Genomic DNA, 57,671 nt, shown 5'->3' on the forward strand with positions numbered 1-57,671 from the left:
CGGAGGGGTGGGGGTGCCAGACGTAAAGCGAAGCAGTCTGGCACCCCCACCCCGCAGGACCGTCACCGCACCCAACAGCCCCGCGCAGCGGACAAGACAAGTCGGCCCGCCCCGCGCAGCGGCACCGCCCCGCGCAGCGGCACGGCCAGCGCCGCCAGGCGCAAACAACAGCAACCCGCACGGCGGGAAAGCCAACAACGTGGGGACTAACTAAGCCCGGCGCCCCGGGCCCGCTCCACCGCCGGGCCGATGGCCTCCGCGAGGGCTGCCACGTCTGCGGCGGTGGAGGTGTGGCCCAGGGAGAAGCGCAGGGTGCCGCGGGCGAGGTCCTGGGACATCCCGGTGGCCAGCAGGACGTGGCTGGGTTGGGCGACGCCTGCGGTGCAGGCCGACCCGGTGGAGCAGGCGATGCCCTGGGCGTCCAGGAGGAGCAGCAGGGAGTCGCCCTCGCAGCCGGGGAAGGTGAAGTGGGCGTTGGCCGGGAGGCGGCCAGCGGGGTCCGGGTCGCCGCCCAGGATGGCGTCGGGCGCGGCCGCCCGGACCGCCGTGACCAAGTCGTCGCGGAGCGCGCCGATCTCGCGGGCGAACTCCTCTTGGTGTGCCACCGCGTGCCGGCCGGCCGCGGCGAACGCGGCGATGGCGGGGGTGTCGAGGGTGCCGGAGCGGACGTGCCGCTCCTGGCCGCCGCCGTGCAGCACCGGCACGGGGGCGTGCTCCCGGCGCAGCAGCAGCGCGCCGATCCCGTACGGGCCGCCGATCTTGTGGCCGGAGACGGTCATCGCGGCGAGCCCGGAGCCGGCGAAGTCGACCTCCAACTGGCCGACCGCCTGCACCGCGTCGGAGTGCAGCGGGATCTCGAACTCCCGCGCCACCTCGGCCAGTTCGCGGACCGGCTGGACGGTGCCGATCTCGTTGTTGGCCCACATGACGGTGGCCAGCGCGACGTCGTCGGGGTTGCGGGCGATGGCCTCCCGCAGCGCCTCGGCGGACACCCGGCCGTGCTGGTCGACCGGCAGCCAGTCGACGGTGGCGCCCTCGTGCTCGCCGAGCCACTCGACGGCGTCCAGGACGGCGTGGTGCTCGACGGGGCTGGCCAGGACCCGGGTGCGGGCCGGGTCGGCCGCCCGGCGGGACCAGTACAGGCCCTTGACCGCGAGGTTGTCGGCCTCGGTGCCGCCCGCCGTGAAGACGACTTCGCTGGGGCGCGCACCCAAGGAGGCGGCGAGCGATTCCCGCGCCTCCTCGACGGTGCGCCGGGCCCGTCGGCCGGCGGCGTGCAGGGAGGACGCGTTGCCGGTGACGGTGAGCTGGGCGGTCATCGCCTGCACCGCCTCCGGGAGCATCGGAGTGGTGGCGGCGTGGTCGAGGTAAACCATGGTGCGCCGATTCTACGAGCCGCCCCGGGGCGCGTATCCCGCGCGGGGGCGCATCACCTGGGGCGCATGCTCTGGCTCAGGGCGCACGCCCCGGTCGGGACCGTCGCGCCCCGTCTCACTTCGCCAGGATCGTGCGGGCCAGCTGGCGGGACTGGGCCACCAGGCGGTCCGCGGAGTCCCAGACCTCGGCGTCCTCCTCCAGGAAGCCGCCGGCCAGGTTGCGGGTGGTGATGGCGACCCGGAGCGGGCCGGGGGCCGGGCGGTGCCGGACGTGGCAGGTCAGCTCGACGGTGGGGACCCAGCCGCGCAGGCCCAACTCGAAGGCGGTGGGCGGCAGTGCGTCGACGGTCAACAGGAGGGAGAGCGGGTCCGGGTCGCGGCCGTCGGCCAGGCCGAACCAGCCGCGCATCTCGCCCCTGCCGGACGGCTCGCCCACCGCCCAGCCGACGGTGGCCGGGTCGAGTCGGAGGTCCAGCCGGCCGGCGATCGCGGTACTGCCGGGGATGGCCGGCCGCCCGTCGGGGGCGCTGTCGGTGCCCAGGCAGTGCTCGTAGGGCGGGATGGCCGGGGGCTTGGCGGTGGTGCGGACGTCGTCGGGGAGGGCGGCGAGGTCGCCGTAGGTGGCCAGCACCCGGATGCGTTCGACCTCGGTGCCGTCGTCGGCGTACTGGACGAGGGTGGCGGTGCCGGTCGAGAGGGTGCGGCCGGTGCGGACCACCTCGGTGCGGACGGTGGCCGGTCCTGGCACCGACGCCGTCAGGTAGTGGGCGGTGACGGTGAGCGGGTCGGGGTGCGGGAGGGCGTCGCCCAGGGCGCGGCCGAGCAGGGCGAGGAGGTAGCCGCCGTTGACCGCGTTGATGATCGTCCAGCCCGCGGAGAGGTCGGCCGCGTAGACGCCCGGGGCGCGTCGGGTGACCGCGGTGTCGCGGTCGAACTCGCTGTTTCCTACGGTCACCGTTGCCATGGCGGCACGCTACACGGATCGATTACCGACCGGTAGTGTCAATTTCAAGGACCGGGACGGGAGTCGGACGGGGCCCGCGAGCGGAGTGATCCACTGTGCTGCTGCCATCATGACCGCATGCTTCATGTGCTCTACCTGGTCGGGATCGCGGCCTTCGCCGCGAGCGGCGTGCTGGCGGCCTACCGCGCCAACATGGATCCGTTCGGCGGCCTGGTCCTCGCGTTCGCCGCCTCCATCTCCGGCGGCACGCTCCGCGACGTGATCCTGGACCGGCGGCCGCTGTACTGGACGCACGACTGGGTACTGCTGACGGTGATCATCTGCGTCGGCGTGGGCACCATGGCGTATCTGCGGTTCTGGTCCCTGCCGCGCAAGTCGCTGCTGGTGGTGGACGCGATCGGGCTGTCCGTGGTCACCGTCATCGGCGCCCGCGCGGCGATCTCGGCCGGCGTCACCCCGCTCGCGGTGATCATCCTCGCGGTGCTCACCGGCGTGACCGGCGAGGTGATCCGCGACGTGCTGTGCGGGGAGTTCCCGCCGCTGCTGCTGCGCGAGGACGTCTACGCCATCGCGGCGCTGGCCGGCGCCTGTTGCTACCTCCTGATGTACCGACTCGGGACCGGGGCCTCGGTCGCCGCGATGGTCTCGGCGGGGCTGGTCTTCGCCCTGCGGATGGGCGCGGTCTACTTCGGACTGCACCTGCCCCGGCCGCAGCAACTGCGCGGCCGGGGCGCGGAACAGGACGCCGGCTAGCCGGTCACTCCCCCGGCAGCGCCGGGCGGCTCGGGGTGTCCAACCAGGTGTGGAAGAAGGCGCCGAGCCGCTGCCCGGAGACCTTCTCGGCCAGCGCGACGAAGTCGGCGGTGGTCGCGTTGCCGTAGCGGTGCCGGGCCGTCCAGGTCGGCAGCAGCCGGAAGAACGCCCGGTCGCCGATGCATTCGCGCAGCGCCTGGAGGGTCATCGCGCCCCGCTGGTAGACCGCCTCGGAGAACATGGTGTCCCGCTTCGGGTCGGCGACCGTGATCTTCCAGAACGGGTCGCTCGCCGGCACCGACCGGTACGCCTTGCGGAACGCGTCGTGGGCGGTGGTGGTACCGCGGTGCTCGGCCCACAGCCACTGCGCATAACTGGCGAAGCCCTCGTTGAGCCAGATGTCCTTCCACTGCTTGACCGAGACCGAGTCGCCGAACCACTGGTGCGCCAACTCATGAACGATGGTGGTCTCGTTGCGCACCGCGGAGTAGGCCGGCTTGGACTGCACCTCCAGGGAGAAGCCCGCCTCCGGCATGTCGTCCACGATCGCCCCGGTCTCCTCGAACGGGTACCGCCCGAAGAGCTTCGACCAGTAGTCGGTGGCCTCCGCGGTGACCGCGTAGACATCGACCTTGCCGGTGGGCAGGGTCGGGTCGGTGGCCACGTAGATCGGGGTGCCGCCGGGGGTGGTGCCGGTGCGCACATCGAACTTCCCGATGGTGGCGGTCGCCAGGTACGGCGCCATCGGCCGGCTCTCCCGCCAGTGGTACCAGGCGCGACCGCCGCGCTCGCCGGAGCCGACCAGGCGCCCGTTGGAGACCCCGGTCAGCCCCTTGGGGGCGTCGATGTGGATGTCGTAGGTGGCCTTCTCGGACGGGTGGTCGCTGGACGGGAACCACGTCGAGGCCGCGTTGGGCTCGCAGGCGACGAACACCCCGTCCTTGGTCTTCATCCAGCCGTACTTGGAGCCGAAGACGATCGGGCCGCTGAGCGGCTCGGGGACGCCGTGGTAGACGACGGTCACCGCGAACCGCCCGCCGCGCGGCAGCGCGCGGCCTGGCCGGACGACGAGTTCGTCGCCGGTTCTGGAGAAGCGGGCCGGCCGGCCGTCGACCCGGACCTGGTCGACGGTCAGCTTCTGGAGGTCCAGGTCGAACGTCGAGAGGTCCTGGGTGGCCCGGGCGGTCAGGGTGGTGCGACCGTCGAGCCGCCCGGAGTCGGGGTGGTAGCTGACGCCCAGGTCGTAATGGAGCGGGGTGTAGCCCCCGTTGCCGAGGTTCGGGAAGTACGGGTCACCGATGCCGGGGGCGCCCGGGGTCGGGTGCGGTGCCGCGCCGGCCGCTCCCGGGGCGGCGGCGAGCGAGGCGGCCGCGGCCACGGCGGTGGCCAGGGCCAGCAGTCGGGAGGTGCGACGCGCAGAACGGGAGAGTGCCATGAGCCGTCCCTTCGAAACACGCGGATGCAACATGAACAACCGCGCCGACTCTGCACTCTCCCGCCCCCCGCCACCCATGACTTTGCCAAGTCGTCAGGCGTTACTGACCACTTGACTCCTTATCCGGCGAACTCCCCTCGTCGGACGCGGTGTTGTCGTCGACGTCCGCTGCTTCCTCCGGATGGTGGCAGGCCACCTGGTGCCCGGTGCCCAGGAGCACCAGCGGCGGCTCGGTGGTGGCGCACACGTCCGTCGCCTTCCAGCAGCGGGTGCGGAACCGGCAGCCGGACGGCGGGTCGATCGGCGAGGGCACGTCGCCCTTGAGCAGGATCCTCTCGCGCTGGGTGCGCCGCTTGGGGTCGGGCACCGGCACGGCCGACAGCAGCGCCTTGGTGTACGGGTGCCGCGGCGAGGCGTACAGCGCGTCCCGGTCGGCCAGTTCGACGATCTTGCCGAGGTACATCACCGCGATCCGGTCCGAGACGTGCCGGATCACCGAGAGGTCGTGGGCGATGATGACGTAGGTCAGGCCCAGCTCCTCCTGGAGGTCGTCCATGAGGTTGACGACCTGCGCCTGGATGGAGACGTCGAGGGCGGAGACCGGCTCGTCCGCGACCACCAGCTTGGGTTTGAGGGCCAACGCCCGGGCGATCCCGATGCGTTGCCGCTGCCCGCCGGAGAACTCGTGCGGATAGCGGTTGTAGTGCTCCGGGCTCAGCCCCACCAGCTCCAGCAGCCGCTGCACCTCCTTCTTCACCCCGCCCTCGGGCGTGACGCCCTGGAGCCGGAAGGGGGTGGAGACGATCCCGCCGATGGTGTGCCGCGGGTTCAGCGAGCCGTACGGGTCCTGGAAGATCATCTGGATGTCGCGGCGCAGCGGTCGCAGCCGGCCCGGCGACAGATGGGCGATGTCCCGGCCCTCGAACTCGACCGAGCCGCCGGTCGGTTCGTCGAGCCGGGTGATCAGCCGGCCCATCGTCGACTTACCGCAGCCGGACTCGCCGACGACGCCCAGCGTCTCCCCGGGGAAGACGTCGAAGTCGATCCCGTCGACCGCCTGCACGGCGCCGACCTTCCGCTTGAGGATGCCCTTGGCGATCGGGAAGTGCCGGACCAGGCCGCGGACCTTGAGCAGCGGCGCGCGCTGCGCCTGCGCCCCGGCGGGTCCGGTCGCCCCGGTGCTCTGGATCGTCTCGGTGCTTTCGGTCGCCTCGGTGCTCTGGGTCGTCTCGGTCACAGCTTCGGCGCAATCTCTTCGGTCCAGATGCGGTCCCGGTCCGGTTGCGGGAGGTGACAGGCGGAGAAGTGCCCGCCGTCGACCTGTTGGAGTTCGGGGCGCACCGTGCGGGTGAGGTTGTCCTTGGGGAGGTCCGCGTACGGGCAGCGGGGGTTGAAGGCGCAGCCGGACGGCACGTTGATCAGGCTGGGCGGGGAGCCCTTGACCGGGATCAGCCGGTCGGACTGGTCGCGGTCGATCCGCGGCATGGAGCCGAGCAGGCCCCAGGTGTAGGGGTGCTGCGGGGCGGCGAACACCCGGTCCGACGGGCCCCGTTCGACGCACCGGCCGCCGTACATCACCAGCAGGTCGTCGGCGAGCTCGGCGACCACGCCGAGGTCGTGGGTGATGATGATGACCGCCGAGCCGAACTCCTTCTGCAGATCGCGGATCAGGTCCAGGATCTGCGCCTGGACGGTGACGTCCAGGGCGGTGGTGGGCTCGTCGGCGATCAGCAGCTCGGGGTTGTTGACCAGCGCCATGGCGATCATGGCGCGCTGGCGCATGCCGCCGGAGAACTGGTGCGGGTGGTCGTCGACCCGCTTGTCCGGCTGCGGGATGCCGACCCGGTCGAGCATCTCCACGGCCCGCCTGCGCGCGGTCTTCTTGTCGACGTCGTGGTGGACGCGGTACGCCTCCACGATCTGGCTGCCGACGGAGTAGAAGGGGTGCAGCGCGGAGAGCGGGTCCTGGAAGATCATCGCCATCTGGCGGCCGCGCAGCCGGCGGACCTCGTCGGGGTCGGCGGCGACCAACTCCCGGCCGTCCAGCCAGATTTCGCCGGACATCCGCACCTTGCCGCGCTGCTGCCGGGAGGCCCGGTGCAGGCCCATGATGGCCAACGAGGTCACCGACTTGCCGGAGCCGGACTCGCCGACGATGCCGAGCGTCTTGCCCTTCTGAAGGCTGAAGGTCAACCCGTCGACGGACTTCACCAGGCCGTCGTCGGTGGGGAAGTGCACCTGGAGGTCGCGCACTTCGAGGAAGGCGCGGCCGGTGGCGGGGGCGGCCTCCGGCTGCCCGGGGGCGGTGGTCTGGTCCTCGGAAGAGTCGGTCACGTGAGCCTCACCCGCGGGTCGATGGCGGCGTACAGAACGTCCACCACCAGGTTGCACAGGACGATGAAGAACGCGGCGAGCAGGGTGACGCCGAGAATGTTCGGCAGGTCGTTGGCGTTGATGGAGTCGACCGCGAAGGCGCCGACTCCCTTGAGCGAGAAGACCTGTTCGGTGATGAGCGCACCGCCGAGCAGCAGGCCCAGGTCCATGCCGAAGACGGTGACGATCGGGGTCAGCGCGGCCCGCAGGCCGTGCCGGATCACCACCCGGCGCTCCCGCAGGCCCTTGGCGCGGGCGGTGCGGATGAAGTCCTCGCTCAGGGTCTCCAGCATGCCGGCCCGGGTGAGCCGGGCGTAGAGCGCCGAGTAGAGGAACGCCAGGGTGACCCAGGGCAGGAACATGGTCCGGGCCCAGCCCACCGGGTCCGTCAACAGCGGTATGTAGTCGCTGCGTTCGAAGAGCGGCCACTGGTAGGTGAACAGCGCCAGGGCCAGCGCGCCGGTGAAGAACATCGGGAGCGAGACGCCGGCCAGCGCCACGCCCATCGCCGCCCGGTCGAAGAACGAGCCGGGGCGCAGCGCGGAGAGCACGCCGGTGGCGACGCCGGAGACCACCCACAGCACGGCGGCGCCGGCGGCCAGCGACAGCGTCACCGGGAGCCGGGACTGGATCTCCGGCCAGACCTCGATGTGGGTCTTGAAGGAGTAACCGAAGCACGGCACATGGCACGTGGCCGCCTCCGGGCCGAACTTGTAGTCGACGCCGACGAAGATGCCCTTGAGGAATTCCCAGTACTGCTCGTACACGGGCTTGTCCAGGCCGAGGTTCTTCTTGACCGCGGCGATGTCCGCGGGCGTGGGGGCCTTTCCGATGTACTGCTGGGCAAGCTGGTCGGTGGTCTGCCCGGCCAGTTTCGGCAGCAGGAAGAAGATGCCGAAGGTGACCGCGCTGACGATCAGCAACAGGATCACCGCGCTGATCAACCTGCGGATGAGGTACGAGAACACGGGGATGCGGCGCCGGTGCCGCGGGCCGACAGCGGGTGGCCCGCGGACACCAATGCCTTCACCTGCCTTCCAGGGCTGCTACTTCTTGACGCCGATGTTGAGGTAGTCGTACTCACCGCTGAAGGCCGAGGTGGACACCAAGTTGGTGGCCTTCGGCGAGCGGTACATCAGGACCTTGAAGTAGGTCAGCGGGACGATCGCCGCCTGCTCCATCGCCTTGCGGTCGATGTCCGCGTACGCCTTCTCGCGAGTGGCCTGGTCGGTGTTGGCGATGGCCGTGTCGAGCAGGTTGTTGATCTCCGGGTCGTCCAACTGGGAGAGGTTGGAGTTGCCGGACTGGCTGATCGCCTTGCCGCTGAGGATCTGCTGGAGGTAGCCGTAGCCGGTCGGGAAGTCGGCGCCCCACTGCATCATCATCAGGCCGACGTTGTTGGCCTTGTCGAAGGCCGGCACGCCGGCGTAGTCCGAGAAGTACTTGCTGGTCGGGTACTGCTGGAGCTTGGCGTTGATGCCGATCTTCTTCAGCGAGCCGATGACGGAGGTGGCCGCGTCGATCTCGTCCTGGCGGTCGTTGCGGGCCAGGATGGTGGTGGAGACGTTGCCGGCGCCGCACTGCTTCCAGTGCGCCTTGGCCTGGGTCAGGTCCAGGTTGTCGCCCGTGTACTTCTGCGGGTACAGGTCGTACTTCTGGTAGCCGGCGATGTCGGTGGGCAGGACCGTGGAGGCGATGTCACCGCGGATCGGGCCGCCGAGCGCGGTCTGCACGGCCTTCTTGTCGATGGCGTACTCGACGGCCTTGCGGCACTCCAGCTTGTCGAACGGCGCGACCTTGGTGTTGATGGCGGTGTAGACCAGGCGCTGGCCGAGCGCGTTGTCGGTGTTGGCCTTCTGTCTGGGGTCGGTCAGCAACTGGGCCTGGGTCTGGCCGTCGACGCCGCGGCCGGCCATGTCGACCAGGGTGTTGCCGGACTGGAGGTCCTTGTCGATGGTCGACTGGGCGACCTTCAGGTTGAGCACGATCTTGTCCGGGAGCTGCTTGCGCAGCGGGTCGGTCGCGGCCGACCACTGCGGGTTGCGGACCAGGGTGAGCTGCTTGCCCTCCTGGTAGCTCGCGAACTTGTAGGAGCCGCTGGAGACCACGGACTTGGTGTAGTCCGCGCCCTTGTCCTTGGCCTGCGGGACGGGCGCGGTCTGCGGGGCGCTGACCAGGTAGTCGAACTCGGCGAACGGCTTCTTCAGGTGGAAGACGATGGTCTGCGCGTCGGGCGTCTCGATGGACTTGAGCCCTTCCTTGCCCTTGTCCTTGTAGGGGCCCTTGTAGCCGCCGTCGTTGTCCACCAGGAACTGCTGGAAGTAGTTCGGGCCCAGCGAGAGGATGTCCCGGGCGAAGTTGCTGCGCTCCACCGCGTACTTGACGTCCTGCGAGGTGACGGGGGTGCCGTCCTCGTACTTGACGCCCGTGCGGAGCTTGTACGTCCAGGTCTTGCCGCCTTCGCTGGACTTGCCCATCGACTCGGCGAGGTCCGGGACCAGTTGCTCGCCCTTGGTGCCGGGGCCCGGCTTGAAGGTGGTCAGCGGACGGGCGTACAGCCGGCTGAAGTTGTAGACGAAGGCGTAGTAGGTGTTGCCCGGGTCGAAGGACTCGGGGGCGTCACTCATCGCGTAGGTGACGGTGCCCCCCTTCGCGTCCGAGGCGTTGACGACTCCCTTGGTGGCGGCGTTGGCCCCGGCGGAACTGTCCGAGGAGCCCTTTCCGCTACAGCCGGCCAGCAGGAGGCCCGCGCTGGTGACGACCGCGATGGTCGCGGCCGGAAGTGACCTTCGCATGTGCTCGGTGTCCCCTTCGTTCGTCGAGAAACGTCGGATCGAAACGGCTTCGAAAACGGTGCAGAGGTGGGGGGTTTGAGGCCCGGCGCCGGTCAGCGGCTGCGCGGGTCCAGCGCGTCCCGCAAACCGTCACCGAGCAGGTTGAACGCGAGCACGGTGACGAAGATCGCGAGGCCGGGAACGATCATGTACTGGGGGTCGACCTCGTAGTACTTGACCGCCTGGGTGAGGGTGCCGCCCCACGACGACTGGGGCGGCTGGATGCCCACGCCCAGGAAGCTCAGCGCCGCCTCGAAGAGGATGTTGGAGGGGATCAGCAGCGTCGAGTAGACGATGACCGGCCCCACGAGGTTGGGCAGCAGCTCCCGGAAGAGGATGAACGGGCCGCGGGCGCCCAGCCCGCGGGCGGCGGAAACGAACTCCCGCTCCCGCAGCGACAGGGTCTGGGCCCGCACGATCCGCCCCATGTAGGGCCAGTTGAAGAAACCGATCACGAAGATCAGCACCGAGATGTGCAGCGGCAGCCCGGAGAGCCCGAACGCACCGCCCTGGAGCGACGCGGAGATCGCGATGGCGAACAGCAGCAGGGGGAAGGCGAGGAAGACGTCCATCAGGCGGCTGATGAAGGCGTCCACCCGGCCGCGGTAGAAGCCGGCGACCACACCGAGGACGGTGCCGATGGCCACCGACAGCAGCGTCGCGCCGAACGCCACCAGCAGCGACACCCAGGAGCCCTCCAGGATGCGGGCGAGCAGGTCCCGGCCGAACTTGGGGTCCACGCCCAGCAGATGGGCAGGGCCCATCCCGCCGAAGTCGCCCTTGGGCAGCGTGGTGTTGGGGTCGATCAGGTCCTGGTGGGGCTGGTTGGGGTCCAGACCGAACAGGTGCTGGAGCGGGCGGGAGAGGGCGGCGACCAGGATGAGCAGGATGACGACGATGCCGCCGGCCATGGCGACCTTGTCGCGGCGGAAGCGCAGCCAGGCGATCTGGCCGAGCGAGCGCCCCTCGATGCGCTTGCTCTCGACGCCTTCCAGCACCGCTTCCGGCTGCGCCTGCGCAGCCGCGCCGGTGGTCTCGATCGGTGCGGTCACGGTGCTTGAACCCCTCCCGGCCGACGGTGGCGGCCTGTGCCCGCCGCGGTAGCGGCCTGGTGGTGACCCCACTGGTGCTCACCTGCCGCCACCTCGCCCTGTATGCAGGCAAGTTGGCGTCGCTGACGGATCGTCGACAGGCGCAGGGACGCCGGTGGGGATGGCGCTCGTACACAGGACCGAGGTCCTTGGAGCGGGAGTCTTCATCCGAGTTGCGATCACTCACCAGCCCTGGCCGGGAAAGGATGCGCAACTGTGATGTGACCCGCGGCCTTCCGTTATGCGAACAACGGCGTGGTTTAAGCGGTGCACCGGATGGCCGAAAGAGGCGTCAACCACCGCTTAAATAAAGCCAATTCAGGCCGAATAGACAGTCAGGCGCGGGCCGGCCGCGGGCGCCGGTCGGGCACTGGTCGGGCGCCGGTCGGGCTCAGTAGGCGCGGGGGTAGCCGTAGCCGTAGGTGGGTCCGGGGGCCGGCTGGGCGTAGCCGTCGCGGTCGAAGAACGGGCGGGCGCAGGCCCGCATCCACATGCCGACCGGGTCGTACTCGTCGTTCATGGCGACGGTGGACACCGGCAGGCCGTCCGGCACCGCGCCCATCGACTGCTGGATCAGCATCCGGGCGGCGTCCACCGACGGCTGCCCGGTGTCGTACAGGTCCAGGCCGATCGCCAAGTACGGGGCGCCCAGGGCGGGTTGCACCCAGGCCCGGCGCAACGACCGCACGGGGGGCGTGCGGTGGGCATGCTGCGCGAGCAGGGCGTAGAACTGCGGGATGTCGATGACCGGTTCGCTGATCCGCAGCGGACCGGCGGGCAGCCGGTCCAGGCCGCCGGCGATCCGACGCAGGTCGAGCCAGGGGACGCCGACGCCGCCGCCGGGGGCGTGCGGGTTGAGCCACAGGCCCCAGCGGTCGGGGAAGAGGGAGGCGGCGATCTCGGGTCCGGTGACGACCTCGTGGTCGCGGGTCCAGCCGGAGGCGGCGAGCTCGGCGGCGGAGGTGACACAGGGGGCGTAGCCCAGCCCGTCGACCTCCATGTTCCCGTACTGGGCGTCGGGTTGGCCGGCCCGGCCGTGCCACAGGAGCATCCAGACCTGCCCGTGCGCGAGGGCGCCCAGCATCGCCTCGTAGGCGTCGTAGCGCCCGGGCGAGACCTGTCGCAGCATCTGCTCGACCTGGTCGGCCGCCGCCGCTCCCTGTTGCGCACCCGCGCTCACGTGGTCCGTCCCTCCTCCCGGCCGGGCGCCCGCCCGCCCGTCGTCCACCAGCTTACGAGTGGTCCCGGGTGTAGAAGGGCCGCACGCGCTCCAGCATCCAGTCGGCGACCGGGTCGCCCTGGGCGACGTCGAGCAGGATGAGCTGGACCGGCCAGGGCACCGGCACCTGACCCAGAGCCCGCCCGAGGGCGGTCGACGCCTCGTCGCGGGCGGTGCCGTCGTGCAGGCGCTCGGCGGGGACGTCGAGTTGCACGCCGACGAAGAGGGCCGGCGTGTCGCCCTCGACGGCGGCCAGCGTGCGGCGGGCGGCCAGCACGGTGCCGGCGGCGGAGAACTCCAGGCCGGCGGCGGCCAGGAAGTCCACCGGCTCGTCCTGCCAGTCCGGTTCGAAGAGCCGGACCCGGGCGCCGGCGGTCCGCGGGCCGTCCAGGTCGGTGCATCCGGTGCGGCACAGTTCGGCGACCGCGGGCGGGGGCAGCGGGACGCCGACGGTGCCGTCCGGGTTGACCGCGAGGCCGACCAGCGGCGGCAGGCCGCGGGCGAACTCCCGGGCGGGCGCGACGGTGTAGGACAGGTGCGTGCCGACGACCCGCCGGAACTCCTGCTCGGAGCTGAAGACCGGGACGTAGGCGGCGCCGCCGATCTCGACGGTCGGCACGTCGAGGCCGGGCGCTCCCAGGCCCGCGCCGTCCGGGCCGCCGCCCTCGGGCAGCGGCACCCACACCCGGCTGCGGCCCAGCACCTCGACGATCCGGCCGCCGGCCTCGGGGTGTCCGACCGAGGCGGCCAGCACCTCCTCCAACTCGTTGGCCGGCCAGGCCGCGTGCGGTATCCCCTCGTCCGGGAAGTTCCCCGGCACCGGACCACCGTGCTGGGGTTCATTGTCCGGATAGTTCATCTCACCCACCCATTACTGGCCGCGCTGCCCGGCCGACTTCGCAGGGGCGGTCCGCGGGCCCGCCCGGTGGATCAGACCCTAACGGGCGACCTACCGGTCATCGAAGCCGGTGGCGGGGGTGCGGCGGTCAACCGAAGGTGACGCGCGCCAACTCCCGCGCGCAGCGCCGGTCCAGCAGCACCACGGAGCGCACGCCCTTCGGGAGCCGGGCCGCCCCGGCCCGGGCCAGCAGGCGGCGCACGGCCCGGCGGTGGCGGGCGAAGGCGTACCGCGACACCGCGCGGCCGCGGGCCCGTTGGCCGCCGCGGGCCACCGCGGGCTCCACGTCGAGCAGGACCAGGTGCAGTCCCCGGCCCTCGCGCCGGGCCGTGCGGGCCAGCCAGCGGCGCACCCACGCCCACGTCCCGCAGTCGTGCACCACCACGCTGCCGCCGGAGCGCAGTGCCCGGTGCAGCGCGCGGTAGTGCGCGAACCGGACCAGGGGGCGGTAGAGGGCGTAGGGGAGGCGGCGCAGCCGGCCGTGCTCCCAGTGGTCGCGGGCGTCTTGGGAGTCGACGCGGTGCACCGGGGCGCCGCGGTCGTCGCGGGCGGGCACCACCCGTCGCATCAGGGTGCTCTTGCCGCTGCCCGGCAGTCCTGAGACCACGACGAGGTCGCCGGGCGGGAAGCGGAGCACGGGGTGCCGGGGGCGGCCCGGGCCCCGCAGGTCGGTGCAGGGCGGCCGGTCGGCTGGGCGGCGGGGGCACGGCTCCCCGGGGCCGCCCAACGCCGGCTCCGGAGCCGGGGTTTGTGGGGGCGCGGCCCCCGCCGTCCTCGTGTCCGTCGCCTCGCCGTGCACCGTGCGCGCCCCTCCCGATGACCCCGCGGGCCGGGTTGTGCCCCGGCCCTCCCGCAGCCCGTGCAGAGTGTCAAGAAAAGGTAATCCGAGGCAAGGGAACGGTAAGGAGCCGAGGCGGGACGGCGGGGGCCTGCGGAACGCCTCGACCGGGATGACCGGGAGCGGAGCTGCGGCCGGGGCTCCTGTAATGGGCGATCCCGTGTAATGATGTGGCCGCCACGGGCGGGCTCGAACGTCAACTCGTGGGCGATCAGCCAATTCCATACCGGCCGCTTGAATCCGCGCGGGAGAGTCCCCGGCCGCCACGGCGGGGCGCCGAAGGAGCAAGTCCTCCCTTGAATCTCTCAGGCCCCTATACCGCGCGGGCGAGGCAGATCTGAAAAGCGAGTCGCGGCCCGGCCGACGGGACGGCTCCACCCAAGGTGCAAACCGGGCCCGTCCGCGGGATCCCGGTGAACCTCTCAGGTTCCGATGACAGATGGGGAGACCGTCTTGTCACCCATGCCTGGGAGCCCGAAAGCGATGACCGAAGCCCCCCGCCGCGCCCACCCGTCGCCCGCCACCACCCCGAGTGGAGTCGCTGCGCGACGCCGTACCGCATTGGACGAAACCCACCGCGCGCTCGGCGCGACCATGACCGACTTCGCCGGCTGGGACATGCCGCTGCGCTACAGCAGCGAGCGCGAGGAACACCTCGCGGTGCGCACCCGCGCCGGCCTCTTCGACCTCTCCCACATGGGCGAGCTCACCGTCACCGGCCCGCAGGCCGGCGCCCTCCTCGACCACGCGCTGGTCGGCAACCTCGGCGCCCTGAAGGTCGGTCGGGCCCGCTACACCATGATCTGCGCCGCCGACGGCGGCATCCTCGACGACCTGATCGTCTACCGCCTCGGCGAGACCGAGTTCATGGTCGTCGCCAACGCCTCCAACGCCCAGGTGGTGCTGGACGCGCTGCTCGACCGGCAGGCCGGCTTCGACGCCGCCGTCCGCGACGACCGGGACGCCTACGCGCTGCTGGCGGTGCAGGGCCCGGAGTCCCCCGGCATCCTCAAGAAGCTCACCGACGCCGATCTGGACGGGCTGAAGTACTACGCGGGGCTGCCCGGCACGGTCGCCGGCGTCGAGGCGCTGATCGCCCGCACCGGCTACACCGGCGAGGACGGCTTCGAGCTGTTCGTCCGGCCCGCGGACGCAGCTGCGCTGTGGACGGCGCTGACCGAGGCGGGGCGGGACGTCGGCCTGGTCCCGTGCGGCCTGTCCTGCCGCGACACCCTGCGCCTGGAGGCGGGGATGCCGCTGTACGGGCACGAGCTGACCACCGCGCTCACCCCGTTCGACGCGGGGCTGGGCCGGGTCGTGAAGTTCGACAAGGAGGGCGACTTCGTCGGGCGGGCGGCGCTCGCGGCGGCCGCCGAGCGGGCCGAGCAGGCGCCGCCGCGCAAGCTGGTCGGCCTGGTCGCCGAGGGCCGCCGGGTGCCGCGCGCCGGCTACCCGGTCGTCGCCGCCGACGGCACGGTGATCGGCGAGGTCACCTCGGGGGCGCCCTCCCCCACCCTCGGCAAGCCGATCGCCATGGCCTACGTCGACGCGGCGCACGCGGCGCCCGGCACCGAGGGTGTCCGGGTGGACATCCGCGGCACCCACGAGCCCTACGAGGTCATCGCGCTGCCCTTCTACAAGCGGCAGAAGTAGCGGGCGGCGCCGGCCGGTCCGCGGTGCCCGCCGCGGACCCGCGCCACCGTGCCCGGCGCCACCCGTCTCACAGGGCAAGACCCCATGCACGACCACACCCTCGCGTACAGGAGAATCGAGCCATGGACAACCCCCAGCACCTGCGCTACAGCAAGGAGCACGAGTGGCTGTCGACCGCCAAGGACGGCGTCTCGACGGTCGGCATCACCGAGCACGCGGCCAATGCGCTCGGCGACGTCGTCTTCGTGCAGCTCCCCGAGGTCGGGTCCACCGTCACCGCGGGCGAGTCCTGCGGTGAGCTGGAGTCGACCAAGTCCGTCAGCGACCTCTACTCGCCCGTGCACGGCGAGATCGTCGAGGTGAACGAGGACGTCGTCGCCGACCCCTCGCTGGTGAACTCCGCCCCGTTCGAGGGCGGTTGGCTGTTCAAGGTGAAGCTCACCGGTGAGCCGGAGGACCTGCTCACGGCCGACGCGTACACCGCCTTCACCGCCGGCTGACACCCCGGCCCCGGCCGCCACCGCTCGGCCGGGGCCGCGGCGCCCCGCCCGCTCCTCCTCACTCCAGGAAGTCTCATGTCGCTTCTGAACAGCTCCCTGCACGAGCTCGACCCCGACGTCGCCGCCGCCGTCGACGCCGAGCTCCACCGTCAGCAGTCCACCCTCGAAATGATCGCGTCGGAGAACTTCGCTCCGGTCGCCGTCATGGAGGCCCAGGGCTCGGTCCTCACCAACAAGTACGCCGAGGGCTACCCGGGCCGCCGCTACTACGGCGGCTGCGAGCACGTCGACGTGGTCGAGCAGATCGCCATCGACCGGATCAAGGCGCTCTTCGGTGCCGAGGCCGCCAACGTCCAGCCGCACTCCGGTGCGCAGGCCAACGCCGCCGCGATGTTCGCGCTGATCAAGCCGGGCGACACCATCCTGGGTCTGAACCTCGCCCACGGTGGGCACCTCACCCACGGCATGAAGATCAACTTCTCCGGCAAGCTCTACAACGTGGTGCCCTACCACGTCGACGAGAAGACCAACCTGGTCGACATGGAGGAGGTCGAGCGCCTCGCCAAGGAGCACCGCCCGAAGCTGATCGTGGCCGGCTGGTCCGCCTACCCGCGCCAGCTCGACTTCGCCGCCTTCCGCCGGATCGCGGACGAGGTCGGCGCGTACCTGATGGTCGACATGGCGCACTTCGCCGGCCTGGTGGCCGCGGGCCTGCACCCCTCCCCGGTGCCGCACGCCCACGTCGTGACCACCACCACCCACAAGACGCTGGGCGGCCCCCGCGGCGGTGTCATCCTGTCCACCGCCGAGCTGGCCAAGAAGATCAACTCCGCGGTCTTCCCCGGTCAGCAGGGCGGCCCGCTGGAGCACGTGATCGCGGCCAAGGCGGTGTCCTTCAAGGTCGCCGCGTCGGACGAGTTCAAGGAGCGCCAGCAGCGCACCCTGGAGGGCGCCCGGATCCTGGCCGAGCGCCTGGTCCAGGACGACGTCAGGGAGCACGGCGTCTCGGTGCTCTCCGGCGGCACCGACGTCCACCTCGTCCTGGTCGACCTGCGCGACTCGCAGCTCGACGGCCAGCAGGCCGAGGACCGCCTCCACGAGGTCGGCATCACCGTCAACCGCAACGCCGTCCCGAACGACCCGCGGCCCCCGATGGTCACCTCCGGCCTGCGGATCGGCACCCCGGCCCTGGCCACCCGCGGCTTCACGGCCGAGGACTTCCGCGAGGTCGCCGACATCATCGCCGAGGCGCTCAAGCCCAGCTACGACCGCGAGGCGCTCAAGGCCCGGGTCACGGCCCTGGCCGAGAAGTACCCGCTGTACCCGTCGCTGTGACGAACCGGTCACCGGGGCACCACGGCCCCCGGTGACCTTGCGGCGGGCCGCCTTCCGCGGCCCGCCGCCGCACCGCGCTCCGGGCCGAACTGCCCTGCCCCGAGCCGCCGTTGCCCTCCCCGGACCGCCGGCCCCTGGCGACCCACCGCACCCCGCCGCCCGTCCGGCTTCACCGCCTCTTCCCTCCCCCGCCCTCCCGGCTTCTCCCGCCCGCCGCCTCCCGTCCGGCGGCAATCCCCGGCGAGCGGGTTACGCTCGACAGTCGGGCCGGAAACACCCCGTCCTGCCCCGATCTGCGCCATCGTCCAACCCCGAGCAGACAAGGGAGTCCGCCCCCGTGGCCATCTCCGTCTTCGACCTCTTCTCCATCGGCATCGGCCCGTCCAGCTCCCACACCGTCGGCCCGATGCGGGCCGCCCGGATGTTCGCCCGGCGGCTCAAGAAGGACGGTCTGCTCGCTCAGACGGTCTCGGTGCGCGCCGAACTCTTCGGCTCGCTCGGCGCCACCGGCCACGGCCACGGCACCCCCAAGGCGGTGCTGCTCGGCCTGGAGGGCCACTCCCCGCGCACCGTCGACGTCGAGTCCGCCGACGACGAGGTGGCGCGCATCCGCACCAGCGGCCGGCTGCGCCTCCTGGGCGCCGAGATAGGCAGCGCGCACGAGATCGACTTCGACGAGTCCACCGAGCTGATCCTGCACCGCCGCCGGTCGCTGCCGTACCACGCCAACGGCATGACCCTCTTCGCCTACGACGCCGCCGGCGCCCCGCTGCTGGAGAAGACCTACTACTCGGTGGGCGGCGGCTTCGTCGTCGACGAGGACGCGGTCGGCGAGGACCGGATCAAGCTGGACGACACCGTCCTGACCCACCCCTTCCGCACCGGCGACGAACTGCTGCGGCTCTCCCAGGAGACCGGCCTGTCCATCTCCGCGCTGATGCTCCAGAACGAGAAGGCGTGGCGCACGGAGGACGAGATCCGCGCCGGCCTGCTGGAGATCTGGCAGGTCATGCAGGGCTGCGTCGAGCGTGGGATGACCCGCGAGGGCATCCTCCCCGGCGGGCTGAAGGTCCGCCGCCGGGCCGCCAACGCCGCCCGCGCGCTGCGCTCCGAGGGCGACGAGGCGGCCCGCGCCATGGAGTGGGTCACCCTCTACGCCATGGCCGTCAACGAGGAGAACGCCGCCGGCGGCCGGGTGGTGACCGCCCCCACCAACGGCGCGGCCGGCATCATCCCCGCCGTCCTGCACTACTACGTCAACTTCGTCCCCGGGGCGAACGAGGACGGCGTGGTCCGCTTCCTGCTCGCCGCCGGCGCGATCGGCATGCTCTTCAAGGAGAACGCCTCGATCTCCGGCGCCGAGGTCGGCTGCCAGGGCGAGGTCGGCTCGGCCTGCTCGATGGCGGCCGGCGGCCTGGCCGAGGTGCTGGGCGGCAGCCCCGAGCAGGTGGAGAACGCCGCCGAGATCGGCATGGAGCACAACCTCGGGCTGACCTGCGACCCGGTCGGCGGCCTGGTCCAGATCCCGTGCATCGAGCGCAACGGCATGGCCGCCGTGAAGGCCGTGACCGCGGCCCGGATGTCGCTGCGCGGCGACGGTCGCCACCACGTCTCCCTCGACAAGGTCATCAAGACCATGAAGGACACCGGCGCCGACATGTCCGTCAAGTACAAGGAGACCGCCCGCGGCGGCCTGGCGGTGAACATCATCGAGTGCTGACCCGCGGCACCGCGCGCCCCGGGCGCCGGCAGGGAGGAACTCCCGCCGGCGCCCGGGGCGTTTGTGCTGGGCCGCCGGCGGTCCGGGCGTGCTGCCCCGGCACCTAGCGCCCGATCTCCCAGGCGAACGGCGGGAGTTCGCGGGCCCGGACGTAGATGTCCAGGGCCCGGGCGGCGGGGACGAAGGGGTGCACGCGGGCGCCGTCGAGGCCGGGGAGCAGCCGGGCGCAGTGGTGGACGCAGCCGGCGACCTCCCGGCCGTGCCGGTCGACGAGGGTGGCGGCGTCGGGCGGGCCGTCACACGGGGTGGGGTCGGCGGGCGCGGCGGCGGGGCAACGATTCTTCGGGCCGCCCACCGGGGCGACCGGCGGGACGCTCGTCTGCTGCTTCATGGCGATCCCCCAGGGCTTGCGCGGTCAACGGGTGCGGGCGCGGCACCGGTGACGGCCGGGCGCGGCCGGCGGTGCCCAGCCCAGTGGCTGCTCGGCGCGACGGGGGTCCATGCGGCCTTGGGCAAGACCTGGGCCGATCGTCAGCGATTCATGGGTCAGCGATTCATGGGCAAGCCGCCGGGAGGGCCTTGCCGGCCCCCGTCGGGCGGCGGGACGACCAGGGGGTCCAGCAGCAGCGCGAGGGCGAGCAGGGCGGCGGCCAGCAGCCAGCCGGCCAGCACGTCGCCGGCCCAGTGGACGCCCAGGTAGATCCGGGTGAGGCCGACGCCGACGGCCCACAGGGCGAGCAGCGCGCACCAGGGGCGGCCGGCGCCGGGGCGGGCGCGGCGCAGCACGCCCCAGGCCAGCAGGCCGGCGGCCAGCGCGGCGGTGGAGGAGTGGCCGGAGGGGAAGGAGTAGCCGGTGGCGCCGCCGATCCAGTCGGCGGCCGGCGGCCGGGGGCGGGCGAGCAGCTCCATCAGGCCGTAGCGGACGGCCTGGCAGGCGGCGAGGACCAGCACCGCGCCGGCCCCCGCGCGCAGCCGGCCGCGGGCGTCGCGGCCGGCCAACAGGCCGGCGAGGAGCGCCATCAGATAGGGGACGACGCCGGTGCCGGTGGCGGTCAGGGCGCTCGCCAGGGAGCGCAGCGGCTCCCCGCGGTGGGCCAGCGCCCAACGCAGCGCGCCCCGTTCGGGAGCGAACGGGGCGCCGTGCCGCGCGGCCGTGGTGACGGCCAGCGCGGCGAAGAGGGCGGCGAAGAGGGCCGCCAGGGCGAGCAGTTGCCTCGGGGGCGCGCCGAGGCGTGGGCCGGTGGCCGGCTCCGGCGGCGCCCCCGAGGGCGTCACCGGGCGGACACCAGGGGACGCAGCGGCGTCTCCAGGACGCGTTCGACGAGCGGGGCGGCCCGTCGGGCGAGCGGCATCAGGGCCGCGGCGACCACGACGCCGACGACCAGGCCGACCAGCACGTCGTGCGGGTAGTGCGCGCCGACCCAGACCCGGGAGGCGCCCATCAGCAGCGCGGCCGGGATGGCGATAGCGCCGAGCCGGCGGTCCAGCAGCAGCAGCGCGATGGCCGCGGAGGCGGCGATGACGGAGTGGTTGCTGGGGAAGGACCAGTCGCCCAGGGGCGGGCACGGGTTGACGGTGACGACGTGCAGGGTCTGGCAGGGGCGCTGCTCGTGGAAGAAGCTCTTGATCACGTCGTTGGCCACGTAGGCCAGGACCACGATGACCGGGACGGCCAGCGCCATCGCCATCGTCACGGGGGCGGAGTGCCGGCCCTCCCCCGGGCCCAGCCGGCGGCGGGAGCTGCCGCCGAGCCGCTGTCGGGCGCGCCACCAGCCGGCCAGCATCAGCAGCGCGAAGACCCCCAACCCGAAGTCGGTCCAGTAGGAGACCAGAACGTTGAGGAAGTGCGGCATGTCCTGGGCGAAGCCGGTCACGGACTTGTACAGGCCGCCGTCGATCGAGGCTCCGCCGAGGGCGAGGTCGGTCACTGGGCTTACTCCTTGGCGGGTCGATGCGTGGTGCGTGGGCTGGGGCTACCGGGCGGCTTCGATGGTGCGCCGACGCCGGCGTGCCTCAGCAAGTGTGCCGGGTCGTTCAGGGTGCCGGTGGCGCGGTGGCGTGATCCGGCGCATCGGCGGGCTCCTCGTCCGGTCCGTCGGACGGGCCCCGCCTGCGGGAACGGAGCACTTCGAGGGCGATCGGGGTCAGCGAGGCCAGGACCACCAGGCCGACGACGGGCAGCAGGTAGCGGTCGACGTTGGGCACCGAGGAGCCCAGCGCGTATCCCGCGAAGGTGAGGCCGAACGTCCAGATCAAGCCACCGATGAGCTGCCAGAGCGTGAAGACGCGGGCCGGCACGTTCAGGGCGCCGGCGAGCGGGTTGAGCACGGTGCGGACGATGGGCACGAAGCGGGCCAGCAGGATCGCCTTGGCGTGGCCGTAGCGGGCGAGGTACTCCTCGGCGCGGGCGGCGCCCTCCTGCAATTTGCGGGAGCGGCCGCGGGCGAGCAGGGCGCGGCCGCCGCGGCGGCCGATCCAGTAGCCGGTCTGCGAGCCGAGGAGGGTGCCGACCGCGGCGGCGGCCAGCACCTGCGGCAGGGCGAGGTGGACGGCGCCGCCGACGCCGGGCGCGCACAGCAGCCCGGCGGTGAACAGCAGCGAGTCGCCGGGCAGGAAGAAGCCGACCAGGAGGCCGGTCTCGGCGAAGAGGACGACGGCGACCCCGAGCGCGCCGAAGGCGGCGAGCAGGGAGCCGGCGTCGAGGACGTTGACCGCCTGGGCGACGGTGTCGACGTGCAGTGCAGCGGCCGCTACGGCCATGTCAGTGGCCCCTCCCATAATGGGTTGTGGGCCTGCCGAGCGGCGGACCCACCGTCTACAGTGCCGTAGACGGTCTACGGAACTGTAGACGACGGAAGGGTGGAGGCCGTTCCATGTCGGAGACACCACCCGCACAGCGCCGCCCCGCCGGCGAGCTGGAGGCGAGCGTGCTGGCGGCCCTCTGGGCGGCCAAGGGTCCGCTGACCCCGGCCGAGGTGCAGGGCGAGCTGGACGGCCGGCTCGCCCGGACCACCGTGACCACCATCCTCAGCCGGCTGCACGACAAGGGCGCGGTCTCCCGCACCCGCGCCGGCCGCGGCTTCGCCTACTCCCCGATACACGACTCCGCCGGGCTCACCGCCCGGCGGATGCGCAGCGAGCTGGACAAGCAGGACGACCGCACCACCGCGCTCGCCCGCTTCGTCTCCGAGCTGACCTATGAGGACGAGCGGCTGCTCCGCACGCTGCTGGACGAGGCGGAGCCGGGGAGCTCCGACGGCACGGGCCCGCACGGCGGCGCCCCTGGGACCACGCCGTGATCTTCGCCGTCTGGGTCCCGCTGCTGATGCCGCTGTTGGCGGTGCCCGCCGCCCGCCGGCTCGCCGAGTCGCTGCCGCCGCGGGCGGCGGCCTGGCTGCTGACCGGCTGCGCCGCCGTGCTCGCCGCCTGCACGGCCGCGGCGCTGGGCCTGCTCGCGGTCGCCGGGGCGCTGCGGCTGCCGCCGGTCGCCGCCTTCGGTCACCTCCAGCGGGGGCTGCCGGGCACCGACGCGGTGGTGACCGTCCCGGCCGCCCCGATCGCCGGTGCGCTGCTGGCCTGCGGAGCGATCGCCCTCGCCCGCGGCGCGCTGCGGCACCGCGCCGAGCTGCGCGCCGCCCGGCGCACCGCCGACGGCCATGCCCTCGCCGGCGACCTGTGCGTCCTGCCGGACACACAACCCGACGCCTACGCCCTCCCCGGCCGCCCGGGGAGGGTGGTGGTCACCGCCGGGATGCTGCGCGCGCTGCCGTCGGCCGAGCGGGAGGCCCTGTTCGCCCACGAGCGCGCCCATCTCGCCGGCCGCCACCACCTCTTCCTGCTGACCGTCGCGCTGGCCGCGGCCTGGCACCCGCTGCTGCGCGCCCTGCGCGCCCCGTTGGCGTACGCGCTGGAGCGCTGGGCGGACGAGGCCGCCGCCGCCCGGGTGGGCGACCGCCAGCTCACCGCCCGCGCGATCGGCCGCGCCGCACTGGCCACCCGCACGCACCCCGCGGGCCCGCCCCGCCCCGGCCCCGCGCTCGCCGCGACGACCGGCCCGGTCCCCCGCCGCGTCGCCGCCCTGCTCAGCCCCGAGCCCCCGGCGGCCCGCCCCCGAAGCCGCTCCGTCCCCGGCGCCCACCGCCTGATAGCCGCCGCCCTCCTGGCCTGCGTCGCCTTCTCCGCCGCGGGCGCGGTGGACGCCGCGGCCGACCTCCACCAGAACGTGGAAACGGCCCAAGGGGAGCATCCGGGGCGGTAGCGGCGGTGCGTGCTCCGTAGCCGATGGCGCCCGGTCCGTGGGGCCCCTCGGACCACCGGCGCTCTCCCCCTCAAGTCCCGCCCGCCACCCAGCCCTTGGCGCCCAACGGGCAGGCGGCACCCCAGAGCACGCCAGACGGGCGGCCGCCCGCTCACCCCACCCCGTCCGCGACCTCCTTTGCCCCTTCGGTGGCCGGCCCCAGGGCGTCCTCGGCGACCGTGAAGCCCAGGCAGGCGCCGCCGTCGGGGCGGGGCGCGGCGAAGGCCCGGCCCCCGTGGGTCAGGGCCACCTCGCGGACGATGGCGAGGCCGAGGCCCGAGCCGGGGAGGCCGCGGGCGGCCGGGGCGCGGTAGAAGCGGTCGAAGACGTAGGGCAGGTCGCACTCGGCGATGCCGGGGCCGCGGTCGAGGACCTCGACGCGGGCCCCGGTGACCACCACCTCGATCGGCGCGGTCCCGTCGGCGTCGAACTTGGCGGCGTTCTCCAGGAGGTTGCCGACCGCCCGGTGCAGGGCGGCCGGGCGGCCCGCGACCACCGCCGGGCGGTCGGTGCGCACGGTGATCTCCCGGCCGGTGCGCCGACGGGTCGCGGCGGCCGCCCGCTCGACGACCTCGGCCAGGCGCACCTCGGACGCCGGGTCGTCGCCGTGCTGCCCGGCGGCCAGCGCCACCAACTCGTTGACGAGGTCGGTCAGTTCGCGGGCCTCGCCGGCCAGGTCGGCCAGCAGCTCCTCGCGGGCGTCCGGCGGCAGTTCGTCGAAGCGCTTGAGCAGCGAGATGTTGGTGCGCAGCGAGGTCAGCGGGGTGCGCAGCTCGTGCCCGGCGTCCTGGACGAGCCGCTGCTGGTCGCGGATCGCGACGGTCAGCCGGCCGAGCATGTCGTCGAAGGCCCGGCCGAGCCGGGCGACCTCGTCCCGGCCGGCCACCGGCACCTGCACATCGACCCGGCCGTGTCCGGCGACGCTCTCCGCGGCCGCGGTCAGATGGACCAGCCGCCCGGTGATCCGGCGGGCCAGCCACCAACCGACGGCCCCGGCCAGCGCGATCACCCCGGCGGCCAGCAGCACGGTGCGCTGCTGGAGCGCGGCGAGCAGGTCCTCGGTGCCGCTGAACTTCTGGGCGACCTGGACGGCGCCGCGGCCACCGCCGAGCGCCACCGTGGCGACGTGGTACTCCGTCCCGCCGACGACGGCGACCCGTTCCTCGAAGCGGCCGGCCTCCCGCTGTGCGGCCAGGCGCCGTTCGCCGTCGCTCACCGGGAGCGCGGGGCGCCCGGCCTCGGCGATCCGCCCGTCGGCGGTGAGGACCTGGACGTCGGTGCGGGTGGCGCCGGCCAGTTCGTCCCGCGGTCCGCCCGGGTCGCGGCCGGGGCCGGTGGCGTAGTCGGCGACGGTGTGCGGCTCCTGCTGCACCTGGGCCCGCAGGTCCCGGACGACCTCGGTGAAGAACGACTTCTCGTCCATCCGCACCAGCCGGGCCGCCGCGTCATAGCTGAGGAACCCGACCAGCACGGTCACCCCGGCGGCGCCGGCGGCGAAGGCCAGCGCGAAGGAGGTGCGCAGGCTGGCGGGCTTGCGGGCGCGCAGCCAGGCCACCAGCCACCGGCGGGCCCCCGGAAGCCGGACGGACGGCCCGCGGCGCCCGAACACCTCAGTCCTCCCGGAGGACGTAGCCGACGCCGCGCACCGTGTGGATCAGCGGCCGGCTGCCCGGCACGTCCACCTTCCGCCGCAGATAGCCGACGTAGACCGCGAGGTTCTTCGAGCCGGGTCCGAAGTCATAGCCCCATATCCGGTCGTAGATCGTCGAGTGGTCCAGGACGATCCCGGCATTCCGGACCAGCAGCTCCAGCAGTTCGAACTCGGTGCGGGTCAGCTCCAGTTCGCGCTCCCCGCGCCAGGCGCGCCGCGAGGGGCCGTCGATCCGCAGGTCGGCCGCCTCCACGACGCCGCTCTCCGCGGCCCGGGCGTCGTACCCCTCGTCGGGCCCGGCACCGTCGACCGCCCGCGCCGGCGACGGCTGGGCGCTGCGCCGCAGCAGCGCCCGCAGCCGGGCGAAGACCTCCTCGATCTCGAACGGCTTGACCACGTAGTCGTCGGCGCCGGCGTCCAGCCCGGCGATCCGGTCCGCGGTATCGACCCGGGCGGTGAGCATCAGGATCGGGGTGCGGTCCTGTTCGGCGCGGAGCACCTGGCAGACCTGGAGCCCGTCGATCCCCGGCATCATCACGTCCAGCAGGATCACGTCCGGCCGCTCGCGGTGGGCGGCGGCCAGCGCCTGGATACCGTCGGCGACGGCGTGGACGCGGTAGCCCTCCAGGGTCAGCGCGCGTTCCAGCGCGGTGCGGATCGGGCGGTCGTCCTCGGCCAGCAGCACGGAGTGGGTCACCCGGCAAGTCTGCCAAGGCACCCGGTCCGGGACGCGGGTCCCCCCGCGCGGCCGGCCCCACCGGGCGCTTTCTTACCGCGCTCTCACCCGCGCTTACCGGCCTCTCACCCGGGGCACGTCCTCGGCTTACCCGCTCCCGGGACGGTGGCCGCTGCCGGACGGGCCACCCGCGGAACCGGACGCGGACCGGCCCGGCCGACGCACGGACGGCCCGGCGTCGAGGGGCACGGCGCCGACACCCGTGGTCGCACCCCCGGAACACCTCGCAGAGACCCCGCACCACACTCATGAAGATCACGTTCCTGCTGCACAACGCGTACGCCGTCGGCGCCCCCCTGCGCGCCACCCTCGCGCTCGCCGCCGCGCTCGCCGACCGCCACGACGTCGAGTTGGTCTCGATGCTGCGCCACCGGGAGGTCCCGCGGTGCGCGGTGGACCCCCGGCTGCGCCTGGTGCCGCTGGTGGACATCCGGGTGGGCAGCGACGACATGGCGCACCCGCTGTTCGGCGCGCCCGCGCTGGACTTCCCGCGCGCCGACCGGCACCACCACCAGTACAGCCGGCTGGTCGACCTGCGGGCCGCGGAGTTCCTGCGCGCCGCCGACGCCGACGTCCTGATCGGGACCCGGCCGGGCATCAACGCCTATCTGGCCCGCTTCGGCCCCCGCCGGGCCCTGCGGATCGGCCGGGTGCCGCTGCGGTACGACGCGCACGGCGCCCCGCTGCTGGCCGAACTCGCCGACCTCTACCGGTCGTTGGACGCGCTGGTCACCACCACCGAGGCGGAGGCGGCCCGTTGGCGGGCGCGGCTGCCGCTGCCCGGTGTGCGGGTGCTGGCGGTGCCGGCCGTTGTCCCGCCGCCGGACGACCCGCCGGCCGGCCCGGAGGCAAAGCCGGCGGCAGCCCCCGCGACGAGCCCGACCGCGCCGACGCTCGTCGCGGCCGGCCCACTCGTCCCCGGCGAGCGCTTCGACCTGCTCGTCGAGGCGTTCTCCGCGGTCTGCGCCGAACAGCCCGGCTGGCGGCTGCGGATTCACGGCGAGGGTCCCGAACGCGACCGGCTGCGCAGCCTGATCGACGGGCTGGGGCTGGCCGGGCGGGCGGAGTTGGCCGGACCGCGGACGCCGGACGGGGCGGAGTTCGCGGGCGCGACGCTCGCCGCGTCGGCCTCCGACGCCGAGGCGTCCGGGCCGGCCCTGGTCGAGGCGGTGCGGCGCGGCGTCCCGGTCGTCGGCACCGGCCGCCCGCCCGGCCTCGCCGAACTGCTCCAAGACGGCGGCGGGGGCGGGGTGTTGGTGCCGCCCGACGACGGACGAGCGCTGGTCGGGGCGCTGTTGGACCTGGCCGGGAACCCGGAACGGCGCCGGGCGATGGCCGCGGCCGCGCTGGAGAACGCCCGCCGGCACGGCCCCGGACCGGCCGCCGAGCGCTACCGGGCGCTGATCGCGGAGCTGCGCGCCACCCGCCGGGCCCGCTTCGTCCGCCGGGTGTTCAGCCTGGCCCCCGCCCCGGCACCGGCTCGCAGGAACGAACGAAGCTGAAACGGCCGGGCGAACGGGACGAGTTCACCCATCCGCCTCTCCCGCCCCACACGCCCCACCCGCGCCCCGGGTCACCAACTCGCCCGCGCCGCCGGGAACTTCGGCGCGGCAATCTGGCGTCTCCGGTCGTGAACATGCTGAACTGCTGAAGGGGCGACTGCCGCTTCGCGCAGATGACGCTTCGCTTTTCCGTAGGTCCGACGGCAGGAGGCCGCTCATGCTGCACGGTGTCGATGTCAGCTCCTACAACACCGGATATTCCGCCAAGGGTCTGGACTTCGTCCTGATCAAGGCGACCGAGGGCCGCTCCTACGTCAATCCGCACCAGTCGGCCCAGGCGGCGCGGGCCCGCGAGGCGGGGGCCGTGGTCGGCTTCTACCACTTCCTGTGGCCGGGCAACATCGCCGCCCAGGCCCGCTATTTCGTGGAGCGGTGCGCGTCGGTGCACGGCGACGTCCTGGCCGCGGACTGGGAGACCACCGGCGCCGGCTCCTACGCCAGCAACGCGCAGAAGGACCAGTTCCTCCAGGAGGTCAAGAAGCTGCGCCCCAGCCACCGGGTGCTGCTCTACTGCAACCGCGACTTCTGGCTGCACCGCGACACCACCTCGTACGCCGCCGACGGGCTGTGGATCGCCGACTACGTCGCGGCCGGGCACCCGCGGATCAAGGCGAAGTGGCGGATCCACCAGTACACCGACACCCCGCTGGACAAGAACGTCGCCTCCTTCGGCAGCAGGGCCGAGCTCAAGAAGTGGGCGCACCCCGCCTAAACTTCTCGGGCAGTACCCCGATACGCCTGGCCGACACTCCGCGTGACCTGAAGCGCGCGGTGGGGGAACAGCGCGTGACGAAGAGCGTGAAGGAGCACCCGTGACGGACCCGGCGGCCAAGGCCCTGCAGCAGGAGATAGCCCAGGAACTCCAGGTGACCGCGGAGTTCGACGCCGCCCGGGAGATCGAGCGCCGGGTGTCCTTCCTCACAGCGCAGCTCACCTCCACGGGGCTGCGCTCCCTGGTGCTGGGGATCAGCGGCGGTGTCGACTCCACCACCGCGGGTCGGCTCTGCCAGCTCGCCGTGGAGCGGGCCCGCGCCGAGGGTCACGACGCCACGTTCTTCGCCATGCGGCTGCCCTACGGGGTGCAGGCGGACGAGAAGGACGCCCAGCGGGCGGTGGACTTCATCCGCGCCGACCGCCTGCTGACCGTCGACGTCCGGCCGGCCAGCGATGCCGCACTGGCCTCCGCGCTGGACGGCGGCGTCGCCTTCCGCGACGCCCACCAACAGGACTTCGTGCACGGCAACATCAAGGCCCGCCAGCGCATGATCGCCCAGTACGCGGTGGCGGGCGCCCAGGCCGGCCTGGTGGTGGGCACCGACCACGCCGCGGAGGCGGTCTCCGGCTTCTTCACCAAGTTCGGCGACGGCGCGGCCGACGTGGTGCCGCTGACCGGGCTGACCAAGCGCCGGGTGCGCGCCGTCGCCCGGGCGCTGGGCGCCCCCGCCGAGCTGGTCGAGAAGGTCCCGACGGCCGACCTGGAGACCCTCGACCCGGGCAAGCCCGACGAGGACGCGCTGGGCGTCAGCTACGACCAGATCGACGACTTCCTGGAGGGCGAGCCGGTCGAGGAGGCCGCGTTCGAGGCGATCGTCCGGCGCTACCGCCTCACCGCCCACAAGCGGGCGCTGCCGATCGCCCCCTGAGACGGCGGGCGGGCCACCGCGCCCGCCCGGCACCGTCCCGTCACACGACGGCCAGGCGACGGTCATCGCCGCGGTGCTAAACCATGGCCCACAGCGGGCATGCATCCGGCCATGGGAAGCCACGAAGTGCGATCGGAAGATCAACTGTCAGTGGGGCCGCCTACTCTCCACGGTATGGGTGACGCACGCCTGCACGAACTCCAGACCGCGCTGACCGCTGCCTGTGACCTCGCCTCCGCGCTGCACTCGGCGCCGACCCGGCAGGACGCCGACGAGCTCGTCGACGTCCTCCGCCGGGCGCTGACCGCCGCCAGCTCGCTGGGCGGGACCACCGCCGGCCCGACGGGCTGCGCCCTGCATCCCCACGGCGCGGTGGATCCGCTCCACGGCGACCCCGAGGACCCACTGCCCCCGGGCTACGGCAAGTGCCTGCTGTGCAACGACCGCAGGCGCCGGGCGGACGCCCACCCCGGGCACGTCCGCCCGATCGCCCGCCGGCGCCCGCACCCGGACTGGCACCGGCAGTTGAGCGCATAGCGCACGCCTGCCTTGGGGCGGGCCCTAGCCGGGCGTGCCACCGGAGTCGTTCGGCTCCTGCGCGCCGCGCCCGGCCGCGGCGTCCCGTTTGCGGTCCGGGCGCAGGGCGATCCGGCCGAGCACGGCGGCGATCACCAGCGCGGCGAGGGCGAGCAGGACCGCGTTGGGCACGGCGTCGCCCAGGTGGCGCGCCCACTTCTCCAGCCGGATGTCGGAGTCCGCGTCGACGATCCCGGGCAGCGCGCTGGTCCCGTTGAAGGTCAGGAACAGCACGCCGATGCCGATGAAGAACAGGCCGGAAACCACCGACGTGGTGTGCAGCCGCAGCCGGCCGAGGGTGAACTCGCGGCCGCGCAGCCAGCCCCGGGTGCCCAGCCGGAAGCGGTCCCAGAGCAGGGCGAGCACGAAGAGCGGCAGCGCCATGCCCAGCGCGTAGACGGCGAGCATCGAGGCGCCGTAGACCGGGGAGCCGCTGACCGCGGTCACGGTCAGCACCGAGCCGAGGATCGGCCCGGCGCAGAAGCCGGCCAGGCCGTAGACGCAGCCGAGCAGGAAGGTGGACAGGGCGGTGCGCGGGGTGATCCGGGCAGCCGCTTCCTGTGCGCGCCGGGAGGCGAAGCCCAGGCCGACGATCTGCGCCAGGCCGAGCGCGATGACGAGCCAGCCGCCGACCGCGATCAGGAGGTCGCGGTTGCCGTTGAAGAGCTTGCTGGCGGCGGTGGAGGCCGCGCCCAGCGGCACCAGGGTGGTGGCCAGCCCCAGGTAGAACACCCCGGTGCGGGCCAGCAGTCGGCCGGGGCTGGCCAGCGAGTAGGCGAAGAACGCCGGGAGCAGCAGGGCGCTGCACGGGCTGATCAGTGCGAGCGCCCCGCCGAGGAACGCGGCGAGGTAGCCGATGTCGCCGGTCACTTGCCGGCCCCCGCGCCCTTGTGCCGCGCGCTCGCGGCGGCCTGCTCGATGGTCTGCTCGAAGAGCCGGGTCTCCTGCGCGCCGGCGACCGGCCGGCCGTTGATCAGGAAGGACGGGGTGGACTGCACGCCGATCTGGTAGCCCTCCTCCTGGTCCTTCTTCAACGCCTGCTCGGCGGCCGGGGAGTTCAGGTCGGTGCGGAACCTGTCCAGGTCGGGCACGCCGGCGGTGCGAGCCAGCTCGACCAGCTTGTCCTCGGCGAGCGCGTCGCCCTTGCGGGTCTTGGCGTAGAGCTCGTCGTGCAGCTGCCAGAACTTGCCCTGCCGGCCGGCGGCCCAGGAGGCGCGGGCGGCGCGCTCGGAGTCGGCGCCGTAGATGGTGAAGTTGCGGAACTCGATCCGCAGGGTGCCGTCGTCGACGTACTTCTTGACCAGCTCGGGCTGGGTCTCGCGGGTGAAGCGGCCGCAGAACGAGCACTGGTAGTCGGCGTATTCGACCAGCACGACGGGGGCGTCGGGCTTGCCGAGGGCCAGCGGGTCGCCGGCGGTGCGGCGGCTGGTGCGCTTGGCGAGGTCGTCGTACAACTTCTGCTGGCCGTCGTCCTCCTGGGGCGTGACGGAGGCGGCGGCGCCGGGGGTGGTCTCCCGGCCGTTCTCGACGGCCTTGCCGACCGCGACGGCGATGGCGATCACCGCCACCACCAGCGCGAGGACCGCGCCGACGGCGGCGAGTTTGCGGGCAGGGGAAGCGGAAGCGGGCATGCGAAAGCTCCTGTGGTGCGAAGGGGGTGTACGAGCGGGGAGGCCGGGCGGATCGGCCTATATCCGCAGTACGGGCAGGAGCGCGGTGTGGTCCGTGGCGGGGCCGCCGTCGGTGGGCGGGCGGGCCAGGGCGAAGGTCCGGGGGAGGTCGGCGGCGAGCGGCCCGGGCCCGGTGGTGTCCGGGGCGAGCGGCTCGGCGCGGTGCGGGGCCGGCAGCGGGGCGGCCTCGCCGGGGCTCGGCGCATGGCGGCCGGAGCAGTGCTTGACGCCGTCGGCCACCGCGATCGGGGCGGTGGCGGCCGGCGCCGCGGCGGAGGCGGTGGTCGGGCCCGCGGGGGCGCTGCGCCAGATGTCGGCGGCCGCGGCGGCGCGGCCGGCGAGCCACGCCTGGTCGCCGCCGATCCGGCAGAGCAACGGGCCGAACGCGACCGCGAGGAGGAGCAGCAGGGTCAGCGTCGCGGAGCGGCGCAGCCGGCGCATGGTCCCTCCCCCTCACGTGTTCGGTCCGAGTCGTATGGGTCCGTGTCCTTCGGAACGTCCCATCCTACGGACCGCCGGCGACGGGTGACCGCGAACGGCGGCGGACGGCTGCGAACGGCGGCGGTGGCATAGCTCACCCCGCCACTCCCCTCATTTGATGGCGAGTTGTCGTGCCATACCCTCTTTGTCGGCTTTGGTCGGCGGCGGGGCGGCCTGCGATAGTCGTCCGCGGCGACCGCCCGTTGACGCGGGTCCGGTCGCGTCCGGCCGCGCGGGCCACCCCTTCCGCCCGCCGACGGCCGGGAACCGGGGCCCGCCCCGCGGCATCCCGCGGGACGGCCCCGGTCCCGTTTCACGGGAGCGACGCCCCGACGGTCAGCAGCCGGTCAGCGGTCGCTGACCCGGATCTCGAACCAGGTCGTCTTGCCGCGCGGCAGCAGGTCCACGCCCCAGCGGTCCGAGAGCTTGTCGACGAGGAAGAGCCCGCGCCCGCTGACGTCCATCGCCTGCACCGGCATCAGACAGGGCAGCCCGCGCGAGGGGTCGCGCACCTCCACCCGGATCCAGCCGCGCCGGCGCAGTATCCGCAGCCCGAACGTCCGGGCGCCGGTGTGCCGCACGGCGTTGCCCACCAACTCCGAGACCAGCAGCACGGAGTGCTCGGCGAGTTGGGGCGTCAGGGACCACTGCGTGAGGAGGATGGCGGCGGTCAACCGGCGTGCGATGCGCGCGGACTGGGGGCGCGAGGGAAGTCTGACCTCGCCCAGGGTCGGGTCGCCGACCAGGTCGAGCCCGGTGGGCACCGGTCCGGCCGGGGCCGGGGGCGGCTGCCCCTCCGTGCCGGGAATCCCCCAGCGTGCGGCGGCCGTTCCGCTCCGCGGCCGCGGCTGCTCCGTTCCATCCAGGCCCGCCATGCCCCCATCATGACCGCTCGTCAGTGCGTTGGGGGGCGGAACCTGCGGAATCCCGTGTCCGGAATCACCGGCTCCGCGCCTCCCCCGCGACATATGCCAACGGCAGCGAAAGGCCGTCACCACCCCGCTGACCTGCGGCGCTCTCGTGCGGGCGACGACGGCTCAACGGCCGCCGGCGGGGCCCCATTACGGTGTGGCGAGCGTTTCCGCAATTCGCCCACACGAGGCATGGCGTACCGGCCACTTCACATACGCCACGTCAACAACAGCCGCCTCAGAGGAACTTGGCCTTGCCCGGCCCGTCCTCGACGAAGCTGCGCATCCCGATCTCCCGGTCCTCGGTGGCGAACAGCCCGGCGAACCAGTTGCGTTCGACCGTCAGGCCGGTCTCGATGTCCGTCTCCAGCCCGGCGTCGACGGATTCCTTGGCGGCCCGCAGCGCCAGCGCGGGGCCGGACGCCAGCCGCGCCGCCCAGTCGTGCGCCTGCGCGCGGACCTCGTCGGCGGGCACCACCCGGTCCACCAGGCCGATGGCGAGCGCCTCGTCGGCCTTGACGTGCCGGCCGGTGAAGATCAGGTCCTTGGCCTTCGACGGGCCCAACAGCCGGGCCAGCCGCTGGGTGCCGCCGGCGCCCGGGATCAGGCCGAGCAGGATCTCGGGCTGGCCCAACTTGGCGTTCTCGGCGGCGATCCGGAAGTCGGCGCAGAGCGCCAACTCGCAGCCGCCGCCGAGGGCGTAGCCGGTGAGCGCGGCGACCACCGGCTTGGGGATCTTGGCCACGGCGGTGAACGAGTCCTGCAGGGCCTTGGCCCGCACGATCATCGCGGCGTGGTCCATGGCCTGCATTTCCTTGATGTCCGCGCCGGCCGCGAACACCTTCTCGCCGCCCCAGAGGACGACCGCGCGGATGTCGTCGCGGCGGCCGGCCTCCTCGGCGAGTACGCGGAGCCGGTCCTGGGTGGCGATGTCCAGGGCGTTCATCGGCGGGCGGTCCAGACGGATGGTGCCGACGCCGTCGGCGACCTCAAGATGCACAGTCATGCCGGCAGGTTAGTACGCGTTAACGCCTGCGCGCCGCCCCGCCCCCGGCCGTCCGCCGCCCCCCCCACGTCCCTTAGCCGGCCCGCCACTTGGCCCAGGAGAGGTTCCAGTCGCCGAAGCCGTTGTCGGGCTGGACGGTGCGGTCGTGGGAGTTCTTGACGATGACGAGGTCGCCGATGAGGGAGTTGCGGTAGAACCAGGCCGCGGGGGTGTCGGGGTCGCCGCCGCCGCGCTGGTCGTAGAGGCCGACGCAGCCGTGGCTGGCGTTGCGGGTGCCGAACGCGGCCCGGCCCGACCAGTAGTTGCCGTGGATGAAGGTGCCGGAAGCGCTCAGCCGCATCGCGTGCGGGACGTCCTTGATGTCGTATTCGCCGCCGTAGCCGACGGTCTGGCCGTTCATCCGGGTCACCAGGCTCTTCTCGCTGATCACCATCTGGCCGTTGTAGGTCTCGGTGCCGGGGGCGCCCGCGGTGATCGGCACGGTCCTGAGGGTCTTGCCGTCGCGCACCACCGTCATCTGCTTCGTCCGGGCGTCGACGGTGCTGACCTGGCTGCGACCGACGGTGAACGAGACCTGCTTGGCCTGGGTGCCGTAGACGCCGGGGCGGCCCTCGACGCCGTTGAGGTCGAGGCGGAGGGTGACCTTGGTGCCGGGCGCCCAGTACTTCTCCGGGCGGAAGTCCAGGCGGTCGTTGCCGAACCAGTGGCCGACGATCGGGACGGTGGGCCGGGCGGTGACCTTGATGGCCCGCTCGACGGCCCGGGGGTTGGTGATGCCGCGGCTGAAACGGATCGAGACCGGCATTCCGACGCCGACCCGTTGGCCGTTCTCGGGGCTGTACTCGCCGATGAAGGTGTTCTTCGGGACGAGGGTGGTGAACGAGGCGTGCTCGGCGGCCTGTCGGCCCCGGTGGTCCACGGCCACCGCTTCCACGGTGTACCGCGTCGAGGCGCCGAGGTGGGTGCTGGGCCGCCACAGGGCGCCGCCGCCGGATATCTGCCCGTCGACCTCGTTGCCCTTGGCGTCGGTGACCTTGACCGAACGCAGCGTGCCCTGCCGGGCGGTGACCTTCAGGGCGCCGCTGGTGGCCACGTCCCGGGCGCCGTCCCCGGGCGCTATCACCACGGCGGCCTGTGAGGCGGTCCCCGCCGTCGAGCGCCCGCGCGGCGTGCCGTCCGCGTCGCCGCCGCAGGCGGAGACCAACAGCAGCAGCGGAGCGAGCAGCAGCGCGAGCGGACCGCCCGCGCGGCGCACCGGCGACCGGCGCACCGGCTCCCCCGGCATCGGTTGGACGTTCACGACTGGCCCCTTTCCCCCTCGCACGGCCCGCGACTGGCCCGCGCCCGGGCGACGCCGACCGGGTGCGTGCCGCTAGATAACCACACCGCACCGACAGTCAACTCCCCACGCTGGTAGGCGTTTAGTCGCGTGCGGCGGGTGGGGCTGCGGGCATGCGTACGAGCGCCCGGTGACGCGCGCCGGGGCCTCAAACGGCCGGAGCCGGTTCAGTGCCGTGCGCCGCCCGCCCGCCAGACCGACCACGGCATGTTCCAGCCACCCAGGCCGTTGTCGGCGGCGACGGTGCGGTCCGGGGAGTTGTGGACCTCCACGGTGTCGCCGACGATCGAGTTCCGGTACAGCCAGCCGGCGGGGGTGTCCGGACCGCCGCCCCGGATGTCCTTCAACCCGACGCAGCCGTGGCTGGTGTTGAGGCCGCCGAAGACCCGGGGCGAGGCCCAGTAGTTGCCGTGCAGGAAGGTGCCGGAGCGGGTCAGCCGCATGGCGTGCGGCACGTCCGGGATGTCGTACTCGGTGCCGAAGCCGACGGTGTCCCCGTCCATCCGGGTCACCGCGTGCCGCTCCAGGATCACCATCGTCCCGTTGTAGGTGGGGTTGTCCTCGTTGCCGGCGGTCACCGGCAGGACGGCCAGCAGCCGGCCGTCACGGTGGACGGTCAGCGTGTGCCGGGCGACGTCCACGACGCTGACCTGGTCCCGGCCCACCCGGTAGTGCAGGGTCTTGTGTTGGACCCCGTAGGAGCCGGGGCCGGTCCGCACCTCGCGCAGCCGCAGCCGGACGGTGAGGCGGGTGCCGGGGCGCCAACGGGTGCGGGGACGGAAGTCCAGCCTCCGGTGGCCGAACCAGTGCGGGGCGATCTCGACGGCGGGCCGGGCGCTGACCGTGACCGCGCGCTCGACGGCGGCGCGGTCGACGACCGGCCGGTTGAAGACCAGCGAGAAGATCAGGCCGGTGCCGACCGTGGTGCCGCTCTCCGGCGAGTAGAAGCCGAGGACGCGGTGCGCGGGCGCGAAGGTGGTGAAGGTGGTGCGCCGGCTGGTGCGGCGGCCGGCGCCGTCCAGCGCGACCGCGTCCACGGTGTACCGGGCGCCGAGTTCGAGGGAGTCGGAGACCGGTCGCCAGATCGTGCCGTCCCGGGAGATCCGGCCGGCGACCGGCTGCCGGCCGCCGCCGGACGTGCGGTTGACCTCGACCCGCTCCAACCGGCCCGTCGGCACCCGGACCTCCAGCCGCCCGTTGGCCCGTACGCCGCGGGCGCCGTCTCCGGGGACGATGCGGATGGCCTCCTCCGGGGCGGGTGGCGCGCCCCCGAGGAAGAGGTCCGGTTGGGCGCAGCCGGTCAGCGCCACCGCGCCGGTGAGCGCGGCCAGCAGTGCGCGGGTGGTGCGGCTCAGGCGGTGCGGCCGGCGGCCCGTCGGCGCGCGGCCCGCGGTGCGGCCCCGGGGGGCGCCCCCTGGTCGGTGGTCCTGATGGCCGGTCATACGCCGGATTGTGACGGATGATGCGCGAGTTGGACGGTATGCCGCGTATCGGAATGTCATGGACGCGCCGCGGCACGGGCGGGGCGGCTTTGCCGGGCGCACCACGGACCGCGGCGAGCGGACCCGGGACAACGGAACTCCGCGGTGGCGCGAAGCGTGAGGCAACGCCCGGTTGCGGGCAGAACAACGGTGCAGCACCGCACCGCGGGCGGCGGCCCCGCGCACGGCCGGGACGCCCCCGGTCGACGGCCGGGCGACCGCCCGGACTTGAGCCCTTCAGCCGCAGGAGGCCGGCACGTGTCCAGCGCACCCGAGCAGGAGGCGGTGGCGGACCAACCGCTCGCCCCGCCCGCGGACGTCCGCCCCGGCAGCCCGACGCCCCTGGGGGCCCGCCACCGCACCGGGCCGGACGGCGCCGCCGGCACCAACTTCGCCCTCTGGGCGGGCGGCGCCGAGGCCGTCGAGCTGTGCCTCTTCGACGACGAGGGGCAGGAGACCCGCTACGCCCTCACCGAGCTGACCCACGAGATCTGGCACGGCTTCCTGCCCGGCGTCCACCCCGGCCAGCGCTACGGCTACCGCGTGCACGGCCGCTGGGACCCCTGGACGGGCGCCCGTTGGAACCCGGCGAAGCTGCTGCTCGACCCGTACGCCCGGGCCGTGGACGGCGACTTCGGGACCCGTACCGAGACCGGCCCCACCGGTCCCGCGCTGCCCGCCCAGCTCTACGGGCACGTCCGGGACTGGCCCGAGCAGCACATCGCCGACACCGTGCGGGACGACCGCGACTCGGCGCCGCACGTCCCCAAGGGCGTGGTGGTCGGCGGGTACGACGACGGGGACGGGGGCGACGAGTGGCGGGACGACCGGCGGCCCAAGACCCCGTGGCCGGATTCGGTCCTCTACGAGCTCCACGTCAAGGGCTTCACCATGCGCCACCCCGGCATCCCGGAGCGGCTGCGCGGCACCTACGCCGGCCTCGCCCACCCGGCGGCGCTCGCGCACCTCACCCGCCTCGGGGTGACCGCCGTCGAGCTGCTGCCGGTCCACCAGTTCGCGCACGAGGACCACTTGGTGCGCCGCGGGCTGCGCAACTACTGGGGCTACAACTCCATCGGCTACTTCGCGCCGCACGCCGGGTACGCCGCCACCGGGACCCGCGGCCAACAGGTGGGCGAGTTCAAGCGGATGGTGCGGGCGCTGCACGACGCCGGCATCGAGGTGATCCTCGACGTCGTCTACAACCACACCGCGGAGGCCGGTGAACGGGGCCCGACCCTCAGTCTGCGCGGCATCGACAACCGCGGCTACTACCGCCTCCAGGGGGACCCGCGCCGCTACGCCGACTACACCGGGTGCGGCAACACCCTCCACGTCGTCCAGCCGCAGGTCCTGCGGCTGATCACCGACTCGCTGCGCTACTGGGTCACCGAGATGGGCGTGGACGGCTTCCGCTTCGACCTGGCCGCCGCGCTGGCCCGCTCCCTGCACGACGTCGACATGCTCTCCCCGTTCCTCGCGGTGATCGCCCAGGACCCGGTGCTGCGCCGGGTCAAGCTGATCGCCGAGCCGTGGGACGTCGGCGCCGGCGGCTACCAGGTGGGCGCCTTCCCGCCGTTGTGGACGGAGTGGAACGACCGCTACCGGGACACCGTCCGGGACTTCTGGCGCGGCGGCGCCCACGACGTCCGCGACCTGGGCTACCGGCTCTCCGGGTCCAGCGACCTCTACGCCTGGGGCGGCCGCCGCCCGTACGCCTCGGTCAACTTCATCACCGCGCACGACGGCTTCACCCTGCGCGACCTGGTCAGCTACGAGCACAAGCACAACGAGGCCAACGGCGAGGACAACCGGGACGGCACCCACGACAACCGGTCCTGGAACTGCGGCACCGAGGGCCCCAGCGACGACCCCGCCGTCGCCGCGCTGCGCCGCCGCCAGCTCCGCAACCTGCTGACCACGCTGCTGCTGTCCACCGGCGTCCCGATGCTGGTGGCCGGCGACGAGCTGGGCCGCACCCAGCACGGCAACAACAACGCCTACTGCCAGGACAACGCGACCAGTTGGCTCGACTGGTCGCTGCTGGACGACCCCCACTGGCGGGCCCTGGCCACCCTCACCGCCCGCCTGATCGCGCTGCGCCGCGCCCACCCGGTGCTCCGCCGCCGGGCGTTCTTCTCCGGCCGCCCGCAGCGCCGCGGCGGCCTGCGCGACCTGGCGTGGTTCCGCGCGGACGGCACCGAGATGACCGAGGCGGACTGGTACGCCCCCGGCGCCACGCTGGCCATGTACCTGTCCGGCAACGACATCCCGCAGCGCGACGCCCACGGCGCCCGGGTCACCGACGACAGCTTCCTGGCCGTGCTGCACGCCGACCATCGCCCCCGGGACGTGGTCCTGCCCGGCCTGCCCTGGGCGGGCGCCTACGAGCTCCTGGTGGACACCTCCGTCGAGCCGGGCGGGCCAGACAGTCCACATGGGGCGGACACGGCGGACGGAACGCCCCAACTCCCCCCTGTGGCCGGCACGTTCGCGGCCGGCGCCGAACTCACCGTCCCGGAACGGACGGTGCTGCTGTTCCGCGCGGTGCCCGGCTGACGAGACGGGCGCACCGGGCCGGAGGCCGGATGTCCGACTCCGCGTCAACAAGCCTCATACCAAGGCGTTTTACCGGCCCCCACCCACCTCGTTCCGGCCGCTCCGGCCCAATCCGCGTGAGCGATGTCAGTGGGGCGCCGTACGCTCGCGGGTGATGGCCACGACCATGCGTTCGACGTCCGACAGCGGGCGGACCGGAGCGGTACGGCGCTCCGCGGTGCGCTCGCTCTTACGCCTGTGGCCGTTCGTCCGGCCGGTGCGGGCGCGGCTGTTCACCGCGGCGGGCGTGGCGGTGGTGGCGTCCTGCATCTCGGTGGTCATCCCGCTGGTGCTCAAGTGGCTGGTGGACGGCCCGGTGGCGCACGGGGACACCGGCGGGGTGTGGCGCGGCGGCGGGTATCTGCTGCTGCTCGGACTCGCCGAGGCGGCGCTGTTCGGGCTGCGGCGGTGGCTGGTGGCGCGCCCCACGGCCGCGGTGGAGGCGTCCATGCGGGACGCGCTCTACCGCCATGTGCAGCGGCTGCCGGTGGCCTTCCACGACCGCTGGGCCTCCGGGCAGTTGCTCTCCCGGGCCACCACCGACCTCCAACTGCTGCGCCTGTTCCTGGTGTTCCCGATGACGTTCCTGTTGGTGAACGGCGCGACGATCGTGGTCGGCGGGGTGCTCCTGCTGGCCCAGCGGTGGACGCTGGGGCTGGTGCTGATGGTGCCGGTGCTGCCGCTGATGGTGTTCTGCTCGGTCTTCCAGGCCAAGTACGGGCGGGCCGCCCGGCTTGCCCAGGACCAGGTCGGCGACCTGACCACGGTCGTCGAGGAGTCGGTGCTCGGCATCCGGATCATCAAGGGGTTCGGGCGGCACCGCAGCCAGGCCGGCGCGTTCCGGGAGCTGGCCGGCGCGGTCCGCACCACCGAGTTGGCCAAGGCCCGGTTGCTGTCGGTGCTCTGGGGCGTGGGCACCCTCCTGCCGGAGCTGGCGCTGGCCGCCGCGCTGGTGCTGGGGACGGTCCAGGTGGCCGACGGGCAGGTGTCCGCCGGCACCCTCGTCGCGTTCCTGTCGACGGCGCTGGCGCTGCGCTGGCCGGTGGACTCGATCGGCTTCCTGCTGGCGATGAGCAGCGCCGCGGCGACCGCCGCCGACCGGTACTTCGAGGTGCTGGACGAGCCGCCGCTCCAGGAGGCCGGCCCGGCCCCGCGCCGACCGGGCGCGCGTCCCCAACGGGCCGGCGGCGGGCTGGTCTTCGAGGGGGTGGAGTTCCGCTACCCGGACGCTCCTCCGGGGGCCCCGCCGGCCCTGCGCGGCGTCGACCTGCACGTCCGCCCCGGGGAGACGATGGCCCTGGTCGGCGCGACGGGCAGCGGCAAGACCACGCTCACCGCGCTGGTGCCGCGGCTCTACGACCCCACCGCGGGCCGGATCACCCTGGACGGCCGGGACCTGGCCTCGCTCACCCGCGCACAGGCCCGGGCGCTGGTCGCGGTGGCCTTCGAGGAGCCCACCCTGTTCTCCACGACGGTGGCGGAGAACGTCCTGATGGGCACCGCGGACGACACGGCGGACGACACGGCGGAAGTCGCCGCAGACGGCACCGCGCACGGCACGGCGGCGGACCGCGCGGCGGATCTGCGGCGGGCCCTACGGGTCGCGCAGGCCGAGGAGTTCGTCGCGGCCCTCCCCCGCCAGGAGCACACCGAGGTGGGCGAGCAGGGGATGAGCCTGTCGGGCGGGCAGCGCCAACGGCTGGCGCTGGCCCGCGCGGTGGTCGGCCGGCCGCGGTGCCTGATCCTCGACGACCCGCTCTCCGCGCTCGATGTGCACACCGAGGCGCGGGTGGAGGCGGCGCTGCGCGAGGTGCTGGCCACCACGACGGCGCTCGTGGTGGCCCACCGGCCGTCCACGGTGCTGCTGGCGGACCGGGTGGCGCTGCTCTCCGGCGGTCGGATAGCCGCCGTCGGTACGCACCGCCAACTCCTGCGGGAGAGCGCGGAGTACGCGGCGTTGATGTCGGGCGGCCCGGAGCGCGGCCCGGGCCCGGGGTGGCACGAGGGGGAGGGCGCGCGATGACGACGACGCAGACCGGGCGGCCGGCCGACGGCCCGGGGAGCCGGCTGCCGCGGCGGCGGCGCCCCGCCCCGGACGACACCGCGCCCGGCGCCCCACCCGACGCACCGGGCGACGCCCCGGACGCCGTGGCGGCGGATCTGCTGCCCACCCCCAAGGGCGCCTCGCGCGCCCTGTTGGGCTCGCTGCTCGCCCCGCACCGCGGCCGGGTGGCGGTGGCCACCCTCGCGCTGCTGCTCCAACAGGCCGCGGCGCAGGCCAGTCCGCTGCTGGTCGCCTACGGGCTGGACCGCGTGGTGCCGGCCCTACGGGCGGGCGACCGCGGCCCGTTGCTGGTACTGGCCGTGGTGGCGGGCCTGAGTGCCGTGGCGTCCGGCGGCCTCCAGTGGGTCTTCGTCCGGCTCTCCACCCGGGCCGGCCAGGACGTGCTGCTGGACCTGCGCGGCCGGATCTTCCGGCACGCCCAGGCGCTCGGCCTGGACTTCCACGAGCGCTACACCTCCGGCCGCCTCATCTCCCGCTCCACCACGGACGTCGAGGCGCTCCGCGAGCTGTTGGAGGAGGGCCTCCAGGAGCTGGTCACGGTCGCCCTCTCGACGGTCTACATCACGGTGGTGCTGCTCTGGCTGGACGTGGGCCTGGGCGCCGCGGCGCTGCTCTCGGCGGTGCCGCTGACGCTGCTGGTCAGCTCGTTCAGGCGCCGCTCGGAGCGGGCCTACCGCGCCAAGTCCACCGCCATCGCGGCGGTCATCGTGCGGATCGCGGAGACCCTGGGCGGCATCCGCCCGGTGCAGGCGTTCCGCCGCGAGCGGGCCAACGACGCGGCCTTCGCCGGGCTCAACTCCCGCCACCGACAGGTCAACGGCGACGCGATCCTGGAGATGGCGCGCTTCGTCGTCGGCTCCCGCGCGGTGGCCAACACCGCGGTCGCCGCGATCGTACTGTGGGGCGCCTACCGCGTCGCCGACGGCTCGCTCGCCCTCGGCGTGCTGGCCGCCGCGACCCTCTACCTCCGCCGGCTCTACGACCCCATCGACCGGCTGGGCATGTTCCTGAACGCCTACGAGTCCGCGGCCGCCTCCCTGGAGAAGATCGCCGGGCTGCTGGCCCAGCGGCCGACGGTGGCCGAGCCGGCGGCCCCGCGCGCGCTGCCGCCGGCCGCGCCCGACCGGCCCGGCCGCGAAGTGGCGTTCCGCGGCGTCCGGTTCGGGTACCGCACCGGCGGCGAGGTGCTGCCGCGCTTCGACCTCACGCTGGCCGCCGGCACCACCGTCGCGGTGGTCGGCGCCACCGGGGCCGGCAAGTCCACCCTGGCCCGGCTGCTCGCCCGGTTCCACGACCCCACCGAGGGCCGGGTGGTGCTGGACGGCGTCGATCTACGCGAGCTGTCCGGGGCCGAACTGCGCCGCGCGGTGGTGATGGTGACCCAGGAGGCGTTCCTGTTCTCCGGCACGGTCGCCGACAACATCGCGCTGGGCCGCCCGGACGCCGACCGCGCGGAGGTCGAGCGGGCCGCCCGGGCGATCGGCGCCCACGACTTCATCACCGCGCTCCCGGACGGCTACGACACCGACGTCCGCAAGCGCGGCGGCCGACTCTCCGCCGGCCAGCGGCAGTTGGTCAGCTTCGCCCGGGCGCTGCTGGCCGACCCGGCGGTGCTGATCCTGGACGAGGCGACCAGCTCGCTGGACATACCGGGCGAACGGGCGGTGCAACGGGCCATGGGCGCGGTGCTGCGCGGCCGCACGGCCCTGGTGATCGCACACCGACTCTCCACGGTGGAGACCGCCGACCGGGTACTGGTGATGTCCAACGGCCGCATCATCGAGGACGGCACCCCGTCCGCACTGATCGCCGACGATGGCCGGTACGCCGCGCTCCACCGCGCCTGGCGGGAGAGTGTGGCGTGAGCAGCGGACGCCGCCCCCAGCGACGACGACGGCCACGGCGAACTCCCGCCGGATCAGGTCTGGTTCGCGCCGGGGGCCGAACTCACCATGCCGGTGCGGACCATGCTGCTGCTCCGGGCAGTGCCTGGGTGACGGAGGGCGGACGTCCTCCGCGGCACGGAGCACGGCCCACCCGTATCCCGCGCGGCAACAACCCTCGCCGCCAAGCCGGTTCATCTATATCGAGATCACTTCCTGCACCAGCCGTGTCATCTGCGGCGAGGGAGTGGCCTCCAGTTCCTGCTGCAGCAGCTCGCGGTAGGCGTGGTACCGCTTGAGCGCACACGCGATGTTGCCCTCGGCGAGGTGTATCTCCACGATGATGCGATGGGCGGTCTCCCGCATCGGGTCGATGGCGATGGCGGTCAGCGCCGCCTGAAGGGCGGGCAAGTACTGCTGGGCGGCCTGGAGTTGCTGAGCAAGGCTTTCCAGGGCATGCAGCCGCATCTGGTCCCAGCGCTCCCGCTCCAGCATGAGCCAGTCGTCGGGCCAGCCGGGCAGTATCTCCCGGTTCAGTTCATCCACGAGTACGTCGCAGTCCGCCGGCAGCGGGCGCACCCCGTCGATCACCTGCTGAGCCGTCTTGCGCACCCTGTCGAGGTCGACGTCCACGCAGGGCGCGAGCCTCAGTCGTTGGCCGACGCTGTCGACGACGGTCTCGGACCGGATCCGCCTGACCTGGCAGAGGGCCGACCGCAGATTCGCCGCCGCCCGGCTGGAGGTGCAGTCGGGCCAGAGCTGCTCACCCGCCACCACGCGGTAGACACCGTGCGGTTGAAAGGCCAGCAAGGCCAACAGGCGCTGGCCACCCAAGCGGAGAGGGATGCGACGTCCGGCGTATGCGAACTCGAAGGCATTGAGTAGTTCCAGGTACAAACTGCTCGAATTCACAAAATCCACTCTGCGACCGGTCACCGCTTTGCGCATCCGGATATGCCCTCGGCACAGCTTTTCCGGCCGTTGCGCCCCCGGGGCCAGAAAGGTCTGACCAGCCCGGTCAACGTATCGGAAACGAACCAGAGACGTTTGTGGGACGCCGTTTGGACAGTCGGGGAACGGCCGCCGAACGACCAGGCAGGAACGTTGCCGTGAAGGACATCCATGAGCCGAGCCATCGGCGGAAAGGGGTCCGGATGGAAGCCCGATCGGTCCTGCGCAGCCTGCCGGTACGAGAGGAAGAGCTGCTCGGTGACGCGCGGGTGTGTGTCGCCGTACTGGACGGTCCGGTGGACCTGTCCCACCCCTGCTTCGCGGACGCCGACCTGACGAGGCTCGACACTCTGGTCACGGAGCCCGCCGGACGAGGGCGGATGTCGCTGCACGGCACACATGTCGCCAGCCTGCTGTTCGGCCGACCCGGCAGCGCCGTCTTCGGTATGGCCCCGCGGTGCCGGGGGCTGCTCCTCCCAGTCTTCCGGGACGCGCAGAAAGGGCGCGTACCGCAGCTGGACCTTGCCAGGGCCATCGAGCGAGCGGTCCAGGAGGGGGCCCACATCATCAACATCAGCGGTGGCGAGCGCACACCGGACACCCAGGCCGACGAGCTGTTGGCACGGGCGCTGCGGCTCTGCGAGGACCAGGGCGTTCTCGTCGTCTCCGCCGTGGGCAACGACGGTTGCGAGTGCCTGCAGGTTCCAGCCGCGGTGTCATCGGTGCTCGCGGTCGGCGCGCTGGGCACCGACGGCAAACCCCTGAAGATCAACAACTGGGGCGCCGCCTACCGCAGGAACGGTGTGCTGGCCCCCGGCCAGGACATCGAGGGCGCCGCCCCCGGTGGCGGGCGCACGGCGCTGACCGGCAGCAGTTTCGCCACCCCGGTGGTCTCCGGAGTGGCCGCACTGCTCGTGGCCGCTCAGCTCCGCGCGGGGCACGGTGCAGACCCCAAGGCGGCGGCCGAGGCGATCCTCACCACCGCGGTCCCCACCCCGTGCTCCCCTGACGAGGCCCCTGAGTGCCGCCGCCGGCTGGCCGGGACCCTGGATGCCGCACGCGCCTATGACGTGATCACAGGGCGAAGCGACGTGTCCATGGCGGCCTCCGGTGGGGCGGTGGCCCCGGCGACGACTGAACCACCCCGAGCTCCTCGGACACGACTCCTCGCCCCCGAAGCGGGGGTGAGCGCCGCCGCTGCACGCCCTTCGCCCGGAACGTCCCCCACCGAGGTATCCGCCACGGCGGAAGCCCCCACGGAGGCACCCCGCTCGGAAACGACAGAGGAAGTCAATGCCATGGACAACGATCACACAGCCGCTGCCGCCTACGAGGCAGCCGAGGCCCCGGAGGCCCCCGAGGCGGAGGTGACATCCCTGCCGCCTCCGGACCCGACACCGGCCGGCGCCGCCGAGGGCGGTGCCGCACCCCCTCCGGGTGCCGGTCCCGCCGGTGAGCTCCCAGCGGCCGAGACCTCCCGCGCGGAGGTGGCACACGTGGAACCGAGGGAAGGAGCGCAGGCCATGGAAACCAACGGCGTGGAGGCCGCCACGGAGGAAGCGACCGGGACCGTAGAGGGCCGGCAGGCAGCGGTCACGACACCGGCACCGCCGGCGGATCCGACGGACGTGCGCGGCGGACACGGAGGCGGAGTGCATCCCTCCTGCGGCGGTGACGCGCAGTGCGCATGCGGCGGAGGCACCGGTTCGCGCCCTCTCGTGTACGCGATCGGCACGATCGGGTTCGACTTCCGGACCGAGGCGCGCAGGGACACCTTCCGCCAGTTGATGCCCCCGACGCCGAGACTCGACAAGGACGGTAACCCGGTACGCGGCCCGCGCGGTGAGCCCATCTCCGATCAGGCGAAGGTGTACGACCCGAACCAGATCAGCGCCTACCTGTCGATGTTCCCGTGGGAGTCGGACAAGCTGACCTGGACGCTTGAGCTGGACCGTACGCCGATCTATGCGCTGGAGGCCGAGCTGCCGGTCGGGATGGACTGGGGCGGGACGATGCATCCGACGGCCAAAGCGACGTACCAGAAAACGGGAACGGACCAGGAAACAGCCACGGACGACCTCGCCAAGCTCTACTACCCGCCGGTATCGACCATCTACAAGACGTTCCGGGAAGCGATCGTGGGGCAGATACAGCCCAAGGATCACGACGGCCGCATCACTCGGGTGGCGATCCCCGGCGTACTCACCGACCGGACGGTCCGACTGTTCTCGGGCCAGGTGGTTCCCGTGGTCGAGGTCTGGAGCCGCGCGGTCGCCACCTGGAACGAGAGCGCGCTGATCCAAGACGTGGTGGACGCCATCAATCTCCGTCGCAGCCAGGAAGACCCACCGGAACCCGCGCTCACGGGCGACCGACTGAAGTTCCTGAAGACGACGGTTCGGGCCGTCCTGGACAAGCTCTACTACCAGTTCCGCAACCTCGGCCAGACCTCGGCCGATCGCGCCTTGAACTACGCCGGCACCAACGCGTTCCAGTCGGCGGACACGGTCGCGGGCGGGCTCTTGTCCGCCAAGTACGTCCCGGGAAGCAGTCAGCACTTCTACACCGTGGACACCATCAGGGTCACCAAGAGTCCCTACTGCCGGATCGGCTCGGACTGCCAGGACGTGACCATCAGCTTCATGGACCCGGAGAACGACCGTCGCGCGAACGTGAACTACCTGTTCACGGTCGACGTCAGCGATATCCCTCCGATCAGCCTGGCACCGGTCCACGTGTTCCTCGGCGACGTCTGAGCATTCCCCCGAGGACGAGAGACACCCAAGGAAGGCGAACCATGAACGAGTTGGACAAGCAACCGAAGCTCGCTCTCCCTGTCCAGGCACCGCCAGTTCACCGTGACGGCTGGATCGCGTCGACAGCACACGACGACGGGGACGGCGTCGAACCCTCCCGCAGCTGCGCGGACTTGACCGGGATGGCCCGGCAGATCTGCTACGCCGGCGGAGGCATCGAGACGTGATGGAGAGCCCTACGTCTGACCGCACACAAGTGGAGAACAGTGGAAGAAGGGAACCATGATGAAGTGGACCGAACGAGAGGCGGAGGGGCCGAAGAAGCCCACCGCGCTGGCGATGCCGCAGCAGGCACCGCCCATCGACCGCACCGGAACCACGACCGCGGGTACGCACGACGACACCTCCGGCGTGGAGGCGGACGGGATCCTGAGCAACTTGCTCTCGCAGGTGCTCCCGTTCTGAACCGTCACGGCGCCGACGGCGGCGGTGCGACCGGCCGTCGGCGTCGTGCCCCCTCGCCGTCATGGCATCACTGCCATGCCATGACGGCAAGTCACAAGGAAGGCCACGATGTTCGAACAGTCCAACCGGGACGAGGAGCGGGCGAAGCGGCCCAGCGCGCTGGCGATGCCGCGCCAGGCCCCTCCCGTCGACCGCACCGGAATCGCGACCGCGGGGACGCACGACGACACCGCGGGCGTCGAAGCAGACGGGCTTCTCACCGGAATCCTCTCCAAGTTCCTCCCGTTCTGAACAGCCGTCGAGTCACTGCTCACCCGGGACCCCGGTCCCGGGCACGGAGACTCCCCACACCGAGGTGCCACAAGGCCAAAGGAGGGCGTGCCGGCCTGGCACCTGACGACAGAAGGAAGGAAGGCCATGAAGTTCGACCAGAGCGAACGCGACGTGGACCGGCCGGACAAGCCGGGCACGCTGGCGATGCCGCGGCAGACGCCGCCCATCGACCGCACCGGAACCACGACCGCAGGTACGTACAACGACGCCGCGGGCATCGAGGCGGACGACTTCCTCGAAACCCTCGGCAAGATCCTGTCGATCTGAACTCACGGTGCACCGGTGACCGTGGACCACCCCGGTCACCGGTGCGCCCTCCCGATGCGCCCGAAAGGGGAGACATGTCATGCAGCTCCAGTTGCCGGTCCAGGGCGTGATCGACCGCTCAGAGCCCTACGAGCAGTTCCTCGTCGAGATGCTGGGCACGGACCTCGATGGCACCCCCATCATCCAGTACAGGCAGGTCGGCGGTTACTACGGCCACGATGTGGGCGACCCGAGCCCGCTCGTGTGCCGCGACCCCAGCGGCGAGGACTGCCGACTCGTCCTGAGCCCCGCATGGGGAGGACTGCTCTGAAGCGCGTCGACGAACCGGAACCGGCACCGCCATGGGCGGCCGAGATGCCGGCAACCACCGAGCACCGGCCGCCCTGAGGGGACGGAGGCAGGAGCGATGGTGGCTCTCACGACGGCGATCGCCTGGCCGAACGACAAGGTGTACCTCTTCTTCGACGATGACACGTACCACCGGTACGACGCCGTCTCCGGAAGCTTCGAACAGGGTGCCTTGCCTGTGAACCCCAATTGGGGAGGGCCCGTTGCGGGACTCGACGGCTCGCCCGGGGCCTTCGTGTGGTGGGGCGCCGGCAAGGCGTACGCCCTCACAGGCGGGACATACGTCCGCTATGACCAGTTCGCCGATCGCGTCGATCCCGAGTTCGCGCCACCCAATACGCCACAACCCCTGACGGTCGGCTGGCATGGGCTGCCCGATGGTTCGGACGGCGGGCCGAACTGGCAGCAGGGCATCGACACCGCGGTGAACTGGGGAACCGGCAAGCTCTACCTCTTCAAGGGCGACGCGTATCTGCGCTATGACATCACCGCCGACCGCGTCGACCCCGGCTATCCGCTCCCGATCGCCGGCAACTGGCCGGGAGTGTTCAGCCAGGACCTCACGGCCGCGCTCTATCCCGGGGGCCGCCACGCGTACTTCTTCCGCGGCGACGCGTACCAACGCTTCGACCTGGACGCCGACTTGGTGGACGACACCGGCACGCTGTCCGCCGGGTTCCGTCTCGCCCCGACGCCCTCCGGCGCGCTCGCCCCGGCCCGCCTCCTCACCCTCCCCCAGGCCAACAAGCTGATGGCGGATCTGATCCGGCGCGGCAAACTCACCCTGAAGAGCCCGGCGTTCGTCGACGGCCCCACGGGGATCGTGTCACCAACCCCCGCTCAGCACGTGAGCGTCAGCCCGCCCACCCTCGCCGGAATCCGGTACACCAACGCCCTCAACCCCCCGGCCGACTTCTTCGACAACGTCGACCAGCGCATGCTGATGGCCCTGTACCGACTGACGCGATGGATCAACTCCTCACGTCCCGACGTGGCGGAGCTGTTCCACCTGGGTATCGGTCATGGCAACGGCCCGCCCAACGACTGCCACAACCAGGGCCGCGCCCTTGACCTTTCGGCCATCGCCGGAACACTCGACGGGACCCCGTTCAACAAATCGATCAAAACCGACTGGGGCGATCTGCCGCCGCGCCCCGGCAGCAACATCCGCATCGACCCGTCGGTCGACGCGCTCGCGTACGGGCTCTTCACGACGGCGTTCCGATTCGCCACGTTCGAGTGTGAGGCCAACGGCATCGGCACGGCCAACAAATGGCCGATGCCGGATCTCGGCGGCAGTGGCTTCGTCATCTACCCCGACTACGGCGGAGATCCCGCGCTCCGGGCCTCCCACCAGAACCACATCCATATGCAGGTCGGCCCCACCCGCGTCTGAAACGGCCGCGTCCGACGGCCCCTTGGCCCGTGCCGCCGTCCTACCGCCCGGCCATGTGACGGCCCGACGGTCATGCTCCTGCCGGGCCGGGCCCTCCGGCCGGCCCAGGGCGCCGTCGCCTGCCGGTGCTGCTCATCTCGCCGCGAAATACGGGTAGTTGAGCCGGGAAGGCGGACGCATGGCGGCACAGCGCAGGCCCACAGCACGACGGATCGCACTGGGTCATGAACTGCGGGAGTTGCGCAAACCCCTGTCCCGCTACGGCGTCACCGACCCTCGAAGAGGAGGTTGAGCGGCTGGTCGCAACCCAGCGAGGTGCCGCCAGCCAGGAGTAGGAGACGAACGGCCCGACTCTGCTCATCGCACCGCAGGACTGGACGACCTTCGTCGCAACCGTCGCCGACGGGCGGTTCCCCGCCTGAGCCGCCCCGCTCCGTCTCCGACCAATCGGCCCCTGCCAACCGGCAGGGGCCGATGCCATGTCGACGCGCTGCCGCGCCGCCGCCCCCGTCCCGGTTCGGCACCCAACCCACCCGACCGTCCGGTTTACGGACACGGATTTCGCCCAACGGACGTTTTCCGGCCATTTAGTTGAACGGCACCTGACAACCACTCGCCGGTGGTGGCACTCTTCCCGGCAGTCGCGCCCCGGACCCCCACGGCACTGCCCCGGGCGGCCGCGACCCAGGTTCACACCGCTTCACCACCCCCCACACGCTCCACGAGTTCTGCCTCGCTCTGCCCGGACGGCCCCTTCGCCGCCCGGTCCCCCCTTGGCCGCCGCTCGTCCCGCGGCCCCGCAGAAGGAGTCAGTGTGAGACGCACCCCCCATGGCCCCACCAGACCCACCCCGCAGCGGCGCGCCGTGGCAACCGGCGCGCTGGTTGCGGTCACCGCCCTCCTGGCCGTCGGCGTCCAGGCGGGCACCGGCGCGGCGGCCGCGCCGCACCGGGGCACCCCCGCCCCGCATGCGGCCCCCGCCGCCGGCGCGCTGCCCGCCAAGCTCTCCCCGTCGCAACGGGCCGAGCTGCTCCGCACGGCGCACGCCACCACCGACGCCACCGCCCGGCGGCTCCAGCTCGGCGCGCAGGAGAAGTTGGTCGTCAAGGACGTCGAGCAGGACGCCGACGGCACCGTGCACACCCGCTACGAACGCACCTACCAGGGACTGCCGGTGCTCGGCGGCGACCTCGTGGTGCACACCGCCAAGGGCGGCGCCGTGAAGGGCGTCACCCGGGCCACCCGCGCCGCCCTCAAGGTCGCCTCCGTCACCCCGAAGGTCACGCCGGCCGCGGCCGAGGCCAAGGCCGTCTCCGCTTCCCGGACGCTCGGCGCGAAGAAGTCCGACGCAAAGACCCCGCGCAAGGTGGTCTGGGCCGCCGACGGCACCCCGGTGCTGGCGTACGAGACCGTGGTCGGCGGGACCCAGGACGACGGCACGCCCAACCAGTTGCACGTCATCACCGACGCCACCACGGGCAAGAAGCTCTTCCAGTACCAGGGCATCGAGAACGGCATCGGCAAGAGCGAGTACAGCGGCCAGGTCACCCTCGGCACCTCCGGCTCGGCGCCGAACTTCACGCTGACCGACACCGCCCGCGGCAACCACAAGACCTACAACCTCAACCACGGCTCGTCGGGCACCGGTTCGCTCTTCACCAACGCGACCGACACCTGGGGCGACGGCACCCCGGGCAACCCCGAGACCGCCGCCGTCGACGCCGCCTACGGCGCCCAGGAGACCTGGGACTACTACAAGAACGTGCACGGCCGCACCGGCATCCGCGGCGACGGCGTCGGCGCCTACTCCCGCGTGCACTACGGCAACAGCTACGTCAACGCGTTCTGGGACGACGGCTGCTTCTGCATGACCTACGGCGACGGCCAGGGCAACAGCAGGCCGCTGACCGCGCTGGACGTGGCCGGCCACGAGATGTCGCACGGCGTCACCGCCGCCACCGCCGGCCTGGAGTACAGCGGCGAGTCCGGCGGCCTCAACGAGGCCACCTCCGACATCTTCGGCACCGCGGTGGAGTTCTACGCCAACAACCCCGCCGATCCCGGTGATTACCTCATCGGCGAGAAGATCGACATCAACGGCGACGGCACCCCGCTGCGCTACATGGACAAGCCCTCCAAGGACGGCTCCTCGGCCGACTACTGGTCGAGCGACGTCGGCAACCTCGACGTGCACTACTCCTCCGGCGTCGCCAACCACTTCTTCTACCTGCTGTCCGAGGGCAGCGGCCCCAAGGACATCGGCGGCGTCCACTACGACAGCCCGACCTACGACAACCAGCCGGTGCCGGGCATCGGCCGGGCCAACGCCGAGAAGGTCTGGTTCAAGGCGCTCACCCAGTACATGAACGCCAACACCGACTACGCCGGCGCCCGCACCGCCACCCTCCAGGCCGCCGCCGACCTCTTCGGCCAGGGCAGCGCCACGTACAACACGGTCGCCGACACCTGGGCGGCGGTGAACGTCGGCTCCCGCACCACCCCGGGCGGCGGCGACAGCGTCTTCGAGAGCACCGCCAAGATGGCGATCCCGGACCACGGTTCGGCCATCACCTCGCCGATCGCGGTCAGCCGCAGCGGCCAGGCCCCCAGCGGGCTGAAGGTGACCGTGGACATCAGCCACGCCTACCGCGGCGACCTGGTCATCGACCTGCTGGCCCCGGACGGCACCGCGTACCGGCTGAAGAACGCGAGCGCCTGGGACTCGGCGGCCGACGTCAAGACCACGTACACCGTCAACGCCTCGGCCAAGGCCGCGAAGGGCACCTGGAAGCTGCGTGTCCAGGACGTCTACGCCGGCGACGCCGGCACCCTCAACGGCTGGAAACTGACGTTCTGACAGCGGCCGGTAACCCGCCGGTCACTGCGATGTGACAAGGCGAGTCAGCACCGGACACATCCACCCGTTCACGACAACTGATCGACCGCACGGCCGCGTTGGGCGCCGCTCCCGGACCTCAAGGGGGCGGCGCCCCACTCCGTTATCCGGACAACGCGCGCCCCTGGACGGACGATTTTCGGTCAACCTCTTAACAGGCTCCTGACATGCACCCGCTCAACTGGCAGTCTTCCCGACGCATGTCACACCCGCATCGCTTTGCACCCCCACCACTTGGCAAAGTTGAAGGAGCACGCGTGACCCCCCACATATCCCGCAAGACCAGGGTGATTGGCGCCTCGGCCGCCGCGGCGGCCCTGCTCGTCGCCGGCATCACCGCGGCCGGCACCGCCGGCGCCTCGCCCGCCCCCGCCGCGCCGAACGGCGCCCCGCTCGCGCTGAGCACCTCGCACCACGCCGAGCTGATGCACACCGCGAGCGCCGCCGCCGCGCAGACCGCCGCGGCGCTGAACCTGGGCTCCCAGGAGAAGCTGGTCGCCAAGGACGTCGTGAAGGACGCCGACGGCACCGTGCACACCCGCTACGACCGCACCTTCGCCGGCCTCCCGGTGCTCGGCGGCGACCTGGTCGTGCACACCGCCAAGGGCGGCGCCGTCAAGAGCGTCACCAAGGCCACCGACAAGAAGGTCACGGTCGCCTCCACCACGGCGAAGATCGCCCCGAAGGCCGCCGCGCTGGCCGCCCAGTCGGACGCGACGAAGACCATCGGCGCCAAGAAGGCCGAAGCGCAGACCCCGCGCAAGGTGGTCTGGGCCGCCAAGGGCACCCCGGTGCTGGCGTACGAGACCGTGGTCGGCGGCCTCCAAAAGGACGGCACGCCCAACCAGTTGCACGTCATCACCGACGCCAACACGGGCAAGAAGCTCTTCCAGTACCAGGGCATCGAGACCGGCGTCGGCAACAGCGAGTACGCCGGCAAGGTCGACCTGGCCACCAAGAAGGGCGGCGACGGCTACGAGCTGACCGACGACACCCGCGGCGGTCACAAGACGTTCAACCTCAGCGGCAGCGAGAGCGGCGACGGCAAGCTCTTCACCAAGTCGACCGACACCTGGGGCGACGGCAAGCCGAGCAACCCCGAGACCGCCGCCGTCGACGCCGCCTGGGGCGCCCAGGAGACCTGGGACTACTACAAGGAGGTGCACGGCCGCAGCGGCATCAAGGGCGACGGCAAGGGTGCCACCTCCCGCGTGCACTACGGCCAGAACTACGTCAACGCGTTCTGGGACGACAGCTGCTTCTGCATGACCTACGGCGACGGCCAGGGCAACAACAAGCCGCTGACCGCCCTCGACGTCGCGGGTCACGAGATGTCGCACGGCGTCACGTCCGCCACCGCCGGCCTGGAGTACAGCGGCGAGTCCGGCGGCCTCAACGAGGCCACCTCCGACATCTTCGGCGCCTCCGTCGCGTTCCACGCCAAGAACCCGACCGAGCCGGGCAGCTACTTCATCGGCAAGAAGATCGACATCAACGGTGACGGCAAGCCGCTGCGCTACATGGACAAGCCCTCCAAGGACGGCCAGTCCCTGGACAGTTGGAGCGCGGACGCCGGCAACGTGGACGTCCACTACTCCTCCGGCATCGCCAACCACTTCTTCTACCTGCTGTCCGAGGGCAGCGGCCCGAAGGACGCCAACGGCGACCACTACGACAGCCCGACCGCCGACGGCTCGAAGGTCACCGGCATCGGCAGGGACAAGGCCGAGAAGATCTGGTTCAAGGCGCTGACCGCGTACATGACCTCGACCACCGACTACAAGGCGGCCCGCGTGGCGACCGTCAAGGCGGCCACCGACCTCTACGGCAAGGACAGCGCCGAGGTCAAGGGCGTCGAGTCGGCCTGGAACGGCGTCGCGGTCAAGTAACGACACCGCGCACCACTGGCGTCAACGGGCCGCGCACCGCGGTCCGTTGACTACCTCGCACCGCACCGGCGTGGCCGGGGGAGCTCCCCCGGCCACGCCGGCTTTTTCCGGCCGCGCCCCCGCGCCCGTCGACCGGTCGCCACCGGCCCGTACTGCCGGGTCCGTCGATATGGCCGATTCCCGCCCCACAGGTGCTCTTGTACGGACCCCTGTGCAGCGAGAGGCTGCGGTGGTGGCGCCGACGGGCCCCGGCGCGGCGACGGACTTCCGCACACCGCAACTCCGCTGTGATCACACCGAGTTGAGGAGTCGCATGCCCAACCGTGTCAGCACCGCTCCACCGCCGCCCGCCGCGGCGACACCCCGGGCCCCTGGGAGCGCACCGCGTGAGCGGCTACGAATCGGTAGTTCACATTCCCCCGGCTTTCCCGGCCACCACGCACGGGAAGGCTCACCGGGTACGCCGTGCCGCGCCCCCGGACGGCGGGGCCCGATGCGGCCCGCCGCGCCGTCCGCCAGCTGAGTGAAAGCGGACAGGAGCGCCCATGCCCGCACCCCGCACCCCCACCACGGAGCCGATACAAAGGACAAAACCCGGCAAAGCACCACAATCCCCAGGTGAGCCCATGATCGGTCGCATCCCCGTACTGGACATCCGCCCGCAGATCGATTGCGGCCGCCGCCCGGCGAAGGCCGTGGTGGGCGAGACCTTCGAGGTCTCCGCCACAGTCTTTCGAGAAGGCCACGACGCCGTCGCCGCCAACGTGGTGCTGCGCAACCCGGCGGGCCGCTGCGGCCCGTGGACCCCCATGCGGGAGCGGGTGCCGGGCACCGACCGCTGGGCGTGCCAGGTCACCCCCGACGTCGAGGGGCGCTGGACCTTCACCGTCGAGGCGTGGTCCGACCCGATCGCCACCTGGCGCCGGCACGCCGGCATCAAGATCCCGGCCGGCATCGAGCCCGAACTCGTCCTCGCCGAGGGCGCCGACCTGCACGAACGGGCCGCCGCCGAGGTCCCCAAGAGCGACGGCCGACAGGACGTGTTGGCCGCCGTCGACGCGCTGCGCGACGCCACCCTGCCGGCCGCCACCCGGCTGGCCACCGCGCTCGCCCCGGAGGTCACCGAGGCCCTCGACCGCCACCCGCTGCGCGAACTCCTCACCGTCTCCCGCCCGATGCCGCTGCTCGTCGAGCGCCGAAGAGCCCTGTTCGGCTCGTGGTACGAGCTCTTCCCGCGCTCCGAGGGCGCGGCGGTTGCCCCCGACGGCAGCGTCGTCGGCGGCACCCTGCGCACCGCCGCCGAACGGCTCCCCGCGGTCGCCGCGATGGGCTTCGACGTGGTCTACCTCCCGCCCATCCACCCCATCGGCACCACCCACCGCAAGGGCCCCAACAACGCGCTCTCCGCGGGCCCTCAGGACGTCGGCTCCCCCTGGGCCATCGGCTCGCCGGCCGGCGGCCACGACGCGCTCCACCCGGACCTGGGCACCTTCGCGGACTTCGACCACTTCGTGCGCACCGCCCGCGACCTGCGGATGGAGGTGGCGCTGGACTTCGCCCTCCAGTGCTCCCCGGACCACCCCTGGGTCACGTTGCACCCCCAGTGGTTCCACCACCGCGCCGACGGCACCATCGCCTACGCGGAGAACCCGCCGAAGAAGTACCAGGACATCTATCCGCTCGCCTTCGACGCCGACTTCCGTGGGCTGGTCCGGGAGACCGAGCGGCTGCTGCGCTTCTGGATGGCCAAGGGCGTGCGGATCTTCCGGGTGGACAACCCGCACACCAAGCCGGTGGCGTTCTGGGAGAAGGTGCTCGGCGACATCAACCGCACCGACCCCGACGTGCTCTTCCTGGCCGAGGCGTTCACCCGCCCCGCGATGCTGCACACCCTCGCGCAGATCGGCTTCCAGCAGTCCTACACCTACTTCACCTGGCGCAACACCAAGCAGGAACTGACCGAGTACCTCACCGAACTGACCGGCGAGAGCGCCGCCTACCTGCGGCCCAACTTCTTTGTGAACACCCCCGACATCCTGCACGCCCACCTCCAGGAGGGCGGCCGCCCGGCCTTCGAGTCCCGCGCCGTCCTGGCCGCCACCCTCTCCCCCACCTGGGGCGTCTACGCGGGCTACGAGCTGTGCGAGGCGAGTGCGGTGCGGCCCGGCAGCGAGGAGTACCTGGACTCGGAGAAGTACCAACTCCGGCCCCGCGACTGGGAGAAGGCGGCCCGCGAGGGGCGCACCATCGCCCCGCTGATCACCACGCTCAACCGCATCCGCCGTCGCCACCCCGCCCTGCAGCAGCTGCGCAACCTGCACTTCCACCACGTCGACAACGACGCCGTCCTCGCGTACTCCAAGCGCGCCGGGGACGGCGACGGGGCCGACACGGTGCTCACGGTGGTCAACCTCGACCCGCACCACACCCACGAGGCGACGGTGTCGTTGGACATGCCGGAACTCGGCCTCGGCCGGCACGAGTCCTTCCCGGTGCGCGACGAGCTCACCGGCGACACCTACCACTGGGGCAGGGACAACTATGTGCGCCTGGAGCCGGGCAGCTCGCTCGCGCCCGCTCATGTGCTGTCGCTGCGACCGTCCTCACCGATCGGAGGGTCACCCAATTGATCGTCAATGAGCCTGTTCCCGACACGTTCGAAGACACCCCGGCGAAGGACCGCGATCCGGAATGGTTCAAACGCGCGGTCTTCTACGAGGTCCTGGTCCGCTCCTTCCAGGACAGCAACGGCGACGGCATCGGGGACCTCAAGGGCATCACGTCCAAACTGGACTACCTCCAGTGGTTGGGGGTGGACTGCCTCTGGCTGCCGCCGTTCTTCAAGTCCCCGCTACGGGACGGCGGGTACGACGTCGCGGACTACACCGCGGTGCTCCCCGACTTCGGCGACCTGGCCGACTTCGTGGAGTTCGTGGACGCCGCCCACCAGCGCGGCATGCGGGTCATCATCGACATGGTGATGAACCACACCAGCGACCAACACCCGTGGTTCCAGGAGTCCCGCACCGATCCCGAGGGGCCGTACGGCGACTACTACGTCTGGGCCGACGACGACAAGCAGTACGCCGACGCCCGGATCATCTTCGTCGACACCGAGGTCTCCAACTGGACCTTCGACCCGGTCCGCAAGCAGTACTACTGGCACCGCTTCTTCTCCCACCAGCCGGACCTCAACTACGAGAACCCGGCCGTCCAGGAGGAGATGATCTCCGCCCTGCGCTTCTGGCTCGACCTGGGCATCGACGGCTTCCGGCTGGACGCGGTGCCCTACCTCTACGCCGAGGAGGGCACCAACTGCGAGAACCTGCCGGCCTCGCACGCCTTCCTGAAGCGGGTCCGCGCCGAGATCGACGCGCACTACCCGGACACCGTGCTGCTGGCCGAGGCCAACCAGTGGCCCGAGGACGTCGTCGACTACTTCGGCGACTACGGGGTCGGCGGCGACGAGTGCCACATGGCCTT

At 72.5% G+C, this 57,671-nt stretch carries 50 protein-coding genes and 1 riboswitch (1 of these 51 running past the window's edge); of the genes, 25 read left to right on the forward strand and 25 right to left on the reverse strand.

Annotated elements, in window-relative coordinates:
* Positions 1–206: 206 nt before the first annotated feature.
* Positions 207–1,376, reverse strand: coding sequence for a cysteine desulfurase family protein (locus tag ACFVFQ_RS05290; RefSeq protein WP_383408982.1), 1,170 nt, complete (start codon positions 1,374–1,376; stop codon positions 207–209).
* A gap of 115 nt (positions 1,377–1,491) precedes the next feature.
* The gene (locus ACFVFQ_RS05295) at positions 1,492–2,340 is read right to left on the reverse strand and encodes a thioesterase family protein (protein ID WP_383408986.1); all 849 of its coding nucleotides are present in this window, start codon (positions 2,338–2,340) and stop codon (positions 1,492–1,494) included.
* 117 nt (positions 2,341–2,457) lie between these two features.
* On the opposite strand from ACFVFQ_RS05295, the gene ACFVFQ_RS05300 reads away from it, so the two are divergent.
* Entirely contained in the window at positions 2,458–3,093 is a 636-nt protein-coding gene (locus ACFVFQ_RS05300; protein WP_383408989.1) for a trimeric intracellular cation channel family protein, read from the forward strand.
* A gap of 4 nt (positions 3,094–3,097) precedes the next feature.
* On the opposite strand, the gene ACFVFQ_RS05305 is transcribed toward ACFVFQ_RS05300, so the two are convergent.
* The 9 genes from ACFVFQ_RS05305 to ACFVFQ_RS05345 all read right to left on the reverse strand — a co-directional run bounded on the left by ACFVFQ_RS05305 (position 3,098) and on the right by ACFVFQ_RS05345 (position 13,742).
* Complete coding sequence (locus tag ACFVFQ_RS05305; RefSeq protein ID WP_383408992.1) at positions 3,098–4,528, reverse strand: M1 family metallopeptidase; 1,431 nt, start codon at positions 4,526–4,528, stop codon at positions 3,098–3,100.
* A gap of 100 nt (positions 4,529–4,628) precedes the next feature.
* Positions 4,629–5,717: an ABC transporter ATP-binding protein gene (locus ACFVFQ_RS05310; protein WP_383409849.1), complete on the reverse strand. Its 1,089-nt coding sequence runs from the start codon at positions 5,715–5,717 to the stop codon at positions 4,629–4,631.
* Positions 5,718–5,761: 44 nt separating this feature from the next.
* Positions 5,762–6,862 carry an ABC transporter ATP-binding protein gene (locus ACFVFQ_RS05315; RefSeq protein WP_383408995.1) on the reverse strand — a complete coding sequence of 367 codons (1,101 nt, stop codon included), beginning with the start codon at positions 6,860–6,862 and terminating at the stop codon, positions 5,762–5,764.
* Positions 6,859–7,869 (reverse strand): ABC transporter permease, encoded by a 1,011-nt coding sequence (locus ACFVFQ_RS05320; RefSeq protein WP_383409000.1) that lies wholly within the window; start codon positions 7,867–7,869, stop codon positions 6,859–6,861. The genes ACFVFQ_RS05315 and ACFVFQ_RS05320 overlap by 4 nt, the downstream gene beginning before the upstream one ends.
* A gap of 78 nt (positions 7,870–7,947) precedes the next feature.
* On the reverse strand, positions 7,948–9,696 hold the full coding sequence (locus tag ACFVFQ_RS05325; RefSeq protein ID WP_383409003.1) for an ABC transporter substrate-binding protein: 1,749 nt from the start codon (positions 9,694–9,696) through the stop codon (positions 7,948–7,950).
* Positions 9,697–9,788: 92 nt separating this feature from the next.
* On the reverse strand, positions 9,789–10,787 hold the full coding sequence (locus tag ACFVFQ_RS05330) for an ABC transporter permease (RefSeq protein ID WP_383409006.1): 999 nt from the start codon (positions 10,785–10,787) through the stop codon (positions 9,789–9,791).
* A gap of 430 nt (positions 10,788–11,217) precedes the next feature.
* Positions 11,218–12,006 carry an enhanced serine sensitivity protein SseB C-terminal domain-containing protein gene (locus ACFVFQ_RS05335; protein WP_383409009.1) on the reverse strand — a complete coding sequence of 263 codons (789 nt, stop codon included), beginning with the start codon at positions 12,004–12,006 and terminating at the stop codon, positions 11,218–11,220.
* A 52-nt stretch (positions 12,007–12,058) separates the two neighbouring features.
* The gene (locus tag ACFVFQ_RS05340; RefSeq protein ID WP_383409012.1) at positions 12,059–12,904 is read right to left on the reverse strand and encodes an enhanced serine sensitivity protein SseB; all 846 of its coding nucleotides are present in this window, start codon (positions 12,902–12,904) and stop codon (positions 12,059–12,061) included.
* Positions 12,905–13,031: 127 nt separating this feature from the next.
* Positions 13,032–13,742 carry an AAA family ATPase gene (locus ACFVFQ_RS05345; protein WP_383409015.1) on the reverse strand — a complete coding sequence of 237 codons (711 nt, stop codon included), beginning with the start codon at positions 13,740–13,742 and terminating at the stop codon, positions 13,032–13,034.
* A 274-nt stretch (positions 13,743–14,016) separates the two neighbouring features.
* A riboswitch (glycine riboswitch) is annotated at positions 14,017–14,112 on the forward strand.
* 152 nt (positions 14,113–14,264) lie between these two features.
* Here ACFVFQ_RS05345 and gcvT point away from each other — a divergent pair.
* The 4 genes from gcvT (at position 14,265) to ACFVFQ_RS05365 (ending at position 18,989) form a co-directional block, all read left to right on the forward strand.
* Positions 14,265–15,434: a glycine cleavage system aminomethyltransferase GcvT gene (gcvT, locus tag ACFVFQ_RS05350; protein ID WP_383409018.1), complete on the forward strand. Its 1,170-nt coding sequence runs from the start codon at positions 14,265–14,267 to the stop codon at positions 15,432–15,434.
* 122 nt (positions 15,435–15,556) lie between these two features.
* Positions 15,557–15,934, forward strand: a complete 378-nt coding sequence (gene gcvH / locus ACFVFQ_RS05355) for a glycine cleavage system protein GcvH (RefSeq protein WP_383409021.1) — start codon at positions 15,557–15,559, stop codon at positions 15,932–15,934.
* 75 nt (positions 15,935–16,009) lie between these two features.
* A complete protein-coding gene (gene glyA, locus ACFVFQ_RS05360) occupies positions 16,010–17,269 on the forward strand; it encodes a serine hydroxymethyltransferase (protein ID WP_383409024.1) in 1,260 nt (419 codons plus the stop codon).
* Between the two features lie 337 nt (positions 17,270–17,606).
* The gene (locus ACFVFQ_RS05365) at positions 17,607–18,989 is read left to right on the forward strand and encodes an L-serine ammonia-lyase (protein WP_383409029.1); all 1,383 of its coding nucleotides are present in this window, start codon (positions 17,607–17,609) and stop codon (positions 18,987–18,989) included.
* Between the two features lie 103 nt (positions 18,990–19,092).
* Here ACFVFQ_RS05365 and ACFVFQ_RS05370 read toward each other — a convergent pair whose 3' ends face one another.
* From ACFVFQ_RS05370 to ACFVFQ_RS05385, 4 genes are all read right to left on the reverse strand, one after another.
* Positions 19,093–19,380 (reverse strand): hypothetical protein, encoded by a 288-nt coding sequence (locus ACFVFQ_RS05370; RefSeq protein ID WP_383409032.1) that lies wholly within the window; start codon positions 19,378–19,380, stop codon positions 19,093–19,095.
* Positions 19,381–19,535: 155 nt separating this feature from the next.
* Positions 19,536–20,264, reverse strand: coding sequence for a phosphatase PAP2 family protein (locus tag ACFVFQ_RS05375; protein WP_383409034.1), 729 nt, complete (start codon positions 20,262–20,264; stop codon positions 19,536–19,538).
* A complete protein-coding gene (locus tag ACFVFQ_RS05380; RefSeq protein WP_383409037.1) occupies positions 20,261–20,917 on the reverse strand; it encodes a phosphatase PAP2 family protein in 657 nt (218 codons plus the stop codon). The genes ACFVFQ_RS05375 and ACFVFQ_RS05380 overlap by 4 nt, the downstream gene beginning before the upstream one ends.
* A gap of 106 nt (positions 20,918–21,023) precedes the next feature.
* Complete coding sequence (locus ACFVFQ_RS05385; RefSeq protein WP_383409040.1) at positions 21,024–21,749, reverse strand: DedA family protein; 726 nt, start codon at positions 21,747–21,749, stop codon at positions 21,024–21,026.
* Between the two features lie 113 nt (positions 21,750–21,862).
* Here ACFVFQ_RS05385 and ACFVFQ_RS05390 point away from each other — a divergent pair, with 113 nt between their 5' ends.
* Together ACFVFQ_RS05390 and ACFVFQ_RS05395 are read left to right on the forward strand one after the other, a co-directional pair.
* Positions 21,863–22,288 (forward strand): BlaI/MecI/CopY family transcriptional regulator, encoded by a 426-nt coding sequence (locus tag ACFVFQ_RS05390; RefSeq protein ID WP_383409043.1) that lies wholly within the window; start codon positions 21,863–21,865, stop codon positions 22,286–22,288.
* Positions 22,285–23,247 carry a M56 family metallopeptidase gene (locus tag ACFVFQ_RS05395; protein WP_383409046.1) on the forward strand — a complete coding sequence of 321 codons (963 nt, stop codon included), beginning with the start codon at positions 22,285–22,287 and terminating at the stop codon, positions 23,245–23,247. Before ACFVFQ_RS05390 ends, ACFVFQ_RS05395 begins: the two co-directional genes overlap by 4 nt.
* Positions 23,248–23,398: 151 nt before the next feature.
* On the opposite strand, the gene ACFVFQ_RS05400 is transcribed toward ACFVFQ_RS05395, so the two are convergent.
* The gene (locus tag ACFVFQ_RS05400) at positions 23,399–24,895 is read right to left on the reverse strand and encodes an ATP-binding protein (protein WP_383409049.1); all 1,497 of its coding nucleotides are present in this window, start codon (positions 24,893–24,895) and stop codon (positions 23,399–23,401) included.
* A gap of 1 nt (position 24,896) precedes the next feature.
* Positions 24,897–25,634 (reverse strand): response regulator transcription factor, encoded by a 738-nt coding sequence (locus tag ACFVFQ_RS05405; RefSeq protein ID WP_383409052.1) that lies wholly within the window; start codon positions 25,632–25,634, stop codon positions 24,897–24,899.
* Positions 25,635–25,921: 287 nt separating this feature from the next.
* Between ACFVFQ_RS05405 and ACFVFQ_RS05410 the strand changes: the two genes are divergently transcribed.
* From ACFVFQ_RS05410 to ACFVFQ_RS05425, 4 genes are all read left to right on the forward strand, one after another.
* Positions 25,922–27,175: a glycosyltransferase gene (locus ACFVFQ_RS05410; RefSeq protein ID WP_383409055.1), complete on the forward strand. Its 1,254-nt coding sequence runs from the start codon at positions 25,922–25,924 to the stop codon at positions 27,173–27,175.
* A gap of 217 nt (positions 27,176–27,392) precedes the next feature.
* Positions 27,393–27,947 carry a GH25 family lysozyme gene (locus ACFVFQ_RS05415; protein WP_383409058.1) on the forward strand — a complete coding sequence of 185 codons (555 nt, stop codon included), beginning with the start codon at positions 27,393–27,395 and terminating at the stop codon, positions 27,945–27,947.
* A 100-nt stretch (positions 27,948–28,047) separates the two neighbouring features.
* Positions 28,048–28,878, forward strand: coding sequence for an ammonia-dependent NAD(+) synthetase (gene nadE / locus ACFVFQ_RS05420; RefSeq protein WP_383409061.1), 831 nt, complete (start codon positions 28,048–28,050; stop codon positions 28,876–28,878).
* 174 nt (positions 28,879–29,052) lie between these two features.
* On the forward strand, positions 29,053–29,415 hold the full coding sequence (locus ACFVFQ_RS05425) for a hypothetical protein (protein WP_383409065.1): 363 nt from the start codon (positions 29,053–29,055) through the stop codon (positions 29,413–29,415).
* A gap of 24 nt (positions 29,416–29,439) precedes the next feature.
* Here ACFVFQ_RS05425 and ACFVFQ_RS05430 read toward each other — a convergent pair whose 3' ends face one another.
* The 7 genes from ACFVFQ_RS05430 to ACFVFQ_RS05460 form a co-directional block, all read right to left on the reverse strand.
* Positions 29,440–30,324, reverse strand: a complete 885-nt coding sequence (locus ACFVFQ_RS05430) for a cytochrome c biogenesis CcdA family protein (protein ID WP_383409069.1) — start codon at positions 30,322–30,324, stop codon at positions 29,440–29,442.
* Complete coding sequence (locus ACFVFQ_RS05435; RefSeq protein WP_383409074.1) at positions 30,321–31,085, reverse strand: DsbA family protein; 765 nt, start codon at positions 31,083–31,085, stop codon at positions 30,321–30,323. The genes ACFVFQ_RS05430 and ACFVFQ_RS05435 overlap by 4 nt, the downstream gene beginning before the upstream one ends.
* Before the next feature lie 57 nt (positions 31,086–31,142).
* A complete protein-coding gene (locus tag ACFVFQ_RS05440) occupies positions 31,143–31,565 on the reverse strand; it encodes a hypothetical protein (protein ID WP_383409077.1) in 423 nt (140 codons plus the stop codon).
* A 386-nt stretch (positions 31,566–31,951) separates the two neighbouring features.
* A complete protein-coding gene (locus ACFVFQ_RS05445) occupies positions 31,952–32,479 on the reverse strand; it encodes an ATP-binding protein (protein ID WP_383409080.1) in 528 nt (175 codons plus the stop codon).
* Between the two features lie 274 nt (positions 32,480–32,753).
* Complete coding sequence (locus ACFVFQ_RS05450; protein ID WP_383409082.1) at positions 32,754–33,521, reverse strand: enoyl-CoA hydratase/isomerase family protein; 768 nt, start codon at positions 33,519–33,521, stop codon at positions 32,754–32,756.
* Positions 33,522–33,594: 73 nt separating this feature from the next.
* Positions 33,595–34,821, reverse strand: a complete 1,227-nt coding sequence (locus tag ACFVFQ_RS05455) for an Ig-like domain-containing protein (protein ID WP_383409085.1) — start codon at positions 34,819–34,821, stop codon at positions 33,595–33,597.
* Positions 34,822–35,027: 206 nt separating this feature from the next.
* Positions 35,028–36,302 carry an Ig-like domain-containing protein gene (locus ACFVFQ_RS05460; protein ID WP_383409088.1) on the reverse strand — a complete coding sequence of 425 codons (1,275 nt, stop codon included), beginning with the start codon at positions 36,300–36,302 and terminating at the stop codon, positions 35,028–35,030.
* 297 nt (positions 36,303–36,599) lie between these two features.
* Between ACFVFQ_RS05460 and glgX the strand changes: the two genes are divergently transcribed.
* The 3 genes from glgX (at position 36,600) to ACFVFQ_RS05475 (ending at position 42,869) form a co-directional block, all read left to right on the forward strand.
* Positions 36,600–38,900, forward strand: a complete 2,301-nt coding sequence (gene glgX, locus ACFVFQ_RS05465; protein ID WP_383409091.1) for a glycogen debranching protein GlgX — start codon at positions 36,600–36,602, stop codon at positions 38,898–38,900.
* Between the two features lie 154 nt (positions 38,901–39,054).
* On the forward strand, positions 39,055–40,962 hold the full coding sequence (locus ACFVFQ_RS05470) for an ABC transporter ATP-binding protein (RefSeq protein WP_383409094.1): 1,908 nt from the start codon (positions 39,055–39,057) through the stop codon (positions 40,960–40,962).
* Positions 40,959–42,869 (forward strand): ABC transporter ATP-binding protein, encoded by a 1,911-nt coding sequence (locus ACFVFQ_RS05475; RefSeq protein ID WP_383409097.1) that lies wholly within the window; start codon positions 40,959–40,961, stop codon positions 42,867–42,869. The genes ACFVFQ_RS05470 and ACFVFQ_RS05475 overlap by 4 nt, the downstream gene beginning before the upstream one ends.
* A 216-nt stretch (positions 42,870–43,085) precedes the next feature.
* Here ACFVFQ_RS05475 and ACFVFQ_RS05480 read toward each other — a convergent pair whose 3' ends face one another.
* A complete protein-coding gene (locus tag ACFVFQ_RS05480; protein WP_383409100.1) occupies positions 43,086–43,721 on the reverse strand; it encodes a BTAD domain-containing putative transcriptional regulator in 636 nt (211 codons plus the stop codon).
* Between the two features lie 320 nt (positions 43,722–44,041).
* Here ACFVFQ_RS05480 and ACFVFQ_RS05485 point away from each other — a divergent pair, with 320 nt between their 5' ends.
* From ACFVFQ_RS05485 to treS, 11 genes are all read left to right on the forward strand, one after another.
* Positions 44,042–46,594: a S8 family serine peptidase gene (locus ACFVFQ_RS05485; RefSeq protein WP_383409103.1), complete on the forward strand. Its 2,553-nt coding sequence runs from the start codon at positions 44,042–44,044 to the stop codon at positions 46,592–46,594.
* A gap of 41 nt (positions 46,595–46,635) precedes the next feature.
* Positions 46,636–46,821 carry a hypothetical protein gene (locus tag ACFVFQ_RS05490; RefSeq protein ID WP_383409106.1) on the forward strand — a complete coding sequence of 62 codons (186 nt, stop codon included), beginning with the start codon at positions 46,636–46,638 and terminating at the stop codon, positions 46,819–46,821.
* 55 nt (positions 46,822–46,876) lie between these two features.
* Complete coding sequence (locus ACFVFQ_RS05495) at positions 46,877–47,059, forward strand: hypothetical protein (RefSeq protein ID WP_383409109.1); 183 nt, start codon at positions 46,877–46,879, stop codon at positions 47,057–47,059.
* A gap of 108 nt (positions 47,060–47,167) precedes the next feature.
* Complete coding sequence (locus ACFVFQ_RS05500; RefSeq protein ID WP_383409112.1) at positions 47,168–47,350, forward strand: hypothetical protein; 183 nt, start codon at positions 47,168–47,170, stop codon at positions 47,348–47,350.
* 126 nt (positions 47,351–47,476) lie between these two features.
* Entirely contained in the window at positions 47,477–47,659 is a 183-nt protein-coding gene (locus ACFVFQ_RS05505; protein ID WP_383409114.1) for a hypothetical protein, read from the forward strand.
* A 79-nt stretch (positions 47,660–47,738) separates the two neighbouring features.
* Positions 47,739–47,969, forward strand: a complete 231-nt coding sequence (locus ACFVFQ_RS05510) for a hypothetical protein (RefSeq protein WP_383409117.1) — start codon at positions 47,739–47,741, stop codon at positions 47,967–47,969.
* Between the two features lie 96 nt (positions 47,970–48,065).
* A complete protein-coding gene (locus tag ACFVFQ_RS05515; protein WP_383409120.1) occupies positions 48,066–49,403 on the forward strand; it encodes a hemopexin repeat-containing protein in 1,338 nt (445 codons plus the stop codon).
* Positions 49,404–50,217: 814 nt separating this feature from the next.
* Complete coding sequence (locus tag ACFVFQ_RS05520) at positions 50,218–52,260, forward strand: M4 family metallopeptidase (protein ID WP_383409123.1); 2,043 nt, start codon at positions 50,218–50,220, stop codon at positions 52,258–52,260.
* Between the two features lie 296 nt (positions 52,261–52,556).
* Positions 52,557–54,188, forward strand: coding sequence for a M4 family metallopeptidase (locus tag ACFVFQ_RS05525; RefSeq protein ID WP_383409126.1), 1,632 nt, complete (start codon positions 52,557–52,559; stop codon positions 54,186–54,188).
* 626 nt (positions 54,189–54,814) lie between these two features.
* Positions 54,815–56,818 carry a maltotransferase domain-containing protein gene (locus ACFVFQ_RS05530; protein WP_383409129.1) on the forward strand — a complete coding sequence of 668 codons (2,004 nt, stop codon included), beginning with the start codon at positions 54,815–54,817 and terminating at the stop codon, positions 56,816–56,818.
* Positions 56,815–57,671: the 5' portion of a maltose alpha-D-glucosyltransferase gene (gene treS, locus ACFVFQ_RS05535; protein WP_383409132.1), read on the forward strand. The gene runs 871 nt beyond the window's last position; 857 of the gene's 1,728 nt are visible here — the first part of the coding sequence; the start codon lies at positions 56,815–56,817; its stop codon lies beyond the right edge, outside the window. The genes ACFVFQ_RS05530 and treS overlap by 4 nt, the downstream gene beginning before the upstream one ends.

This window comes from Streptomyces sp. NPDC057743, from assembly GCF_042798755.1.
GTDB lineage: Bacteria > Actinomycetota > Actinomycetes > Streptomycetales > Streptomycetaceae > Streptomyces.

What these genes read in the sequence shown, in the direction of transcription:
- ACFVFQ_RS05325 (WP_383409003.1), bottom strand. Translation starts at nt 9,696, where the DNA reads ATGCGAAGGTCACTTCCGGCCGCGACCATCGCGGTCGTCACCAGCGCG.
- ACFVFQ_RS05295 (WP_383408986.1), bottom strand. Translation starts at nt 2,340, where the DNA reads ATGGCAACGGTGACCGTAGGAAACAGCGAGTTCGACCGCGACACCGCG.
- ACFVFQ_RS05390 (WP_383409043.1), top strand. Translation starts at nt 21,863, where the DNA reads ATGTCGGAGACACCACCCGCACAGCGCCGCCCCGCCGGCGAGCTGGAG.
- ACFVFQ_RS05485 (WP_383409103.1), top strand. Translation starts at nt 44,042, where the DNA reads ATGGAAGCCCGATCGGTCCTGCGCAGCCTGCCGGTACGAGAGGAAGAG.
- ACFVFQ_RS05460 (WP_383409088.1), bottom strand. Translation starts at nt 36,302, where the DNA reads ATGACCGGCCATCAGGACCACCGACCAGGGGGCGCCCCCCGGGGCCGC.
- ACFVFQ_RS05440 (WP_383409077.1), bottom strand. Translation starts at nt 31,565, where the DNA reads ATGCGCCGGCTGCGCCGCTCCGCGACGCTGACCCTGCTGCTCCTCCTC.
- ACFVFQ_RS05510 (WP_383409117.1), top strand. Translation starts at nt 47,739, where the DNA reads ATGCAGCTCCAGTTGCCGGTCCAGGGCGTGATCGACCGCTCAGAGCCC.
- glyA (WP_383409024.1), top strand. Translation starts at nt 16,010, where the DNA reads ATGTCGCTTCTGAACAGCTCCCTGCACGAGCTCGACCCCGACGTCGCC.
- ACFVFQ_RS05505 (WP_383409114.1), top strand. Translation starts at nt 47,477, where the DNA reads ATGAAGTTCGACCAGAGCGAACGCGACGTGGACCGGCCGGACAAGCCG.
- ACFVFQ_RS05450 (WP_383409082.1), bottom strand. Translation starts at nt 33,521, where the DNA reads ATGACTGTGCATCTTGAGGTCGCCGACGGCGTCGGCACCATCCGTCTG.
- ACFVFQ_RS05495 (WP_383409109.1), top strand. Translation starts at nt 46,877, where the DNA reads ATGATGAAGTGGACCGAACGAGAGGCGGAGGGGCCGAAGAAGCCCACC.
- ACFVFQ_RS05515 (WP_383409120.1), top strand. Translation starts at nt 48,066, where the DNA reads ATGGTGGCTCTCACGACGGCGATCGCCTGGCCGAACGACAAGGTGTAC.
- ACFVFQ_RS05370 (WP_383409032.1), bottom strand. Translation starts at nt 19,380, where the DNA reads ATGAAGCAGCAGACGAGCGTCCCGCCGGTCGCCCCGGTGGGCGGCCCG.
- ACFVFQ_RS05445 (WP_383409080.1), bottom strand. Translation starts at nt 32,479, where the DNA reads ATGGCGGGCCTGGATGGAACGGAGCAGCCGCGGCCGCGGAGCGGAACG.
- ACFVFQ_RS05305 (WP_383408992.1), bottom strand. Translation starts at nt 4,528, where the DNA reads ATGGCACTCTCCCGTTCTGCGCGTCGCACCTCCCGACTGCTGGCCCTG.
- ACFVFQ_RS05410 (WP_383409055.1), top strand. Translation starts at nt 25,922, where the DNA reads ATGAAGATCACGTTCCTGCTGCACAACGCGTACGCCGTCGGCGCCCCC.
- ACFVFQ_RS05475 (WP_383409097.1), top strand. Translation starts at nt 40,959, where the DNA reads ATGACGACGACGCAGACCGGGCGGCCGGCCGACGGCCCGGGGAGCCGG.
- ACFVFQ_RS05435 (WP_383409074.1), bottom strand. Translation starts at nt 31,085, where the DNA reads ATGCCCGCTTCCGCTTCCCCTGCCCGCAAACTCGCCGCCGTCGGCGCG.
- ACFVFQ_RS05500 (WP_383409112.1), top strand. Translation starts at nt 47,168, where the DNA reads ATGTTCGAACAGTCCAACCGGGACGAGGAGCGGGCGAAGCGGCCCAGC.
- ACFVFQ_RS05530 (WP_383409129.1), top strand. Translation starts at nt 54,815, where the DNA reads ATGATCGGTCGCATCCCCGTACTGGACATCCGCCCGCAGATCGATTGC.
- ACFVFQ_RS05340 (WP_383409012.1), bottom strand. Translation starts at nt 12,904, where the DNA reads ATGAACTATCCGGACAATGAACCCCAGCACGGTGGTCCGGTGCCGGGG.
- ACFVFQ_RS05290 (WP_383408982.1), bottom strand. Translation starts at nt 1,376, where the DNA reads ATGGTTTACCTCGACCACGCCGCCACCACTCCGATGCTCCCGGAGGCG.
- ACFVFQ_RS05470 (WP_383409094.1), top strand. Translation starts at nt 39,055, where the DNA reads ATGGCCACGACCATGCGTTCGACGTCCGACAGCGGGCGGACCGGAGCG.
- ACFVFQ_RS05300 (WP_383408989.1), top strand. Translation starts at nt 2,458, where the DNA reads ATGCTTCATGTGCTCTACCTGGTCGGGATCGCGGCCTTCGCCGCGAGC.
- gcvT (WP_383409018.1), top strand. Translation starts at nt 14,265, where the DNA reads ATGACCGAAGCCCCCCGCCGCGCCCACCCGTCGCCCGCCACCACCCCG.
- gcvH (WP_383409021.1), top strand. Translation starts at nt 15,557, where the DNA reads ATGGACAACCCCCAGCACCTGCGCTACAGCAAGGAGCACGAGTGGCTG.
- ACFVFQ_RS05415 (WP_383409058.1), top strand. Translation starts at nt 27,393, where the DNA reads ATGCTGCACGGTGTCGATGTCAGCTCCTACAACACCGGATATTCCGCC.
- ACFVFQ_RS05490 (WP_383409106.1), top strand. Translation starts at nt 46,636, where the DNA reads ATGAACGAGTTGGACAAGCAACCGAAGCTCGCTCTCCCTGTCCAGGCA.
- ACFVFQ_RS05425 (WP_383409065.1), top strand. Translation starts at nt 29,053, where the DNA reads ATGGGTGACGCACGCCTGCACGAACTCCAGACCGCGCTGACCGCTGCC.
- ACFVFQ_RS05385 (WP_383409040.1), bottom strand. Translation starts at nt 21,749, where the DNA reads ATGGCCGTAGCGGCCGCTGCACTGCACGTCGACACCGTCGCCCAGGCG.